We start from the raw sequence: 48,092 nt of genomic DNA on the forward strand, positions 1-48,092 counted from the left end.
GAGATCCATGCACGTGTAGCAGTCCTTAACAGATTTACGGAATTAGGTCGCCCACTTACCCAAGTTACGCCTTAAATTTGGATCAATTAGGGGCGCTTTGCATTTCAAATCTTTGTGCAACAAAGCCATTTCGAGTTAGAAGTACTCAAATCTATGTAGTAATTTAAAATTTAAAGATCCTTCTATTTAGGATCTTTAAATTTATATATTGAGGTTTTAAAAATAATAAAAAATGATCTTTATGGAAAAAAAAAGAGAATTTTATTGAAAATAAATTAGCAGTTGTTGATTATTTAAAAATACATATCAGGTGTTTAGTTTTAATTTGATATCAAATAAGGAAAATAAATTATGAAATAGTAAATTAAAACCTATGAAATGACTTAAAAAGACATTAAGTTCAGAAGCTTAAATTTTGGAATGGCAATATATTACATAGAAAAATTTTTTATAAACAAAGATTATTTTATGATTTCAAAGAAATAATCTATTAATTTTTTAAATAAAAATTTTTAAGTAATTGATAATTAAAAATATATTTATTGATAATTAAGGTTTAATTTATAGTTTTACTCTCTTATATTGTGTTTTACTTTAGTTTAAATATTCAAGATTATGTAATATTTTGTTATTTGGTTTTATGCTTATGTAGTGTATAAATAATATACAGCTCTCCATGAGGGTAAAACACATGACTAAAGCAGAATTAGCTGTCTCCGCATTGGTCGTATTCCTTATTGCCTTGATGGTTTATGGAGTAGGACAATCATTGAGTTATTAAAATAACTTTTTTCTAATGATTCCCGTATGTAAATAAAGCCCTTCGTGGGCTTTATTTTGTTTTTAGTCTGAGTCTGAATCACTCTTCTGATTTTCAGAATATTCTAGTGCAGCTTTTTGTGCTTCTGCGGCGGCTTTAGCTTCCAAAGGAATAGCATCTGCTGCAATAGTAGAAGTACCATAAAGGCCTATCATAATGAGTATTAGAATTTTCGAAAACTGTTTCATATGAAATCCTCTAATTTTCTAAAACTTAATTTCAGTGTAGGGGATAAAACTCTCTGGGCATGTATGAGCGGTGTCTGCTTATGTAAGATATTCGGGCTTAGCGTGAAAACCCTTTCACCTTATGTAAGAACAATTATCTTATGAATTATTTTGTAGAATTAATTAAAGAAATGTTTTAGAAATTGAAAACATTAAATGTTCTTAAATTTATAACTTGGAAGATATAAATTTTATAACCTTAGAATTTAATTCCTTTAAAGAAAATATAACTATTTATTGAATAAAATAATGTGGATTAAAAAATAGTTCAAATAGGAACAATAAAAAATATTATAGAGCTAAGAATATTTGAACCTTAGCAGATTCTATGCAAGTAGTAGCACAATCAAAATTAATAAATTGTTAAACCTGAAAATAGTGGCAAGATGACTTTGAATACAGATCTAATAATCAATCTACCTTATCATGCATTTATTCCTTGACTGCGAAAACTATGGTCTACATTTTTGTAGCCTCTTATACTAAATACACTATTACTACGTTGGTCTGAGTCTGAACTGGCAATTATTGAGAATATGAATACATCAATGCTGAATCTGGATCATGGCCATGAAATGTACCCGCATCTTTCGTGAATTTTTTAAAGGATTTTATTCAGAAAACCATATTTATATTCAGAGTTAAAACAGGTATCAACATGCAACGCTATGTAAGCGATGTAAATACCTCGAATAAAGATCTAATCAGAATTGAATGACTTAACTAAAGATGCTTTTACATTGACGTATTTGGATACAGCTCAGCGATTGGCTTATTTTATATAAAGGTTAGAGTGATTAATGCAACTTCCAGTGATAGAGACAGTTCTCCAAAGGAGTTTATGCTATGGCTAAATCAAGAGCAAAACACAAGCAGGTTCAGCAAAAGGATAAAAAGGACAGTGCTCAAAATGAAGAGCAACAACAGCAACAGCAGCAACCCTCTAAACCATCTCGTGCGAAAAAGCGTAAATAAAATTTAGACCTGATTCAACAAAACCCTCAGCTGAGGGTTTTGTTATTTTTAAGACTGTTTCCGACAAATAATCTGGAAAAAACATCACTAAAAATAACAGGATTTTGACTTTAAATTTTTCTGTATTCCTTAAGATAAAACGAACCACTCATTAAACGGCAATGCGAGCTATTGTGAAAATTCCCAAAATCCTGCTTTTAATATTTTCCTTAAGTATATTACTTACTGCCTGTCAGCCACCGCCATCAGGTGAGCCAGCGGGCTGGAAAAGCCCGTATCTGTACTGGCAATTAAAAAAATCTGAGCTGATTAGACCGGTAGAAATTCCTGTACAAGGAGTAAAACCTCGCCAGATTCAGGATACTTGGGGTGGAGCGCGCAGTGAGGGACGTAAACACGAAGGAACCGATATTTTTGCTCAACGAGGTACACCGGTAGTCAGTGCGACCCAAGGGATCGTCCGCAAGATTGGAACCAATAATTTAGGAGGTAAAGTTATCTGGATTACTGGTCCGAATTTAAGCCAACATTATTATGCACATCTGGAGGATTATGCTGAACATATTCAGGAAGGAGACTGGGTAGAAGCAGGTGAAATCATTGCCTATGTCGGCAATACCGGTAATGCGAAAAATACACCACCACATTTGCATTATGGGATTTATCTCAGTGGGGAAGGTGCAACCAATCCTTATCCTTATTTAAAGGTAGAAGAATTGGAATAAGTGCAGGTGAATGTAAAAAAAATGTAAAAGATCGCCATCTAAAGAATGAAAAGCATAAAATAGCGTATCTCCCGCTTTTCCTGTTTTTATGAGTTTTGCTTATCGACCAGATATCGATGGCCTGAGAGCTATTGCAGTATCATTGGTTATTTTCAATCACCTGGGCTGGTCATTATTTTCTGGCGGCTATATTGGTGTTGATATTTTCTTTGTCATTTCCGGCTATCTCATCACGACCATTCTGACGCGCGATATTGAGTTGCAGCAATTTTCAATTGCACGGTTTTATAAGAAACGGGTGATCCGTCTGGCACCTGCATATTTTACTGTACTGGCAATTGTCAGTCTGATTGCTTGGCAGGTGATGTTGCCGGGTGAACTGACAGAATATTTTAAAAGTGTCATGTATGCGACTGTACTTATTGCCAATCTGTATATGCGAAATGAGGTGGGAGATTATTTCAGTCCGAATGTAGAAAATGTGCCGTTATTACATTTATGGTCACTGGGCGTAGAAGAGCAGTTTTATATTTTCTGGCCGCTCTTGCTATGGCTATTCTTGAGTAAGACCTCGCGTAAATATCTTTGGCTCGTCATCAGTGTATTCATTGTCGCTTTGGTTCTATATGCCCAGCAGCAACTGACTCAAAACCCGGCCAAAGCTTATTATAGTATGCCGGTACGGGCATTTGAGTTGTTGATTGGTGCATTGATTAGCTGCTTGCCAAAACCAAATCTGCCAAAAAAACTATTACAGGGATTGGTCTGGGCTGGGGTAAGTGTTCTATTTGCAACTGCAATTTATTTTGATCAGCAAACCCCATTCCCAGGACTGATGGCATTGATCCCGTGTCTTGCAACAGCACTGATTATTTATCTGGGACAATCCATAGCTTCAAGTAATTTATTGCTAATTAATCGTCTTAGTACATGGATTGGTAAAATTTCATATCCTCTGTATCTATGGCACTGGCCAATCATCGTGTTCTTTGGCATTTATATGCTGCCCTTGAATCTGGAAAATCAGATTATTATTGTTTTCCTATCACTTATATGTGCATTTCTGACTTATAAACTGGCTGAAACACCCCTGAAACGCTTTGTGATGGCTGCAAATTATAAAGTGATTATTCTTGGATTTCTGTTACCTGCAGTCAGTTTTATTGCGATCGCCCAAACCATCAAAACACATGAAGGTTTCCCGGAGCGTTTTCCAAAATCGGTGCATGACAAACAGGAAGCATTACACACGTATGCACATGTGATTCGTAGTAACTGCATGGATACCGCGGATCCAAATGTTTTACCCAATGCTCAAGATTGTGTCTTAGGACAATCTAAAGAAGATATTGATTTCCTGTTGATTGGCGATTCGCATGCCAATGCCTATACAGCAATGCTGGACGAATGGGCAAAGGATGCCAATTTACGCGGTTATGATGCAACGCAAAGTTCAACTTTTTATCTGCCAGGTGTGCAGCGATTTGAGTTAAAGCTGAATCAATGGAAAGAACTGACCAAATTCCAAAAACGTAATGATGCTATTACTGCACATCTTAAAGAAACCCATTATCCAATGATTATTCTGGCGGGATCTTATGCGCAGTATTTTGACGATGATGTAAAACTTAAAGATAGTGTTCATCATACTGAGGAAGAGATATTTAAAGCAGGTTTGATAAAAGCCTTAGAAATTGCCCATCAATCTAGTGATCAGGTGGTGCTAATTAATGATGTACCACATCTAGACTGGGAAGGGATTCCATCTGATTGTAATATTCGTAAAGAGATTCTTCATCGAGACGCTTCATGTACAGTTTCTCGAAAAAGTTATGAAGCACATTTAAAACCCTTTAATCATATTTTGGCAGAAGCAAAACTGAAATATCCGCAATTGAAAATTATTGATCCAACCAAAGTCATCTGTGATCAGCAGGCATGTAAAACGATGCTGAATGATGTACCTTTGTATCGTTTTAAAGATGATAATCATCTTAATGATCAGGGTTCACGGCAATTGGGTGTTGAATATCTAAAACAGTTTGGTAACCCGCTTAAAGATTTGAAGAAAGATTAAATGGAATAAAACCACGCTTAATGACGTGGTCTTATTCCTTGGGATTTGGGGCATTGACCGATTTTAATCTTTATTTAATTCTTTTCTTCTTGAATAGAAACCGGTTGCTCATTCGTCTTATATTTGGAGGAACGTGTATTCCAGACCAATTGCAAAGTTCCGGCTAATAAAACTAAAGCGGCCAGCATAAACTGTTGATGATAGTTCAATCCTAGATATTGCAGGGCGCTAAAACTCAATCCACCAATCAGCTGAACAGAGGCAAAACATAGAGTCGCAATACTCCAGAGCTTTTTATAGGCCAGTCCATACAGTTGCAAAATGGTATAAGAGGTAAGGAAAACTACAGCGGGATTCAACATTCCGGTAAAAAAAGAAGAACTGAAAGTGAGGAACGGGTTAGCATTTAAAGTCGCGATAAAAATCGCCAGAATATATACACTATAAAGAATCTTTAGGGCAGTAAAATTGCCAAATTTTCTTGCCAGGACATAAGCAGAAAAAGCACCTAAGGCACTGCCTAATCCATATAGAATCCAGTTAAAGTTAATCCAGAATAAGCTTAATCCTAGTTCATGGCTGAGATAGTCAATCCAGAACAGGGAATGCGGAATATAGGCAAATGCACTACAGGCATAAACCGCCAGTAAACTATAAAAGACTGTATTTAAAGGTACTTGAGCATGATGAGAAACAGATTGTTTAGCTAGATAGGGTTTAAATTGTGGTATCAGTAGGCTTAAGCAGATACAAATCATCAGGGCAAACCCACATAAGATCAGCCAGGCCGTACGTATGGAAATCTGGTCAAGATAAGGCAAAAACAGGGTAGCTAATAAAACCCCTAATCCAATCCCGCTAAAACCAATAAAATTGATTTTAAAACGGTCTTTTAAATCACAGCACTGAGCCACGATACTCGGTGACAAAATCATGAGCAGGCCACCACTAATACCGGAAATCACGCGCCAGCTGATATACCAGATTTCAGAAAACCCTGAAAAAGCGCAACAGAATAGGCTAACCATTCCAGCTATTGCAGCAAGCTGGATATAAGTACTCATGCTTCGGTCTTGGGGCAAGCGCATCGCTGCAAAAGCACCCATTAAATAGCCCAGCAGATTGGCACTACCTAAAAGACTGGCAAAGCTCGCGCTCCAGGCAAAGGCTTCACGTGTACCAGGTAACAGGGCAGTATAGGAAAAACGCAGAATGCCGATGCCTAAGCACATACTCAGGCAGAGAAAAAGGCTAAGCTTGACCGTATTTGAGGACATCCATGTACTCTTGGATTTTTATATTTGTTCAAAAAATAGCATGAATCATCAAGCTAAAGGAGAAAAGGCTGAATAGATTTTATTAAAAAAAGAAACTCTAGATTAACAGCATGCTTCTATTGTAAATATCTGTAAAGCTTATCGCGGAACTTTTTAGACAATAAAAAACCGCATTCATGAATGCGGTTTTTTGGAATTAATTTTATAAATTAACGCATTTTTGCCAAGAAACGGCCTAAACGGGTAATCGCTTCACGCAGTTCATTTTCTGCTGGCAGGAATACCACACGGAAGTGATCCGGTGTTGGCCAGTTGAAACCAGTACCTTGAACCAATAGAACTTTCTCAGCACGTAACAGATCAAGCATCAGTTTCTCGTCATCTTCAACCGGATAGATTTCAGGATCAAGACGAGGGAAGCAGTACATTGCACCTTCAGGCTTCACACAAGACACCCCTGGAATCTCGTTTAGCATTTCCCAGGCAATATTGCGTTGTTCATATAGACGGCCACCTGGGCGGATCAAGTCATTAATAGATTGATAGCCACCAAGTGCAGTCTGAATTGCATATTGTGCTTGATGATTCGCGCAAAGACGCATTGAAGCCAGCATATCCAAGCCTTCAATGTAGTCCATTGCACGTGATTTATCACCAGTAATTGCCATCCAGCCTGAGCGATAGCCAGCAATACGATAGGCCTTAGATAAACCGTTGAACGATACACATAATTGCTTGCCTGCGAGTGAAGCTACTGACACATGTTCAATGCCATCGTAAACGATCTTGTCATAGATTTCGTCTGCAAACAGGATTAAGTCATATTTCTTCGCCAAATCAACGATTTGCTGTAATACATGACGCGGATAAACCGACCCAGTTGGATTATTCGGGTTGATAATCACGATCCCGCGGGTATTTGGCGTGATTTTGCTTTCCATATCCGCAATATCTGGATACCAGTGATCTTCTTCATCACATTTATAGTGAATCGCAGTACCGCCAGACAGGTTCACTGCCGCAGTCCATAATGGATAATCCGGCATTGGAATCAGCATTTCATCACCGTCATCCAGTAGGCCTTGCATCGCCATTACAATCAGTTCAGATACGCCATTGCCGACATACACGTCGTTCACGTGCATATCCAGAATGCCTTTTTGCTGGTAATACTGGCAGATCGCTTTACGTGCCGGGAAAATCCCTTTGGAATCCGTATAACCAATCGCATTTGGCAGGTTCAGTGCAACATCATTAATGATTTCTTGCGGGGCTTCAAAGCCGAATGGGGCGGGATTCCCGATATTCAGTTTAATAATTTTATGTCCGGCTTCTTCCATCTCGTTGGCCGCTCGTAACACTGGTCCGCGAATGTCGTAGCAAACATGCTCAAGCTTAGACGATTTCTTGATCTCGCGAGGGGGGGTGTTACCAATACCGGACATAATTCCATCCAATTAATTTTTAAGTTAAACCTATAGATTACGCAAATATCACAATCTATGCTGAAATTTCGCTAGAAATTTTTTCATCTCTAGCGTAAATATGGAAGTACTGAAGCATGACATTGAATGTCAAAGATTTAAAGGAGTTAGTGATGGGAAAACTCAATAAAACAGACCGGGAATGGCAAAGAGAGTTATCACCAGAAGAGTTTCGCATTACGCGTGAAAAAGGAACTGAACCGGCATTCACAGGTAAGTACTGGAATACAAAACAGGAAGGGACTTATGTCTGCCGTTGCTGTGGTACGCCACTGTTTTCTTCAACCACTAAATATGACAGCGGTTGCGGCTGGCCAAGTTTCTATCGTCCTGTGAGCAGCTCAGTTGTAGAAGAATTACCTGATACTTCACATGGTATGGTGAGAACAGAAATTGTTTGCCATCATTGTGATGCACATTTGGGGCACGTTTTCCCGGATGGTCCGGAACCGACTGGCTTACGTTATTGTGTAAACTCGGCCTCTTTAGAATTACAAACACAAGAAAAAACTGACGAGGAAACTTATCCATGACCAGCATTTATCAGTTTGAAGCTGAGTTGTTAGATGGAAAAAACAAACGGCTTGCAGATTATGAAGGGAAAGTACTTTTAATCGTAAATACCGCGAGCAAATGTGGTTTCACTCCACAATTTGCAGGTCTGGAAAAGCTTTACCAGAAATATAAAGAGCAGGGACTGGAAGTTTTAGGTTTTCCATGCAACCAGTTTGGCGGACAGGATCCGGGTTCAAATGAACAGATCGGAGAGTTTTGCCAGAAAAATTATGGGGTTTCTTTCCCGATGTTTTCCAAGGTGGATGTAAAAGGTCCGGAAGCGCATGCAATCTTCCGTTACTTGACCAATAATTCCAAAGGAATTCTAGGAAATGGTATTAAGTGGAATTTCACCAAATTTCTGATTGGTCGTGATGGCAAGGTATTAAACCGTTTTGCACCTACCACCAAACCTGAAGATCTCGAAACAGAAATTGAAAAGGTTTTATAAGTTTATTTGAAATTTCTAATTTCTAATGAATAGAAAATAAGTGAAATAGAAGAATAATTTGTAGCCAAAATCCATAAAAAACCCACTTCTGGAAAGTGGGTTTTTTATTTGTGTTTAGATCTTAAAAGATTAAAGAATCGCTTTTAAACGCTGAATTACCTGTTCACATTGTGCCAGATCAGCCACCAATGCCAGACGCACATGATTTTCACCCGGGTTACCTTGCGTAGTTTCACGAGACAGATAACGGCCTGGCAATACTTTGATATGCGCTTTTTCCATCAACATTTTGGCAAAAGCTTCATCATTGTCCACTTTGAGCCAATAGTAGAAACCCGCATCCGGTTTTTTCAGCGGAAGCAAGTGCCCCAATTCTTTCTGGAACAGATCGAACTTGGCACGATACTGTACCCGGTTTTCTTCCACATGCGCTTCATCACTCCAGGCTGCAATTGATGCTAACTGGTGTTGCACCGGCATCGCTGCACCGTGATAAGTACGGTATTGCAGATAAGGTTTGAGTAAAGTGGCATCACCTGCAACAAAGCCTGAACGCATGCCTGGCAGGTTGGAGCGTTTAGATAGAGAATGGAAAACGACACAGTTTTTATAGTCATCTCGGCCAATTTCTGCACACACTTCCAGTAAACCTGTCGGGGCGTCATCAAACCAGAGTTCTGAATAGCATTCATCAGAAGCAATGACAAAATCATATTTGTCTGACAGTGCAATCAGCTTTTTAAACTGCTCTTTAGAAAGAACAGCACCTGTTGGGTTGCCCGGTGTACACACAAATAACAGGGCAGTTTTTTCCCAGACTTCAGCCGGAACTGCATCAAAGTCGCCTAAGTAATCATTTTCTTCAGTACAGTTAATGAAATAAGGTTTTGCACCTGCAAGCAGGGTAGCACCTTCATAAATCTGGTAGAAAGGGTTTGGCATTACCACATAAGGCACATCTTCACGATTGATCAAAGCTTGGACAAAAGAAAAGATTGCTTCACGGGTACCAGAGACCGGTAATACATTGCTGTCTGCACTGATGCTATTCAGTTTAAAACGGCGAGTCAGCCAGTTGGCAATGCTTTCTCGTAATTCAGGTAAGCCTTTGCTGTTCGGATAAGTCGATAGATGCTGGAAATTATCGATAATCGCCTGTTTCACGAACTCGGGTGCTGGATGCTTTGGTTCACCAATTGAAAGGGGAATCAAAGGCATATTCGCAGGCTGGATATCCGCGAAAAGTTTATTTAACTTTTCAAACGGATATGGATGCAATAAAGACAAGCTAGAGTTCATGAATGTGTTACCGAGCAGTGTGTTAGTGTTGAGCATTGACCTGATGTGAGGCCTCATCCAGAGCAGCTTTTAATGCCGCTGCAAAATTGTCAGACTCTATTTGGGTCATTGGGCTGCCATCTTTTTTGGTGACAAAGAAAATATCTTCAGCACGTTCGCCAAGCGTAGCAATTTTGGCAGAGTGAATATCCAGACCCTGCATCATAAATAAACCGCCAATTTTCGCAAGTAAACCAGGATGGTCAAGTGTCGCAATTTCAACCATATTCTGGTTTAAAGCTTCATTAAGGGTGATATCGACGGTATTTTCAATATCAAAATGACGTAACTGACGCGGAATCCGGCGCTGCATCAGACCTGGATATTCATCAGAATGACTTAAGGCATCCTGTAAGGCTTCAATGACAGTTGCCTCACGTTCCGGATCGGTCAATAACGTGCCAAAACGGTCAAGGACGACATAGGTATCCAAACTGAAAGCTTTGGTTGCGGTAATAATCCGGGCATCCTGAACGTCCAGATTCATGCGGTCCAGAACAGCAACCGTGGTGGCGAACAGATTTGGTTTATCTTGGGTATAGATGAAGATCTGCACGGCATCTTGTGCATATTTACGATGCGCACGCATTAATACCAATGGTGCAGGATTATCCCCATGTTCCAGAATGGCACGGGTATGCCAGGCGATTTCATCGGCAGATTCTTTCAGGAAGTAGTCATCGCCCAGTTCCTGCCAGACTTTTTCGACATCATAAAGCGAGAAATGTTCTACCAGACGTTCACTGGCTTCGAACTTGGTATCTTCAATCAGCATCTGGTAATCAACCGGACGGCCCAAGCCAGAACGAATCACATCACGCGCATGCGTATAGAGTTGACGCATCAAAGATGAACGCCAGGTATTCCAGAGTTTTGGATTGGTCGCATTAATATCTGCCACGGTTAGGGTATACAGATAATCCAGATGCTCCATATCTCCCATTTTTTCAGCAAATTCTTTGACCACATCCGGATCGGAAATGTCTTTTTTCTGTGAGGTCACTGACATGGACAAATGGTTTTCAATCAGCCAGGCAACCAGATTGCATTCACGTTCGGTAAAGCCATGGGTACGGCAGAACTGAATCGCATCGGCTGCACCAAGCTCACTATGATCACCGCCACGACCTTTGGCAATGTCATGGAAAATAGCCGCTAGATAAACAATGTCACGACGTGCCAGACGCTGGAACACGGAGCTGACCACTGGGAATTCTTTGGCAAATTCGGGTTCTTTGAAGCGGTTCAGATTGCGGATCAAGAGCAGGGTATGTGCATCCACGGTATAGATATGGAACAGGTCATATTGCATCAAGCCGGTAATCTGTCCGAAAGCCGGAATATATTTGCCCAGAACACCATAACGTTTCATCGCAACTAGCGTTTCGTACAGGCGATGCGGTGAACGAATGATGGCCATAAACAGGGCTTGGTGTACCGGATTATCACGGAAATCCTGATCAATACGTTTAGCTGCCAGAGTAAGCAGACGTAAAGTACGAGCACGAATACCCTCAATTTCAGGACGATTGGCCAGCAAATAGAAGATTTCCAGAATGGCACTTGGCTTTTCCGAGAAAATCTTGTGATGTTGAACTGCTAACTTGCCATCGACCAGTTTAAAGTTTTCATTAATTTCTTCAATCTGGCGTTCATATTGGGGTAAACGTGGGGTAATGACTGATTCATTAAAATAAGCCAGTAGCATTTCATTCAGAGTCGAAACCTGCTGCGCGCTACGGTAATAGCGCTTCATGAACTGTTCGATTGGATAGTTCGGTGACTGACCTTCTTCACGGGTATAGCCAAACATCGCTGCAATATCCCGTTGATAATCAAACAGCAAGCGGTTTTCATCGCGCTTGGTCAGGCGGTGTAAATGATGACGAATTTCCCAGAGAAAGCTTTCAGCTTCTTCGAGTACGGCAAGTTCAAACTCTGAAATAAAGCCCAGATGCACCAGGTCATAAATACGGTTGACACGGAAATGACGTTTGGCAATCCAGCCAATCTGGTTAATATCACGGATACCGCCCGGTGCATTTTTAATATCCGGTTCCAGATTGCTTTCAGTATTATTGTGCTGAGCATAGCGTTTGTGCTGCTCGTCCATTTTCGCATCAAAAAAGGTTTTATCAGTCCAGGTTTGTGACACGATCCGGCGTGGCCACTTGGTTAAATTTTCATTGCCAATAATCAGACGTGCCTCGATCAAGGACGTCGCTACAGTAAGGTCGCTGCTGGCCTGATTGACACATTCATTGATGGTACGAACACTGATGCCCGGTTTGAAATTGCCCACATCCCAAAGCGAAGAAATAAAGCTGGAGATCAGCTTTTCCTGCTCTGAAGTGAAATCATCTTCTGAGAGGATCATGATATCGACATCTGAATATGGCAGCATTTCGCGGCGGCCATAACCGCCGACTGCGAAAAGCGCCAAATCGGTCTGATCAAGTTCAGCATGATTCCACAGAAATTGCAGGGCTTCATCAATCAGGTTAGAACGAGCCTGAATGATGTCACGGATGGACTGTCCATTTTCAAAACATTCCTGAAGCTGATTTTCTACATCGCTACGCCATTGATTGATCGCTTTGATGTCATTGTGACTTTTAATGTAATTCAGCAGCGGGGAGGTATTGATCATGAACAGTGGTCCGTTGTATTTACTTAATTTTGATGAACATTAACTTGGTCAGCAACCTGTTGAGCCAGCTCGCGAGCCTGTTCAATGCTTTCTGCACGCGCAGTCGCGACACCCATACGGCGGCGTTTAAAACCTTCAGGTTTACCAAACAGGCGTAAATCGGTATCGGCATGGGCTAAAGCAAGATTCAGGCCAGAAAATGAAAGATTGCGATCATCGACACCTGCGTAAATCACGGCACTGGCAGCCACACTATGGCGAGCTGTATTGACTGGTAAGCCTAAAATAGCACGGGCATGCAGTTCAAATTCACTCTGGAACTGGGAAGCCAAAGTGACCAGACCAGTGTCATGCGGGCGAGGTGAAACCTCACTAAACCATACTTTGTCGCCTTTGACAAAGAGTTCTACACCAAAAATGCCGCAACCGCCCAATGCCGTGGTGACTTTATTGGCGATACGTTTTGATTCTTCCAGAGCAGCTGGGCTCATTGGCTGAGGCTGCCAGCTTTCTACATAGTCGCCTGAGTCCTGACGATGTCCAATCGGATCACAGTAAGAAGTTTCGATTTCGCCAGTTTGAGGATTCTTAGCCCGCACAGTAAGCAGGGTAATTTCAAAATCGAAATCAATCTGTGATTCGACAATCACTTTGCCCTGATTAACTCGACCACCTGTTTGCGCATATTCCCAGGCAGCATCGACTTCTTCAAAACTTTTCACGCGAGATTGGCCTTTACCTGAAGAAGACATCACCGGTTTCACAAAGTTTGGATAGCCAATGTCATCACAGGCTGCGCGGAAAGATTCCAGAGAATCGGCGAAGCGATAAGCAGAGGTCGGTAAGCCTAGTTCTTCAGCTGCCAGACGACGAATGCCTTCACGGTTCATGGTCAGGTTCACTGCTTTAGCTGAAGGAATTACGGTTGCAATATTCTGTTCTTCAATTTCAACCAGCACTTCGGTCGCAATCGCTTCAATTTCAGGAACAATGAGATGCGGCTGAATTTTTTGAATAAGCTGTTTGAGTTCCGCTGCATCTGCCATATTTAAGGCATAAGAAAAATGTGCCACCTGCATGGCAGGAGCATCTGCATAACGATCTGCAGCATGAACTTCTACACCTAAACGTTGCAAGGAAATCACCACTTCCTTACCTAGTTCTCCTGAACCTAGCAATAGAACTTTAAAAGCTGAAGATTGAAGAGGAGTACCAATAGTCACGTTCATGTGTATTATCCATGCTTGATTTTATGGACTTTTAGCATAACAGAACTCAATGCCGAGATAAGCCGAGTTTCATACAAAATTGTGATATTGGCCAGCAGTTTTATTTATAAAAGTTTATAGAGAATTGCATCTGAAATCAGGCAGTTCGCTTTATTGTATTTTTCATAGGGTTTAAATGATAAATCCGGTTTTGCGGATTGGGTTTTTCCATATGCAGAATTTGCTTGTCATTGAGCTGAAGTTGATGGAGAAGTTTCAGACTTTGTATTCTCTTAAAGGCATAAAAGGGAATCACAAAAGGACAGATAAAACCAAATATCCATAGCAATAAACCAAATCCTGAAAATTGCAGTGCATCGAGGAATACAGTGAAAAAGTGGAATTGATGATTTGACACTGCGACAAGTGCAAAAAATAGAAACAGTAAAATTATACTAAAGCAAAATACATAAATGAGATTTGGAATGCCTTTATGTAGCAGGCTCCAACGGCTAAAAATGATTTGTTTGGGATGCAGATGGATTACCTGTTGAGTCTGGTTATATAGGACAACGATTTTATTTTTGCCATGCTTCTGAATATAAATGACACGGACATGATCTGCGGGTTCAGCAACCACTTCTACAAAATGACCAGTAAAATTCTGTGCATTGATAAAACATTCAAAATAACAGCCGGGTAATTCGTATTGATTAAAAATAGCTAACATTTCATCACGTCGATGATGAATAAAAATTTTCCCTTCAATCATTTGCTTTGGCTCGAACATGCCAATATTTTCCTTATTTTTCTTCTTATATCAAAAAGACTTATGCATTTAATTTAGCATAAGTCTTGAATGAGATTTCTAATTTACTAAAAGGCTTAAAAAGGCATGGGGATATAGGTATAAATCAGGCCATAGGTTAAGGCTGCAGTTAAGGTCGCCATGACAATTTTCTTAAACTTAAAATACAGTCCAGCCAGCACAATAAAACCGATCAGCATGGCAAAGCTTTTATCTGGCGTTTCCAATAAGGGCGGTAAGGTCGCCACAACCAGCATGGAACTGATGGCAGCAATTCCAATCGAACCCAAGGCAATTTTCAACCATAGCGCACCACGTTTTTGCGAACCCTGCTGAAATTTTTGAATCACATAGAATGGACCAAAACGTGAGGCAAAATTGGCAATCCCGACAATAATCCCGACCAAAATAATTTCAAGATTCATGATTGATCTCCTGCATATTCAGGATCTGGTTTTTTCAGCACATAGTGCTTGAACAGGCCGGCCAAAATGCCGGAACTGATGCCGATAAAGATCGCAGCGGACAGATCGATAAAATAACAGGCAACTGCTGAGACAATAATCGTGATGGTCACCACAAAGGTGTGTTTCTTTTCAAAGGCTGCCAATAAGAAACTTAAGAACAGGGCAGGTAGCAGGAAATCTAAAGCCGCCTGCAAGAATTGTGGCAGGTGACTGACTTGATCAGCAAATAAGCCGCCTAAAAATGAACCTGTCGCCCAAGATAGCCAGCTAAATAGACTCAGACCGAGCATCCACGACTCTGACCATTCCTGACGCCGTTGTGACAGCTTGATCATACCTGAAGCAAAGACTTCATCAGTAAGACCCCAAGCCCAGACTGCGGTTTTCTTCAGGTTTAAACGATCTTGAATCAGGTTTTGTAAAGCTGGGCCGTATAAAAGATGACGAATGTCCAAGGCAATCACGGTCAATGCAGTCATCCAGATCGAAGTACCGCTACCAAGTAACGCTACAACTAAAAACTGACTGGCACCGGCATACATGGAGCAGGACAGAAATAAGGCTTCCCAGGCAGTAAAGCCGAACTGGGTGGCAGAAACGCCAAAGGCAAAGGAGACCGGAAGGTAAGTAAATATAATGGCCTGGCTATCTTTGGCACCTTGCCAGAAACCGGCAGGTTGCATCGCTACTGGATTGTGGTCAGACACAAAACACCTTGAGGGAGAGAGTTAAAACAGGGATTAAATCAAGATTGTGTATTGTACGCGAATTTACTAGCATAGTGCCGAAATGTTTAACTGGCGATTCTGATATGTTGATGTTCAAGACACGTGCAATGCTGGTCGGTGTTTTAATCGGCAGCACCTTATTTCTTCAAGCTTGTGGAAATGACAGTCAAGCGCCAAAAGCCGAAATTAAAGCGGCACCTAAACTCTCTAATGATGCGACCACTTATGCCAATGCTGCATGGCAATTCATGAATGAAGTCGATCCGCTGGTTTATAACAAGGAAATGGAACAGATAGATGCTCAGGTACGTCAACCGGCCCGTAAATTGAGTACTGACTGGCGCATTAATGTGAAAATGACTGACTCAGTGACGGAAGGAAAATATGCCTTATGTCGCAAGGCGTTAACCAGTCTGGAAATCTGGGCACGTAGCACCGTTGAAAATAGCAGTAGTGTGGCACAGAAACAGGCCGACTATGAGCGTGATAAACAGCAATGTCAGGGAGCTATTGCTCATCCTGAACTGGGAAATACTGATCCAAAGCAGAAAGGTAATGCAGTAGCTGAACAGTCTTAATCGGGTTTTATAATCTTCAGGCGGGACTTCGGTTCCGCTTTTTTGTTATAAAAAACGATTCTATTTATATAAATAAACAATAATTAAAATCAAAAAGATTGCCCTGAATCATTAAAAAAGTCCTATAATTGACTCATAATCAAGCGATTTAGAGATAAAAGTTAATTTTTGGAGTCATTTTAAATGTTTAATAAATTGTTTTTAGCGATAAGTATGAGTGCTGTTTTAGTAAGTGGAGTACAAGCTTCTCATGCGTGTGAAGTGGCACCATGTACCAATGGCTTCGATAGCGTCAATGTCTGTGAATTGCGTTCTTAAATTTTAAATCCATCTCCCTATAGAAAAAATTAAACAGCAAAAATTAAAAGAAGCCTCAGAATAAGGCTTCCCATACAATAGACGATCATGTCTTAAAGCAACATGAACAGACGTTCTAGATACAACACTGCTCCGCCCAAAAGTATACTGAGGCCGCAGAGCAAACGTAAAGAGTGCCAAGACATGAGATTACGTCCTACTGTGTTCATTTATGTTGAAAGTGCTTCTAGATAACGGCGATTCACTTCCTTCCAGTTCACAACATTAAAGAAAGCGGCAATATATTCAGGACGACGGTTCTGGTATTTCAAATAGTACGCATGTTCCCAGACATCCAGACCTAGAATCGGGGTATTGCCATGCATGAGGGGTGAGTCCTGATTGGCGCTGCTTTCTATGATAATGGTTTGATCAGGTGCCACGCTGAGCCAGGCCCATCCGCTACCAAAACGGGTCAGGGCTGCCTTGGTAAAAGCTTCTTTAAAGGCTTCAAAGCCGCCAAGCTCCTTGTCGATCGCCTGTGCAATTTCACCTTCAGGATTGCCACCTCCACTTGGACTCATTACTGTCCAGAACAGGGAATGGTTGGCATGACCGCCGCCATTATTAATCACATTATTTTTCAAATCTTCAGGGACCTGATTGGCTTTGCTCACCAGTTCTTCTACAGAAAGATCTTCCCATTCTGTGCCTTCAATACCTGCATTGATGTTGTTGATATAAGTTTGATGGTGCTTGGCATGGTGGATTTCCATGGTTTTAGCATCAATATGCGGTTCCAATGCATCATAAGCATAAGGGAGTTCGGGAAGGGTATAGCTCATTTTTAATTGTCCTTAAGCGTGATTGAGTGAGTGGAATTCTCGACTAAATTTTAAAATACGCTTGAGTTGTATTAAATACAATGAGAATTATTATCATTAATGTTATGGGAAGAGATTTTTATAAATAGGATGTAAAGATGCGTATGAGAATAGCAAGAAGCCAAATTTAGTAACAAAAAAGCCCCAGATTTGGGGCTTTTCTTTGGCTTCAACTTATACGTTGAAACGGAAGTGCAGAACGTCACCGTCCTGAACGATATAAGTTTTACCCTCTAGACGCCATTTACCTGCTTCTTTAGCGCCAGCTTCGCCGTTATACTGTACAAAATCATCATAAGCAATACATTCTGCACGGATGAAGCCTTTTTCGAAGTCAGTGTGAATGACACCCGCTGCTTGAGGCGCAGTAGCGCCGACTTTAACCGTCCAGGCGCGAACTTCCTGTACACCGGCAGTGAAGTAAGTTTGCAGACCAAGCAGTGAATAACCTGCGCGGATTACCACGTTCAGACCTGGCTCTTCCATACCCATTGCTTCCAGGAACTCAGCACGGTCTTCATCTTCAAGCAATGAAATTTCAGCTTCGATCTGGTTGCAAAGCGGAACCACGATTGCATTTTCAGCAGCTGCCAGTTCACGTACCGCATCGAGGTGCGGATTATTTTCAAAACCGTCTTCTGCCACGTTAGCGATGTACATCGTTGGTTTAAGTGTTAATAGACCAAAGCCACGAACCAGTTTACGTTCATCATCATCCAGATTTGCTGCACGGGCAGGTTTGCCTTCATCTAGAAGAGGTAGGATTTTTTCAAGAACGGCTTTAGTGGCTACAGCTTCTTTATCGCCACCTTTTGCAGACTTTGCCAGACGAGTCACTGCTTTAGTCACAGTTTCAAGGTCAGCTAGAGCAAGTTCAGTGTTAATCGTTGCGATGTCATCAAGCGGATCAATTTTCCCGTTGACGTGAATCACGTTTTCATCTTCGAAACAACGAACAACATGAGCAATTGCATCAGTTTCACGGATATTCGCCAGGAACTGGTTACCCAGACCTTCGCCTTTAGATGCACCAGCAACCAGACCCGCGATGTCCACGAATTCCATGGTAGTTGGTACCACGCGTTGTGGTTTTACGATTTCAGCAAGTTTATCCAGGCGTGGATCTGGTACAGGCACGATACCGGTGTTTGGTTCAATCGTACAGAATGGGAAGTTTTCCGCAGCAATTGCAGCTTTAGTTAATGCATTGAAAAGCGTAGATTTACCAACGTTAGGCAGGCCTACAATACCACAATTAAAACCCATGAAATAACTCACAAAGCGTTATATAAAAATTGCCAGTGATTTTACATGAAAGCCATGACAAAGTCAGGTCATGGCTGGGTGCTTTGTTGAAAACTTATGAAATAGATGTTTTTAAATTTTACGTTTATCGAGCTGATTCGATAGGGTGTCACCAGTGGCCTGAACCAGCATGACCAGAATCACCAGCACCACAATCACCGCCAGCATGATCTGCATGTCAAAACGCTGATAGCCATAACGGTAGGCAATGTCGCCCAGACCACCGGCACCAATCGCACCGGCAATGGCGGATGAGTTAATCATGGTCACCAAAGTGACGGTAAAACCGGCCACAATCCCTGGTAAAGCTTCAGGTAATAGCACATGCCAGATAATTTGCTTACGGTTACAGCCAATCGCTTGAGCCGCTTCAATCAGTCCCTGATCTACTTCACGTAAACTCACTTCAGCAATACGCGCAAAGAAAGGAGTCGCGGCCAACGTTAAAGGTACAACGGCTGCCCAGACGCCATAGCTGGTGCCTACAATCCAGCGGGTAAGGGGAATTAAAGCGACCATTAAAATCAGGAAAGGCACCGAACGGGTAATATTTACAATCCAGCCCAGAGCCTGATTAATGGGTTTGGATGGATAGATCCCGTGTTCAGATGTACTGACCAGTACTACTGCCATCGGTAAACCAATCAGAAAGGCAACGATTGCGGATACACCAACCATGATGAGGGTATCGGTGGTTCCTGTTAGTAATAAATCAATGAGTTGGTCGTGCATAGCCAATCACCTCAATCTGTGCAATGTGTTGTTTTAGTTTTTGCTGAAGTAAGTCAGTATCCAGGTTTAGATCGGCAACTGCGACAATCAGGCTACCGACCAGATGATTCTGGATGCTGTCGATATGACTTTGATAGAGATGCACCGGATGCTCGAACTGTTCGAAAATCACTTTCAAATCTGGGGAATGCTGAACACTAGAGGCATAGCGCAGTTTGATAATGCTATGCGTGGTATCTGTTGTTACTTCAGGACTAATCGCAAATGGTAATTCCAGTTGTTCCAGATTCAGCAGTTCCTGGGTGATCTGTTGCTGTGGGTTAGAGAATACAGACCAGACTTCACCGGATTCGACAATTTCACCTTTTTCAATCACGACGACTTGATCGCAAATTTCACGGATCACTTGCATTTCATGGGTGATCAGCACAATGGTAATACCAAGTTTCTGATTGATTTCTTTTAACAGTGATAACACCACGGAAGTGCTTTCCGGATCCAGTGCAGAAGTGGCTTCATCACAGAGTAGAATTTCCGGGTGATGCACCAGCGCGCGAGCAATGCCGACACGCTGTTTTTGTCCACCGGATAGCTGGGAAGGATAGCTCTGTGCCTTATCGCTTAAGCCGACCAGTTGCAGTACTTCGTTTACACGCGCATCAATGTCTGATTTTTTATAATTTGCAACTTTTAAAGGCAGAGCTACATTTTCCCAGACGGTTTTGGCTGACATCAGATTGAAGTGCTGGAAGATCATGCCAATGCGCTGACGTAGCTGGATCAGTTCAGCATGGGTGAGCCCAGCCAGATCCTGCTGATGGATATGGATATGACCTTCACTGATCTGTTCCAGACCATTCAAAGTACGTAGCAGCGAAGATTTTCCTGCGCCACTTTTCCCGATAATCCCGAAGATTTTACCTTCAGGAATATCCAGATTGATGTCCTTTAAGGCATGTACCGATTTGCCTTGTACCTCATAGTATTTGTTCAGGTTGCGGATTTTGATATGCGGGACGGAAAACGCCACCTGAGAACCAAAACTCACCATAGTATTCTCCTTATTTCCAGCCTTCAAACCACATGCCAGTACCAAAAGCCTGATCCAGAATTGCTTTGACTTTTGCAGAGCTCTGGAAGGCTTTTACAAAAGTCGCCAGTTTCTGATTTTTATCTTCGTAGTCTTTGCGTGTCACAAACAGAATGGCGTATTTCTTGTCGATTGGATCCAGGAACAGAGCATCATGTGGATCTGCTGCTTTAGCAAGTTTTAGATAATGCGGATAACCAAAGATCAGGTCTGCTTCATTCAGGGCATGCGCCGTTTGTGGGCCCTCAACTTCAATAAACTGCAACTGTTTAGGATTATTCTTGATGTCCTTAACGGTTGATAATTCATTATTGATATCTTTCAGTTCAATCAGTTTTGCACGGTTAAGAAGGATCAAGGCACGTGCCAGATTCACCGGATCATTCGGAATCACTACACGGGCATTTTGTGGTAACTCATCTAGAGATTTATATTTCCTTGAATATAAGCCGACATGGCTACCCGTACCGGACGCGAAACTATGCAAGTCAAAGTTGGTTTCGCGAATGGCATTTCTTAAGTAGACACTTTGCTGGAAAAAGTTAGCATCGATGTCGCCATTCTGTACCGCGACATTGGGTGCATGCCAGTCGGAAAATTCAACCAGTTTCACATTAATACCTTGCGGTTTCAGTTCATCAGCCACACTTTGCAATAAGTCTGCATAAGGTGGGCTAATGCCAATGGTCAGTACATCCTCCTGCTGCTGACCCTTGGTCCAACGGTAAGCCGCCAGGCCGAGAATCAGTGCCAGGATGACACCGCCAATGATCCACTTCTTTGCATTCGAATTTGACGAATTTACTTGTGTCATCATCGCACCTTATTTCCAGCCCGGGAACCAGAGCTTCGCACCAAAGTCAGCATCTAGTGCTTCCTTCACGCGAGGGGAGTTCTGATAGATTTCGACAAATTTTTTCAGCTTGTCATTTTTGTCCTGATAGTCCTCACGTACGGCAAACAGGATCGCATAACGGTTGTCTTTGTTAGAGTCAAATAACAACGCTTGTTCTGGATCAGCTGTTTTAGCCAGACGTAGGTAGTGTGGGTAACCGAATGCCAAATCAACATCATCAATGGCACGCGCAGTTTGCGGACCTTCAACTTCAACGAATTGCAGGTTTTTCGGATTTGCAGCAATATCTTTCAGGTTGGACAGATGGTTGTTTGGATCTTTCAATGCCACCAGATTCGCTTGTTGTAATAACAGCAGAGCACGGCCCTGGTTGACTGGATCATTTGGTACTACAACTTTCGCGCCGTCTTTTAGCTCATCCAGGCTGTTAATTTTCTTGGAATATAGGCCAACATGCGTCGCTGCACCTTTGGCAAAAGCTTTGATTTTAAAATCAGTTTCTTTCTTCGCATTATCTAAAAACGGCTGATGCTGGAAGAAGTTGGCATCAATATCGCCATGATTCAGGGTGATATTCGGTGTATTCCAGTCCGAGAACTCGACCAGTTTGACATTGATGTCTTGCTGTTTGGCTTCTTCGGCTGCGACTTGTAAAGGTTTAGCGAAGGACGGGCTGATCCCAATCACCAGTTCATCCGAACCGGATTTCTTTTGCTGGTTCCACACCACTAGTCCGATAATCACGGCGGCAATAATCACCCCAATCATGGTGAATTTTGTTTTAACGGTTTGTGCCATGTTGCACCTCAAAATAAATTTATGCTGATTGTTTTTGCTTTAGGTTCGTGTTCGCTGTTGAGGCGGAGCTTTGACATCGGAATTGCTGCACTGGATGCGCACTAGGTAAGCGGTCTCCTTGCTGAAACAGCTTGTGTCTGAAACTGCCTTGTTCATATTCAGTTTTATAGCGTCCGCGCTGCTGTAATTCAGGAATCACTAATTGGATAAAATCCTGATGCGATTCCGGTGTCACCGTGCGGGTCAGGTTGAAGCCATCAATACCGGTTTCATCAATGAGCTGAATCAGTTTTTCTGCTATCGTGGCACCGCTGCCAACAATTAGTGGATAACGCCCACCTAACACATGCTGAGCTTTTAGGTCATTGGGTGTGATCTGCTGCTCTTTAAATTTGTCATTAACCGTCGCAATACTATTGGTCTTCTTGTAAGGAATTGGTTCATCATCAGCAAATTTGGACAGGTCAATGCCAACTGAGCTGGAATAATGTGCAAGACCTGCTTCAGGGCTGGCATAAGCACGGTATTCATCCAGCTTTTGCTGCGCCAGTTCATCTGTTTCTGCAGTGACCACGGTAATGCCGACAAAAATCTTGATCGCTTCAGGATCACGGCCTTGTTCAGTGGCCTGACGACGAATCTGATCCACCTGTTTCTTGATCTTGTCCGGATGGTCACCACCAATAAACATGCCTTCTGCATGCTGAGTGGCAAAAGCCATGCCACGCGGGGAAGCACCGGCCTGGAACAATACAGGTGTACGCTGAACAGAAGGGGAAACCTGGAATATACCCTGGCTGCGGTAGAACTGGCCCTGATGATTGATCTGATGGACCTTGGCTGGATCAGTAAAAATTCGATTTTGCTTATCTTTTAAAACCGCATCATTTTCCCAGGAGCTTTCCCAGAACTTGTAGCACAGCTGTAAAAATTCCTCGGCCTGTTCATAGCGCAGGTCATGGTCTTTCAGGCCATTTTCGCCAATCAGACGTTGTGCACTGTCCAGATAACCGGTGACAATATTCCAGCCGATACGGCCATGGGTCAGGTGATCCAGACTGGCAAAACGACGGGCGAACTGGTACGGTGACTCATAGCTGAGATTCACCGTGACACCAAAACCGAGATTCTCAGTGACTGCTGCCATGGCAGATACCAACGTGCTTGGGTCATGGCTGGGTAACTGAATGGATTCTCTTAGAGTCAGGTCAATGCCGTTCTGATAGACATCATAGACTCCGGTAATGTCGGCAATGAACAGGCCGTCAAACAGACCTTTTTCCAGCGTTTTCGCCAGATCAGTCCAGTAGCTCAGTTCATTAAAACGGTGTGATTCATCCCGCGGATGAGCCCACAAGCCATGATTGATATGACCCACGCAGTTCATATCAAAAGCGTTCAGCAGGATTTTTTTAGTTTTCGAGTTTGTTGTAGTCTTTGTCATTACAATGTCCCCCGGCGTGGAGGCAGAACACCATTCAGCAAATAATTGGCGATAAAATAGTATTTCCATCGTGAAGCATCATGCAGGGTATGCACGCGGGCATTACGCCAGAAGCGGTCTAAGCCATCTTCGCGCTGGCTACCACGACTGCCAGCCAGTTCAATCAGCTTCGATGATGCTTTTAATGCGGTTTCAGAACTGTGTGCACGCACTTTGGCTACATCTAGAGAGGCTTTGGCAACACTGACCTCAGTCGGAGCAACCTTGGCGGCATCAACAGAACGTGCGGCCTGTTTGAGTAACACTTCAGAAGCACGCACATCAGCTACCACACGGCCCAGTTCAAGTTTGGTCAGCGGATCATCGGTGGCCTTGTCCACACCAGAATCAATCCACGGACGCGCCTGACGTACACGGTCCAAGGTTTCCTCAAATGCAGCACGGGCAATGCCGGTTTCAATGGAGGCATGTAGCAATTGTGCGAAAGGACCGGAAATGGTTGGGCGGGAATAGGCCGTATCAAAACGTACCACATCTTCCTCAAGCACCTGCACGTTGTCAAATTTCACCGTGCCGCTGCCAGTGGTACGCTGGCCAAAACCGCTCCAGTCATCAATCAAGGTGAGACCTTCACTGTCACGTGGCACAAAAGCCAAGAATTGCTGCTCGCTTTCATCCACGACCAGTGTCGGAATGCGGTGCGCAAACAGGCTGCCGGTGCAATAGAATTTTTCACCATTGATCACATAGCCTTGCTCAGTTTTGCGAATCGCAGTTTGGCGCTGAGCAGCGGTTTTGGTTTTAAACTCAGCTAGGGCATTACCAAAACGGGCACCTTTTAGGACTTCGGCATAGAGTTTCTGTTTTTGTTCCTCCGTGCCGTTATTGCGCAGGATTTCCAGACCATAGAAATGGTTTTGTGGAATCTGACCGATTGATCCATCCACACCGCTCATCAGGGCAATCACTTGTGCCACTGTATAGCTAGATACTTCTGCACCACCATATTCTTTAGGTACAGTAATCGCCCAAAGTCCGGACTGGCTATAAGCCTCGATTTCTTCGAAAGGCAGAATACGTTCAGCATCACGTTGTACTGAATTAATCTTGAACTGCTCTGCCAGATTATGGGCAATTTCTAGTGCTTCTTCATCAGATTTGATGATGTGCGCATGTGCCAGCTGTTCTGACTGCAATGGACTAATGTTTTGAAATGAAGTCATGGCAAATATCCTTAAATCCAGGCGTGGCGGGCAGGGAGTTTATGATTTAGGTAATAATCCCCAAGTGCATGCAGCTTCCAGCGGATCGGGTCATGCAAGGTATGCACACGGGCATTACGCCAATGCTGATCCAGATTGTGCTGACTGAGGCTGGAGCGACTTCCACCCAATTCCAGTAATTTTTCCGAGATATGTAGCGCAGCATCGTTGGCATAGACCTTGGCTTCAGCCACTAGAATTGAGGCTTTGGCTGCCTGCTCATCAGTCACAGATTCCAGCTGATCCAGTTCATCCAGATATTCAGCGGCTTCATCCAGCAGTAAAATCGCGGCATCGAGCAGCACAGAAGATTTGCCAACTTCCTGCAGGGTATAATGTTCTAAGCTGGCTTTTTCGACTTGAGCATCGACAATTGGACGTGCTTTTTGTACGGCAGTCAGCGTATCGGCAAAAGCAGCTTCGGCAATGCCGACATCAATCGCGACCTGCATCAATTGGGAATAGGCACCGCGGTAGCTTGGTTGATTTCCTAACAGACGCTCATCAAAAATCAATAGCGGATCAACTTCGACATGCTGAAGTTTGACGGTACCACTCGAAGTCGTGCGTTGACCAAAGCCATTCCAATTGTCGATCACTTCCACACCTTCAGCATTGCGGTCGACAATGGTTAGTACTACATGGCCTTCTGGATGAATCGCTTTAATCGCTAACCAGTGCGCGAAGCTACTACCAGTTGAATAGAATTTCTCGCCATCCACAAAATAGCGGCCATTTTCAAATGTTAAAGTGGTGGCAAGCGTCTTGGTATCTTTGGTATTGCGCTCTGGACCGCCATTCGCCAGACGCTTACCTTTTAGAATTTCGTTATAAATAAACTGTTTTTGTTCTTCTGTGCCCATGATCTCGATCATGTTGAGTAATGCGATCTGGTTCTGCGGAATTTGCCCGACACTTGAGTCAGCCTTATTAATAATCCGGAATACATGAGCCAGGGTTTTATTGGCAACAAATGCACCGCCGTACTGTTTCGGAATACGCATGCCGCCCAGGCCTTTCTGGCTGAACAGGTCAATCTCAGCAAAAGGTAATAGACGTTGCTGATCACGCTGATTACGGCCTTCCAGGGCAAAGTCTGCAACCTGATAAGCAGCATTAATCGCGTCGAGATCATTTTCGATGATATGAACTTTTTCAGAAGTTAAACGAGACATAATGACATCCTAAATCGATGCCAAAACGTTACAGCGAAAGCTTTATGTAATTAAGCAATTGCTTTTGCAAAGCTTATAAAAAAAGCTCTTTAAGATAAAAACTGCTAGATTCTTATAAATTTGGAATATAGTAACTGATTAAAATTAAATAGATTTTGAATAATTTCTTAATTTTAATAGATGTTTTTAAAGCAGTGCATATCTGCTTTATAGATAATCAAGACAAAAAAATGTATAAAAATACTCATCGTCGTGCTGAATAAGCAACATCTTTATTTTGAATAAAAAGTTCATTGTATTTCCAGGCTAGGGTGACTAAAGTATCCGACTAAATTAGATGGTTTTAATGCGATCTAACCTAAAAACAAGCATGGAGAATTTATGCGCATCTTATACCAGTTTCCACTTTCTCATTTTTGTGAAAAGGCACGCTGGATGCTGGATTACAAAGAGCTGGAATATGTCGCGCAAAACCTCATGCCGGGTGCCCATCGTGCCTTTGCCCGCCTGAAAACTGGACAAAACCGTTTACCGATTCTGCGTGATCAGGAACGGTGGATTGCGGATTCGACCAAAATCGCTCTATATCTGGATGAGCAATATCCTGAACACCGTCTGCTACCTGCAGAAGCAAGCTTGCGTCAGCAGGCACTAGATATTGATGAAATCACCCAAGAATTAGGCCGCCATGTGCGTCGCTGGATGCTGGCTCAGGCTTTATCGCATGACCATGAATCGATGGATATTCTGATTGGAGAAAAAGGCTATCTGCGCCAGTTTGAAAAATTCTCCAAGCCATTGCTAAAAACCATTTTGACCAAGGGTTATGCCTTGACTGAAGAAACACTGGAACAGTCCAAACAATTTATCAAGGATTCGGTTGAGCAGCTTAATCAGATCCGTATGGAAAAAGAAGGACCTTATCTCGTCGGTTCGCGTTTCTCTCTGGCCGATATTGCGGTTTGTTCTATTTTGGCTCCTCTATTGGCTATTCCGGGAACGCCGTGGGAGAGGGAAAGCTTTGAATCGATGTCGGATGAATACCGGGAATATCAAAGTCATCTGGCTGAGTTGCCATTAGGGCAATATATTCAAAAGATGTATCGTAATGAGCGCAATGCCCGTGTTGATTGGCGCGGTGTATAAAATTAAAAATGAAATAAAAAAACGCGCATAAAGCGCGTTTTTTTATGAGATTAGAATTAACTCCAAGGGCTGGTTTGATCAATATCACTTGTTTTACTGAAGCCACTGAGCAGTGAGCTAAAGTCAAACTTCGGCAGGGAACTACCACTTGAGATATTGGTAATAGTTTCTTTAATGGTTGGGAGGATTTCAGTAATGCTGATATTCGTAGCCGTATCAGTATTACTAATGCCGGAAATCAATTCGCTAAGATCAGGCAGTTGTAGGGACGAGTTGTTACCGACTAAATTGCCAAGACTATCCGTGAATGCATCCAAACCTAAACCCTCTAAGCTTGGCACGCCAGAACCGAGTGACCCGAGCAGGTCGCCAATTTCAGGAAACTGAACACCATCCAGAAGATCCGAGAATTGACCTTCGCTATCAATCAGCGCAATCACTGGTTTTAGTGCTGTAATCACATTGTTGAGGTCGCTGGATAAGGTGAGCAGTAATGGGTTATTCACAAAATCCAGCACCACTTGTACGCCATTCAAGACATCGTAAAGAGAATTCACGATTTCTGCCTGATCAGCGTCAAGAACGTCACTATTCGCTAATAGATTCAACAGTGGATTGATGCCTTTTAGTACATCTGCGATGGTGTCTGGCACATTACCTGAACCTGCAGAACTGATTGCAGATACCAATGTAGTCACACTACCAACCACTGTTGGTAAAACTTGGGTAAGTTGATCCATATCAATGGATGAGTTACCTGTATCAATCGATGCAAGCAGTGGCATCAGGCTTTGCGTTACAGTTTGCGCAATGGTGCCCGTATCGATATTGCCTGAATTGCTGATTAGACCACTGAGCAAATTGGTAATAGCACCGATATCAAGGTCACTGCTTGCATTGCTCATTAAGTTACTGGCTAACAGATTGACTGAACTGGTATCTAAACTACCTGTTGAGCCACCGATCAATCCGCTGATCAAGTCAACAATTGCACCGATGTCGAGATCACTAGCGGCATTGCCACTGATGAGACCACCGACTAGGTTGGCAATTTGACCAATATCTACATCGCCAAGTCCGCCAGAACCACCAATTAAGTCACTAACCAGTTCAGCAATTTGTGCGATATCAATATCGCCACCTTGAATCAAGCCACCGACGAGGCCTGCAATTGCTCCGATATCAATACCATCAAATCCGCTAGAGCCACCGATTAAGCCGCTAACTAGTTGAGCGATTTGCGTAATATCAATGTCACCGCCTTGAATCAAGCCGCCGACTAGACCCGCTATTGCGCCGATATCAATGCCGCCTAATCCACCAGAACCACCAATTAAACCACTAGCCAGTTCAGCAATTTGAGCAATATCGATATCGCCATTACCACCAATAAGGTTGCTAACTAAGCCAGCGATTGAACCTATATCAATACCATTAAGTCCACTAGAGCCACCAATCAGACCGCTCAATAGTTGGGTGATTTGAGTAATATCAATATCACCACCTTGGATGAGACCACTGACGATACCGACGATGGCACCAATGTCTGTTCCACCAAGACCACCAGTACCTCCAATCCGGCCACTCAGCAGTTGAGTGATTTGGGTAAGATCAAGGTCGCCACCTTGCAATAAGTTGCCAGCCAGTTCAGCAATTTTACTAAGATCTAGATTACCAGTACTGCCACCCATCAATCCACTGACCAATTTGATAACTGCATTTAAATCCAGGGTTGATGTATTACTACCCATTAAACTGCCAAGTAGATTGCTGATTGAACCTATGTCAAAACTGCCACCATTGGCTTTCGTTAATTGGCTAATTAAACTGTTGATATCAAGTTTAGAAGCATTTGAGCCTGTAAATTGGCTAATTAAATCAGTGAGGGAACTGGAAGCTAAACTCTTGCCAGAAAGCAGGCTGTTTAAGAGAGAATCTAGGGAAGGGGTAGAGGGGGTAGAACCTGTAATAGAACCAATAATGCCAGAAAGACTGCCACCCAATAAACCACCAAGTAAACTCGTATTTTGTATCTCTGTCGTGAGCACTGGACTGAGTTTAGTTTTAATTGAACTAAGAATACTAAAAGCCATAATCGTTTTGCGAATTTTTATCTTGTTATGTTTGTTGTGTGTTTTAGATAAACCGCTCAATTCTTATTCAATTTCTATACAAGTGTAAATCTAAGTTGGATTAATCATGCTTTGAAAATCCAGTTATCAGCGTCATAGTTTTTATTCATAAATAGTTTAGTGATAAATAAGAATGATTTATTTAAAAAGAGACGTTTATCGAAAATTTGTTTTATACGACGAATAACCATAAACATGGTTTAAAACTGGTTATTGAGATGTTTCTGGCATTTTTTTTCAAATAACTGGTAATTTATGAAAAATTTATCAATACTATCAGCAAAACAATGATGTATTTGAATAAAATGGCAAGAGATTAAAGATGGAATTAGATCGTTTTGATAAGCACATTCTTGAAATTTTGACCCATGAAGATGTCAATCTGAATGAACTCTCGGAGAGAGTAAATTTATCTGTGAGTTCGGTACACCGCAGGATCAAGCATTTGATCGATCATAATATTATCAGTGGCTTGAAGCGCGAGATTAATTATCAAAAATTGGGCTTTAGTCTGCATGTGCTGTTGCAGGTTTCCTTAAGCAAGCATGATAGCGATACTTTTGCCAAATTTTTAGAAGAATTAGAAAATATTCCGGAAGTCATTAATGCTTTCCTGGTGACAGGACAGTCTGCGGATTTTATTGTCGAAGTTGTGGCACGTGATATGGAAAATTATAGTCAGATTCTATTAAGCCGAATCGGCAAGATCGAGCATGTCGTAGCACTGCATTCCAGCTTTGTGATCAAGGAATATAATGTTTTTAACTGTAGTGGTCTTTTAAATAAGGTTTAAAATTCCAGGCATTTTTTAACACATATAAAAAACGCACCCGAAGGTGCGTTTTGATCTCATAGAAGATTAGGCATCGAGTTGCGCTAAAACTTCATCAGAGAATTCAACGTTGGTATAAACGTTTTGAACATCGTCTAGGTCTTCAAGCATATCGATCATTTTCATGATTTTTTTCGCTTGGTCGATATCTGTGATTTCAGCTTTGGTAGACGGGCTCATCACCACTTCAGCGTTATCAGATTTTAAACCTGCAGCAGCTAAAGCATCTTGTACTGTACCGAAGCTTTCAGGCGTAGTGATCACCAGGATTTCATCTTCATCCACTTCGATGTCTTCAGCACCCGCTTCAAGCGCCACTTCCATGATTTGATCTTCTAAAGACACATCTTCAAAAGTAATTTCGCCACGTTTAGTGAATAGGAAGGATACTGAACCGTTGGTACCGAGGTTACCATCAGTTTTAGTAAAGCAGTGACGTACATCAGGAACCGTACGGTTCAGGTTATCTGTCATGGTTTCAACAATAACCGCAACGCCGCCTACGCCATAACCTTCATAGGTTACTTCTTTCAGATCGTCGTTATCTTCACCACCGGCACCACGCTGAATCGCGCGATTGATCACATCACGTGTCATGTTTACAGATAATGCTTTTTCTACAACAGCACGTAGACGAGGATTACTACCCGCATCAGCGCCACCGAGTTTAGCAGCAGTTGTTAATTCACGAATGTACTTGGTAAACAACTTACCACGACTGGCATCTTGTTTTGCTTTACGATGCTTAATATTGGCCCACTTGGAATGACCCGCCATGCGAAATATGCTCCTTGTAGATTGGCTGTATGCCTATCGAATTGCGCCGATTCTACCATAAGCTCTTTTTTTGAAAAAAGAGTCTGGATTTGAGATTTAATGATAATGCCAAAAAAATAGGCAATAAAATAGAAAGGCAAAGCAATAAATGTAAATAAAAACTTAAGAAAATACCTAAATAAGAAAAGAGCAGAAGAAACATTATTCTCAAGCCCTTTTATGGAAAGTTTATTCCGGGATAATAATATCCAGACCAACATTCTCTTTATAGAGCCGCTTGATTAAAGCCAGATCATGTGCAAGATCAGTAGGATAAATTTTGCCAAAAATCCCGCCTTGCTTGGTCTTGGAATTGGCATACATAAGCACAATTGGCACATTGGCAGCTTTGGCAATATGCCAGAAACCGGTACGGATCGGTTTGCGCGCTTCACCATTTTTGGCACGGGTGGCTTCAGGTGCGATCACCAGATTGAATTTTTCATTATTCTGAAAATGTTCAACCATTACGCTGACAATATCTTTATTGGCTTTACGGTCGACCGCGATACCACCCATGGCTTCCAGAATTGGTTTCATTGGGCCTTTGAACAGTTCTTTCTTGATCAGGGTATGAATTTTGATGTCATACATCTTAAAGAGCGCCAAAGATAGAACTGCATCCATCATGGATGTATGTTCAAATCCGACAATGACCTGTTTATCTTCGAGTACATCGGGTTCAACATGATATTGCCAACCGGCAAGTTTAAATGCAGATTCGCCAATAAATTTGTTTAGCATAAGTAGAAAGAAATAAGAGCTAACGGTATGAACTGCATAATTTCTTCCTGTTCTTATTCACAGTCAATAGGCATTAATTAAAATTCATTAATAATATAAAAAATCCAAAATCAAAAAAGTATATTAAATAGTTTTTTAAGACCTGAAAGATATAAATAAATACTTAATAATCCTTGAGATATATCATCTTATATAAAATAAGTCTTAAAATGATGAAAAAATGACTATCCAGCACAAATTTTAGTTATTAGACTTTTGTCGAAGAAAAGAAGAAATTGTGTCTTTTCTATTTTCTGGTCATTTTCTCTCTGAGATTGAAACCTATGACGTATATTACAGCTTTCATGTTCTCAATGCTTCTGTTAGCACTGGTTATTGTATGGTCTTTAATCGAAATCTATATGGATTTACGTAAAGACGAGAAATTGGAATCGGAATTTTAGTCTTTATAGATTTTTAAAGAATATTCTAGGATTATATTTCTATACTTAATATTTGGTATTTTTATTGATTATGGTTATATTGAGACGTAAAAGCGATTAATTTATTGGTTTGATATTCGAATAATTAGCGTGCTCTCTTTATTTTAGATAGAAAATATAGATGTCATATTAGGCTTTTGCTAGCTTAACTTAGACTGAAGTCTTAAATCCTAAGCAGGGCAGTTATTAAGGATAAAAAATGATTGCTGGCTAAGTGTGCAAGCAGAAAGAAAAGTACTTGTTTTTTGATCTAATCTTGGCTAGTATTCAATGCGCCTGAACTAGTTGAAATATAACAAATTCAGTCTATATAGGGCCTATAGCTCAGTTGGTTAGAGCAGCGGACTCATAATCCGTTGGTCGACAGTTCAAGTCTGTCTGGGCCCACCAAATACATCAAGCATCTAGGAGCAATACTCTTAGGTGCTTTTTTATTTTTTGAATTCATTTAAGCACTATCTATCTTCAAAAATAACTAAAATTTCAATCTCTTATCATAAGGTAGGCTTTTAGTAGGTGGGATTCTTTTATCGTTCATTGAATACTTAAATCACGGTGAGGGTCACCGATAATAAGATGAATGGTAGAAGGAATCGAACCATGGCTTTTAAGAATATTGCAGATCAAACAAACGGTTTTTATATCCCTTGTGTTTCACTTTTCGGTCCAGGCTGTGCCAAAGAAATTGGCGTTAAAGCACAAAATTTAGGTGCCAAGAAAGCTCTGATTGTGACCGATGAAGGCTTATACAAATTTGGTGTCGCAGATACCATCGCAAATTATTTAAAAGAGGCTGGTGTTGACAGCCATATCTTCCCAGGTGCAGAACCAAACCCAACAGATATTAACGTTCATAATGGCGTACAAGTCTACAATGACAACGGCTGCGATTTTATTGTATCACTCGGTGGCGGTTCTTCACATGACTGTGCCAAAGGTATTGGCCTGGTGACTGCCGGTGGTGGTCATATCCGCGACTATGAAGGTATTGATAAAAGTACTGTGCCTATGACACCGCTTATTGCAGTCAATACCACAGCGGGTACAGCGTCGGAAATGACACGCTTCTGTATCATTACCAATACCGATACCCATGTCAAAATGGCAATTGTGGATTGGCGTTGTACACCATTGATCGCGATCGATGATCCTAAATTGATGATTGCCAAGCCAGCGGGCTTAACTGCCGCGACTGGTATGGATGCCTTAACCCATGCGGTAGAAGCGTATGTTTCTACGGCAGCCAATCCGATTACGGATGCCTGTGCAGAAAAGGCCATTACCATGATCAGTGAATGGCTGAGTCAGGCAGTAGCAAATGGTGAAAATATTGAAGCACGTGATGCTATGAGCTATGCACAGTATCTGGCAGGCATGGCATTCAACAATGCATCACTCGGATATGTGCATGCGATGGCACACCAGCTGGGTGGTTTCTATAACCTGCCACATGGTGTATGTAATGCGATTTTGCTACCGCACGTATGCGAATTTAACCTGATTGCCTGTCCGGATCGCTATGCAAAAATTGCCCAGTTGATGGGTGTAAATACTGAAGGATTAACTGTGACTGAAGCAGCTTATGCAGCGATTGATGCCATTCGCCAGCTTTCAGCTTCAATTGGAATTCCATCTGGTCTGAAAGGCTTAGGGGTTAAAGAGGAAGACCTTGCCATTATGGCAGAAAATGCGCAAAAGGATGCCTGTATGCTGACCAACCCGCGTAAGGCTAGCCATGCACAAGTCGTAGAGATTTTTAAAGCGGCGCTGTAAGCCTCTATGTAAGTCGATTCTCTCCACTCGGCAGACTTACATTTTATGCAACCCTGTTCGCACTTCTTAGTGAAGTGCGCCAAGATAAATGTATCCCCATGCGATATTCTTGGCTGATCCTTACACCCTTGATAAGGATATAGAGCAGGCGTTGCTCTTTTTTTTTGCCTAAATTTTTGCTTTCAAAAAATATATTTGGGCAGTTAATTCATCAGGGTATAGCTTATTAAAATTAACTGAATGAACTCGATAATAATAAAATACTGGAATGAGCAGAGTATTGCTAAAAGCTTATTCGTAGCATGAGCTAAATCAATAAAATGTTATAATAAAAAATTATAATTCTAAAGTAGGGTCTGTTGACACTTACTGTTCATAATTAACCCTATAACGGTAGCCATAAAAATATACAGGCTAAGGCAACAGAACTTTGATAATTTCTTTTGAGCTTGTCATATCGAGTAGCTATTCCTCTAAATTGCTTTAATCTACAAAACATATTTTCAACTAAGTGCCTGATTTTATATAAATACCAGTCCATATGGTCATTGTTCGATTGGCTATTCGTTTTCTTTGGTATATTCGCTTTAGTCCCTGTTTTCCTGATCTGTTCACGCAGTGGTTCTGAATCATAGCCTTTATCTGCACATACCACTTTTGTCTCTTTTAAATCTAATGTTGATATTAAATCAGGTGCAACTTTAACATCATGTGTGGTTCCATCGGTAATCATGAAATCAATAGGATTGCCATGTACATCAACAATCAAATGTATTTTTGAGGAGTTTCCTCCTGCACTTTTAGAAATAGATTGATTCGCTATGCCGGCAGAATGTTGATGAGCACGTACATGAGAGCCATCAATAAAAATCCACTCCATATCGGGGCATGAGGCTAGTAATTTGAATAATCTAAGTAACTTACCGCTGCTTGACCAACGATTAAAACGTTTGAAAATAGAGTTTGAATGACCAAAACAAGAAGGAATATCTCGCCATGGACAACCTGTCCTAATTCTATAGAGAATAGCTTCAATAAAATTGCGTAAATTTGAGTTGTGGTGAATGGATAAATTACGCAGAATAACTTTCAACTTTTGCCAGTGTTGATCTGTCAGCATGGTACGAGGCATAGCGAATAGTAAAATTGGGTTTGGCGATTTGATTTTACTACTTCGCTATTTTTTTAAGCTAAAAGTGTCAACACACCCTAGTTAAATGCTTTTTATATTTTTATAAGTTGGAATCTTCTCAATGGAAGATAGCCGTAATTATCTTGCTAACAAGAAGCCAAACAAGAAATGATCTGATTTTTAAATATCCTGAAATTTAAGCAGGGTTTGATGTGCTGGATGACCTTTTGGCATCAGTTCAATCAGACGTTCAACCGCATCAATTGCTTCAGGAAAACGTGCTACATGTTTCAGCAGCACATCAGTTTCATTGGCTTTGAAAATAGCATCACTGAGACGTGATTCCAGACAATCCCGCCATGCACATAAAAATGGGCTTTCAGTTTTTGCCAGAAAAACTCCAGTATAAAGTTTTAAGGCTGAATCGATATAACCTGCATCTAAAGACTGTTCGGTTTGCAGGAAGTCTGCTTCAACATGCGCCAGCAATCGATAAGGGCGCGAACCAAGCATACCGCCCAGAATATCTCGTAACTGTGACATTTCAGCTTTTAGCGTACCCATGCTGACTTTACGTTCGCCATAAAGTGCCTGATGCAAGTGATCCAGACTTAAACCTTGTGGGAATAAAGCCAGAATAGCGAGAATTTCAGTCTGGCGTGGGGTTATGGTCAGGGTTTTACCATTAAAAATGACCTGCGGGACAGAAAAGGCACGAATATATAAACGCTGTTTTTGCGATTCCAGTAAAGCAGATTGAATGATGGATGCACAACGTTCGGCTGCTAATAGCCCTAAGCTATTATGTTTTTGCCAGTGGGTGGACAGATCAATAACCCCTAGAATCTGTTTGGAATAAGGATCAATAATGGGGGAGGCATAACAGACTAGATCCTGCACGGAAGGCATGTAATGTTCGCTGGAAAACACGCAGCTCGATTGTTGGGTTTTGATCGACAGGGCAAGGGCATTGGTCCCGACCAGTTCCTCACGCCACTGACCGCCTTCAACTAAGTGAATATTATCAGCAATTGTGCGCAATTCAGGGCAGGAGGCCCGCCATAGTACCGTACTGCCAATATCTCCAACGGCCAAAACCATAGAGGACTGTTCGGCAATATGCCTCAAACTTTCAGCACAATGTTCCAAGGCATGACTTAAAGCCGAAGAAGTGCTGATTTGTTTTATATCTGTTAATGGGGCAGCCAGACGATTTTTGGGAATCTCGGCTAAAGAAGAGCGTTGCCAGGAGCTAACGATGCTCTGTTCGAGTTGTGCTGCATGTGAAGGCGATAAACTGCTGCTTTGACGAAGCTGATCAATTTTTTGCCTTTGTTGTATCAAGCTCTGTTCTGTCATCATTCCTTATTCTCACAATAATTCATGATTTACATCCAAATGTAATTATTATTGTTTTTATGAGGAATCAAAAGAAATGTAAATCGGTTGAGTGCCAACCTTTCTCCAACCTTATAACGCGTATGTTAACTAAATAGAGTACGGATGTACCTTATACCAAAGCTGTAGATGCAGCATTTTTAAAGATTAAAATAAGCAAAGGAAATACATATGCGTTATATCGATCCGAACCAGCCTGGCTCAAAAGTTCATTTCAAAGCCCAGTATGACAACTTTATTGGTGGGCAATGGGTGCCGCCAGTCAAAGGCGAATACTTTGATAATATTTCTCCTGTAGATGGCAAGCTGTTTACCAAAGTGCCACGTTCTAGCGTGGAAGATATTGAACTGGCGCTGGATGCTGCGCATAAAGCTAAAGCACAATGGAATAAATCATCTCCAACGACTCGCTCTAACATTCTGCTCAAAATTGCTGATCGTCTCGAAGCCAATCTGGAACTGCTGGCGGTGGCTGAAACCTGGGACAATGGCAAGCCAATCCGTGAAACCCTGGCTGCTGATATTCCTTTAGCGATTGATCACTTCCGCTATTTCGCCGGCTGTATCCGTGCGCAAGAAGGCGGCATTTCTGAGATTGATGAAGATACCATTGCCTACCATTTCCATGAGCCTTTAGGTGTGGTTGGTCAGATCATTCCATGGAACTTCCCGATCTTGATGGCAGCATGGAAATTGGCACCGGCTTTGGCCGCAGGCAATTGTATCGTTCTGAAACCGGCAGAGCAGACCCCGGTCAGTATTCTGGTACTGGCTGAACTGATTCAGGACCTGTTACCTGAAGGTGTATTAAACATCGTGAATGGCTATGGTGTTGAAGTCGGCCGTCCACTGGCTGTGAATCCGCGTATTGCCAAAATTGCCTTCACTGGTTCGACTGCTGTAGGTCAGCAAATCATGCAATATGCCACTGAAAATATTATTTCGGTGACACTGGAACTTGGTGGTAAATCACCAAATATTTTCTTTGAAGATGTCATGGCGCAGCAGGATGATTATCTGGAAAAAGCACTGGAAGGTTTCACCATGTTTGCCTTGAACCAAGGGGAAATCTGTACCTGTCCATCACGTGCTTTGGTCCAGGAAAGTATTGCTGATCAGTTCCTGGAACTGGCAATCGATCGGGTTAAACGTATTAAAACTGGTCATCCACTCGATACTGAAACCATGATTGGTGCGCAGGCATCGCAGGAACAGCAGGACAAGATTCTGGGGTGTATTGCAACAGGTCGCGGCGAAGGTGCAGAAGTGCTTGTTGGTGGCGGTGTACGTCAGGAAGTCGGGCAAGGCTTCTACATTGAACCGACCATCTTTAAAGGCACCAATAATATGCGTACCTTCCAGGAAGAAATTTTTGGGCCGGTACTGGCAGTAACCACCTTTAAAGATTTTGATGATGCCATCAAGATTGCCAACGATACGATTTATGGCCTAGGTGCTGGTGTCTGGTCACGTTCGGCACATACCTCGTATCGCGCTGGCCGTGCCATTGAAGCGGGTCGTGTCTGGACCAACTGCTATCATATCTATCCGGCCCATGCAGCCTTTGGTGGTTACAAGAAATCTGGGATCGGTCGTGAAAACCACAAGATGATGCTGGATCATTACCAGCAGACCAAAAACCTGTTGGTGAGTTATTCAACCAAGCCAGCTGGTTTCTTCTAAATAAAAGCAAAAAAGCGAACTTCGGTTCGCTTTTTTTATAGTAGAGAATCTTTAATAAGTGGTATTTGAGATATAGATCACAGATGCTAATTAAAAGCATGAATCAATTGAAATTTAACTTTATCGGAAAGTTGAAAAAATGAATGAAATAGGTTTTACATTTTGAAAAATTCTGGTTATAAGTTAGAGGTGGTTTTTATCCAGAACAACAAATCGACACTCAGGAAGGGTGCCTAAAGAAGCGTATTTTAAAAATGATGAAACGGGAGTTTTATAATGCTTCAACTACTGAAAAAACTATTCTGCTTGCACATTTATGAATACCAGCAAATGGAGGAAATTGGGGCAGATTGGGAATGCCGCAAATGTGGTACCCAAAGAGATTAAAAAATACTGCAAGAAAAAGTGAGCGATATGCTCACTTTTTTATATCCATTATATTTAATCTAAACTCATATCCATTAAAATCATTACCAGTACCACATGATGAGAAGGCTTAAATGAGCAAAGATTTCCATGCCAAAACCTATATTGTAGATGAAAATCTGGCTGACACTTTACACTGGTTAAGCCTGCATCAGGACTGTTATGACTCTTTTAGTTTTGATGCACTGACGCAGGAACTGGTCGTACATCATGCCAATGGAACAGACCAGATCCGGATCGGTGATTATCTCAATGCCAGTTATGGCATTTTAATTACTGCGCATAACTTTTCAGCATCTTGAATTATTTCAATTAACTTGCCATTGCATCAGTCGCCAATGCGCGGATGCTTGGCTTTGGTTGTTCTGCTACCAGTCCCAATTTTTCAAAGAGCTGTTGGTCACGACCTTTGGCTGTATTTGGAGTCGTTAGAAGTTTTTCGCCTGAGAAAATTGAGTTGGCGCCTGCCATAAATGCCAATGCCTGATCTGAGTCAGTCAGTGATTCACGGCCTGCCGAAAGACGAATATAACTTTTTGGCATCAGAATGCGGGCCACTGCAATAGTTCGAATCCATTCAATCACATCCAGTTTTTCAACATCTGCCATCGGTGTGCCTTCGATTGGCACCAGCATATTGATAGGCACAGATTCCGGATGAATTGGAAGGGTAGAAAGCTCAAACAATAAACCGATCCGGTCATTACGACTTTCACCTAAGCCGACAATGCCACCACTACACACTTTTAAACCCGCTTGACGCACATGATCCAGTGTATCCAATCGGTCATCAAAACTGCGGGTACTGATAATATGTGAATAGTATTCACGTGACGTATCCAGATTGTGATTGTAATAATCCAGTCCTGCATCTTTCAGGCGTTCTGCCTGTGAGGCATTCAGCATGCCTAAAGTCATACAGGTTTCGAGTCCCAGTGCTTTGACTTCACGTACCATGTCCAGTACATAAGGCATATCACGTTCATGCGGATTACGCCATGCTGCTCCCATACAGAAACGTGAACTGCCAGAGGCAAGAGCTTCTTTTGCTTCCTGAATTACTTTTTCTACTGCGATTCGTTTTTCCGCTTCGAGTTTGGAGTCATAATGTGCGGACTGAGAACAGTATTTGCAATCTTCTGGGCATTTACCGGTTTTAATAGAGAGCAGGGTACTGACCTGAACGGCATTGGCATCAAAATATTGACGATGAACCTGTTGAGCCTGAAAGAGCAAATCCATTAAAGGTTGTTGATACAGGGCCTCAATTTCTGCACGAGACCAATCATTACGTATCGGATCAATACTGTTCATCTGTCCATCCTTGTTCATATTTATTTATCAGGCTCCATCTTAAGTAAAAGTATCGCCATCTTCATTAGCAAAATATGACCTTATAGAAAAAACAAAACCCACACAAGGTGAGCTTTGTAGTTGAACTCTTGATCGGAGTTTATTCACGATGATTTCCGTGAATATTCTGGTTTTGTAAATCACTACGATGTTGCTTGTTTAATACACGTTCATCTTGTTCGTGCTGGTTATTTTTTGGAGAGCCAAGCGGGCCATGTTGTGACTGCTGCTGTTGCTGTTGTTGCTGCTTCTGGTGTTGATGTTGCAACTCTTCAAGCTGTTCCTGATTTTGATGTTGTGTATCAGATGACTTTTGCATATCCACCTCCGGCTTTATTTCTATTCTTTTTCCTTTATGCCATAGCTTGCACAGTAACTGTGTAAGGCTTTGACGAGAAAATGTGAACCGAAGTAAAAATTGAAAATTACCGGGATTTTGCCAGTTGTTCCTGTATGGCCCAGTCAATATGAACTTGTACAATCTCATCATGTTGATTCTGCTGAGCTTGTAATGCCTGGACAATCTGTGGATCAAAAGGCGCATTACCCAAGCCGATCGCAATATTGCGCATAAAGCTCTGATAGCCGGTACGGCGTAATGGACTGCCTTCAGTTGAGCTTAAAAATGTAGCTTCATCCCATTGCCAGAGATCCAGTAAACTCACTTGATCCAGTCCATGTCGGGGGTGAAAATCTTCAATATTAGTTTTTTGAGCAAAGCTGTTCCACGGACAAATCAACTGACAATCATCGCAACCGAAGACCCGGTTACCAATCCCTCGACGTAACTCCTCTGGAATGATCCCTTTATACTCAATGGTTAAATAAGCAATACAGCGACGTGCATCCAGCATATACGGTTCAACAATAGCCTGTGTCGGACAAATATCAATACAGGCTGTGCATGAACCACAATGTTTGCTTGCAGGCTCATCAAAGGGCAGTTCCAGTGAGCTAAACAGCTCACCTAAAACAAAGAAAGACCCGGATTTTTTATGGATTAATAAAGTATGTTTACCGGTCCAGCCCATGCCCGCACTTTCGGCCAGGGATTTTTCAAATACAGGAGCAGAGTCTGCAAAGGGGCGGGATTCAAATTCACCGACTTTTTCCCGAATTTTAGAAGCCAGCATTTTTAGGCGCCCGCGCATGGTCTTATGATAGTCACGACCACGGGCATAACGGGCAATAATCGCAGAATTTGGTGCATAGGGCACTAGACGCGGTTCTGGAAGATCGACCAGATAATCCATTCGTACACAGATCACGGATTTGGTATTGGGAATAAGCAGTGTGGGATCGGCACGTTTTTCCAGATTTTCTTCCAAAAACTTCATATCACCGTGATAGCCGCGGTCTAAATATTCCTGCAAGCGGACTAATTCTGCTTGAGCATCCGGTTGGGCAATGACACAATCAGAAAAACCCAGTTCTCGTGCCTGCGCTTTGATCCACGCTTTCAGTTCATGGGGATCTTGTTGATAAACTTGGATTTGCGCTTGGGAATCGGGTGTTGTCATAAACCAGAAACAGGAAATAAGAAATGCAGCAGCAAGTTTATCATAGCCGCAATATACAAGCATGGGAGCAGCGCTGGTTTGGCAAGCAAAATAGTTCTTATGGTTTGATGCAACAGGTAGCATGGTCGATTGCGCAGCGACTCATCCCTTTGTTGGAACAACAGCAATTGACCCGAATCGCTGTGTGTTGCGGTCAGGGTAATAATGCCGGTGATGGTTATCTGATAGGTAAATATTTAAAACAGGCCGGTTTTGAAATAGATATTTATGCAGCAGAACCCAATCCATCACAGGATCTGGCTCAAGCAATCCGGGAAACTCAGCAAATCGGTATACCCACTTATTCAGGTTTTAATTTTCAGAAACAATATGATGTCTATATTGATGCCTTATTTGGGATCGGCTTGAACCGTGATCTGAATGAAAATTGGCAACAGATTATTCAAAGCATTAATGCCCAGCAAGGTCTTAAAATTGCAGTGGATATTCCAAGCGGACTGCATGCCAATACCGGACAGTCTTTGCCGGTTGCCATTAAGGCAGATCATAGTTTTACTGTTTTAGGTTTAAAGGCGGGACTATTTACCGGACGAGGCAAAGAATATGCCGGCAAGGTAGAGGTCATCTCGGTTATTCCTCCCGATGCTGAACTTGTGCCGATAGCTCAAATTTCCTCGACTCAAATTCATCTGCCTAAACGTGAAGCTTTTGGACATAAGGGCAGTTATGGGCATGTGCTCGTAATTGGGGGGCATGCCGATATGGGCGGTGCGGTCATTATGGCAGCTGAGGCAGCCTTTGCTGCCGGTGCAGGTAAGGTCACTGTGGTTTGTGATGCCAAACATCATACTGCCATTTTGTCACGTGCTCCGAATATCATGCTGCGTGATATTAATGCGCTAGATGCTGAGCAACGCCAAGCTTTAGTTCGTCATGTGGATGCTGTCTGTTTTGGTATGGGGTTAGGACGAGATACTTGGGCTGAACAGCAATATAAATACTGGTTTGACCTGATTCAGCAATCAGAACTGGAGACAGTTCTCGATGCAGACGCCTTGTGGTTTCTGGCAAAATCACCACAAAAGTTGAATGCCCATACTTATGCAACACCACATCCGGGTGAAGCGGCTACTTTGTTAGAAATGAAAGCATCAGAAGTCGAAGCAGATCGTATTCAGGCAATTCAACAGCTCCAGCAAAAATATCAGGGACAATGGGTGCTCAAAGGTTCAGGTAGCCTGATTTTAGAAGATGCTCTTTTCATCTGTACCGCAGGCAATGCCGGTATGGGAACCGGAGGAATGGGAGATGTACTTGCTGGCATGATCGCAAGTTTGAAAGCCCAATTTAAAGATGCCACCCATTTACATGAAATCGTAACTTTGCACGCACTTGCCGGTGATGTATTGGCGAAAAAAGGTGAACGCGGCTTGCAGGCACAAGATATGAAACATGCCATTTACCAGGTTGTGAACCACTAAGGACAATAAAAATGCAGGCCATTCATTTGATCATTCAGGGCAAAGTGCAGGGCGTGGGCTACCGTCGCTGGTTTGAACAACAAGCAATTCAATTAGGTTTAAAGGGTTTTGTGCGTAATCTGGAAACAGGCGAAGTTGAGGCTATCATTGTGGGGAAGGAAGCGATTGTTCGGGAAATGATCCAGCTCAGCAGAACTGGACCACAACGTGCAGAAGTCACTGCAATTCATCAGCAGAAATTGACTCTTCAGGACGCTGATTTTCAGGATTTTAAAGTATTAACTAAAGACTAACGACGACGGGTGCTGACCCGGCTGCGTCCGCGTGCCATACCGCCTAAGGCATTCAATACGGCCATTTTACTCATGCTGCCTGAAGCATGAGCATGACAAATCGCAGCAGCAAGTGCATCGGCAGCATCTTGTTGCGGTTTGATTGTCAGGTTCAGAATACGCATAACCATCATCTGAACCTGTTCTTTGTCTGCAGCGCCATAGCCCACAACAGACTGTTTGATCTGCCGTGCCGTATATTCGGCAACTTTCAGATCCAGATTCACCAAGGCTGCGACTGCCGCACCACGAGCCTGACCCAGTTTGAGAGCAGAATCCGGATTTTGTGCCATAAACACCTGTTCCACCGCAGCCTCGGTCGGGCCGTAAAATTTGACAATCCGTTCGACACCAGCAAAGATTCGTTTTAAACGTTCAGGCATTTCCGCTGTTTCAGTTCTAATCGTTCCTGCATCAACAAAAGTGAGTTTTGAACCTTCTTTCTGGATGATACCGTAACCTGTTAGACGCGAACCGGGATCAATCCCAATAATTAATGACATGCCTGCACTTTAAAAATAAAATAATGCCCATATTGTTACATAAGCGTATCAAAAAAGCTTGATCCTGATGAAGCAGTTGATTACAGCATCCTAATATTTATTTTACTGAGATTAGATTAATTTTCATGAAATTATTTCTTATTATCCTGGCCGGCTTAGTCCTCGAAGTATTTGTATGGATTGGCGTGGGTGACCTTGTCGGGAGCATGTGGTACGTATTTTTCTGGTTCGTAGCGGCCTTCTTTATCGGTATGAACCTGATCCGGAAATATTCGGCCGGTGTAATGCCACAAATGCAGCAAATGCAGATGGGACAGATGAGTGCAGATCCAGCATTATCAAATAATTTGCCTAAAATCTTAGCCGGCTTTTTCCTGCTGATTCCTGGTTTGATTAGTGATGTGCTTGCGGTATTAATGCTGATTCCACCTGTACAACGTGCTTTCCAGGCAGCCATGATGAAAATGATGATGAAACGTCAGCAAGCCATGATGGAAAAAATGATAGGTGGCATGATGGGCGATGTCGGTGGCGGTGCAGATCAAAACCCGTTTGCTGAAATGATGCGTCAAATGCAGGATATGCAGAACCAGCAGGGGGGGCATGGTGATTCGACCATTATTGATGGTGAAGCCCGTGAAGTGACCCCAGAAGCCAAGAAAATTGAAATGAAAGATGTGAACAAGAAATAAAATCACGCTTTCAATATAAATGCTTCAAGCCGAATCTCATGATTCGGCTTTTTTATTGGAACTTTCTAATTTCATTAAACAAAAGTTATAATAGTTTTTTTACCATTTGATCTTTTTTAAATGTCTTTGCTTTTTACCATCTGTTTTCTACATTTTGTAGCTCAATTAAGTCCCGGTCCTGACATCTTACTTATCGCAACAAGTGCAGCTTCTACGACACGTATGAATGCCCTAAAGGTAATTGCCGGAATTTCAGCGGGGATCGTGGTTTGGGTGGTATTGACGCTAGCAGGCTTTACCGTATTGATCGACCAGTTTCCCTGGATTCAACAGGTATTGATGGTCATCGGTGGGCTATTTTTGGCCAAAATGGGCTGGGCCATGCTAAAAGGTGGATGGCAAGGTTTTCAGAACAGGCATCAAGCTCAAGATGATTTAAATACGGTAGAAACACCAAAAAGTTACTTTATGCAGGGTTTATTGACTAATCTGTCGAATCCTAAAACCCTGATCTATTTCAGTAGCGTATTTTCACTTGCACTGAGCTCATCAGCTTCTGATTATTTAAAAGCGCAACTGGCAGTGATTATTCCGCTGCAAACCTTTATTACTTTTACTTTACTGATGCTATTAATTTCCCATCCCAAAATTAAAGAGGCTTACCAGCGATCAGGAAGTTATATCGATATGATTTCAGGCGGGTTATTCCTGATTTTTGCAGTCTGGTTATGGTATGACGCGTTGGTTCTAATGAACTAAAAATCTTAATTCGATGGGGTAATAGAGGAGTTTTCGGTAGAAAGCTGCTGTGCAGCGGAAGCATCAGAAACTGGATGATCCTGTTTCTGCACTGGAGACTGATAACGATTCGGTTTAAGGGTGGCCTCAGTATTTTCCGAACCCTGATAACTGCGACTGCGATTGGCACGCTCACGTAAGCCGCCTTTTTTAATTAACTGAACCATTTTCATCTCTCACTGCAAGATGACTTATTGTAATTCAAATTTTCTATTCTGGCAGCGTTTCATATTCAAGTTAAAATCGCATAAAAAAGACCTGATCCAAGTCAGGTCTTGCTTGAGGATAAAAAAATTAGCGCGGACGTTTATTATCTTGTTGCAGCACATCAAATAAAGATGATTGAGCTGGCGCTTCTTGTTGCTGTGACTGGATATAGACATGCATTACCTTGAATGCGATTGCAGTAACCAGACAGGCCACCAGACATAAAATCCAAAAACCATAAGGGCTGCGAATATTATGTGAGCCACAGGCATGACATTCTTTTTGGCCAGCTTCCACAACTTTATCGCAGCACGCACAGTGATATTGATAGTACATTGCTAAGCTCCATTACATTTTTGATATTTTTTTTGTTATCTTTCACGGACTTTTATTTCAGGTATTTCAGGTCTGCATTTCATGTTAATGATGAAATTAGACGCTGACAAGTCATATAACAAAAAGTTACCCAAGTCTCAGTGAGGAAAACAAATAATAATTGGCTAAGTACATAACATCGTTACATTATTTCAATAAAATTCTCTGAAATAATTAACTATGCTATCTATCAATTCATAAGCAATTTTTGAACCAGTTCGAGTGGAGCTTAAGAAAAACAAGTATAAAATGGCAAATAGACAGGGCAAAAACTTGGATGAATTGATCTGCCCTACAAAATAGAATGATATGGAATATATTTTGCTTATTTTTTAACTATTCGTTGCACTGTATTAAGTCTATAAAAATGTTTAATTTCAATAATTTTTATGAAAGTGCCCTATAAACTTAAGGAACAATACTGATCTCATGAAGAAAATATCACTGTTTTTATCATCCTTGCTTTGTATAAGCAGTCTTTATGCCCAATCGGATATTGAAAAGGAAGTTATTGCCCAGTTTCAGCAGGATTTTAATGCGCAAAATTATACAGCAATTTTTGAAAAGTTTTCACCTGAAGCGAAAAAGGCAATTCCTTTAAATATGTTTGAAAAAGTCTCTAAAGACTTGCAGCAGCAACTCGGCAAAATACAAAGTCTTGAGTATATAGAGTCTAAAGGCAAAGAGACTGCAGTCTATAAGGCCAACTTTGAAAAAGATCGTCTGAAACTCAGCATGAGTTTGAATAATGATCAACAGATTTCCGGCCTTTTATTTACGCCCTATATCGAATCTACCGCAGCAAATAATAAGACAGTCAATGCTATTCAAGGCTATCCAAAAGCGATTGCAGAGAAAATTTATCAGGTTACTCGTACTTTTCCAGAACAAACTCAAGTAGCGATAGCGGTATTAGATCAGGACAAACCCCATTACTATGGAGTACAGAAGCATAAGGACAAAATCCAGGCCAAGGCCAATCAGGATAAAATCTTTGCAATTGGTTCTCTGACCAAAGTGATGACATCAACCATATTGGCTGAACTGGTGACACAAAATAAAATTAAACTGGATGACAAGATTAATCCTTATTATGCCTTTCCATTCAAGGACAATATCCAGGTTCGCTTTCAGGATTTAGCCAATCATACGTCTGGACTGCCACGACTACCGAGTAATTTGGAAGTAGATGATGATACTGATCCATATAAGGAATATGATGCAGCTAAACTGGAAGAATATTTAAAAAATTCCTTAGAGCTTGAACATGCAAATAACAGTGGAAAAGTGCCACATTATTCTAATTTGGCTGTGGCTTTATTGGGACAGAGTTTGAGTCAATCGCAAAATAAGGATTTTGCTGAGTTACTCAATGAATATGTCTTTAAAAAGTATGGGATGAAACATAGCTATACCTCGCCTGATCAAGCAGCTAAGCAACTTGTGTCTGCATTTGATGCCCAAGGAAAAGAAATCACCACCTGGGCATTTGATACCTTTTTACCTGCGGGCGGTGTACTCTCTACAGCTTCAGATTTAACCAGATTTGCACAAGCTCAACTCGATGCAAAAAATGCGGCAGTACAATTAACTCAGCAAGCAACCACAGAACAAGCAGGTAGCTACCAATTGGGATTGGGCTGGTTTGTGCGAGAACAGGAAAATGGCACCAAAATCATCTGGCATGGGGGAAATACCGCAGGGCATTCTGCTATTTTGATGATTGATTTAAACAAGAAAAAGGCAGTGACGATTTTAGCCAATGTCGCTGCTGTACATCCTGAAATGGGAAATATTGAAAAACTGGCAGCTCAACTCTTACAGGAATAAATCAGCTTTGAGATAGTAAAAAGCCCGCATTGTGCGGGCTTTTTTAATTCATGGATTTTAAGGATTACTGACCAGAACGAATGATGTAATCAAAGGCAAATAATGATGCTTTGGCACCTTCACCAGTCGCGATGATGATCTGTTTGTAAGGAACAGTGGTACAGTCACCTGCAGCAAACACACCTTTCACATTGGTTTCATTGCGTTCGTTAATCACAATCTCACC

46 protein-coding genes and 1 tRNA gene are annotated in these 48,092 nt (G+C 41.9%); 17 read left to right on the plus strand and 30 right to left on the minus strand.

The features are described 5' to 3' along the window. Positions 1–843: 843 nt before the first annotated feature. Entirely contained in the window at positions 844–1,008 is a 165-nt protein-coding gene (locus FTU03_RS11755) for a hypothetical protein (protein WP_179993072.1), read from the minus strand. 885 nt (positions 1,009–1,893) lie between these two features. Here FTU03_RS11755 and FTU03_RS16245 point away from each other — a divergent pair. From FTU03_RS16245 to FTU03_RS11765, 3 genes are all read left to right on the plus strand, one after another. Next, the gene (locus FTU03_RS16245; RefSeq protein WP_004784138.1) at positions 1,894–2,022 is read left to right on the plus strand and encodes a hypothetical protein; all 129 of its coding nucleotides are present in this window, start codon (positions 1,894–1,896) and stop codon (positions 2,020–2,022) included. Between the two features lie 161 nt (positions 2,023–2,183). Further along, a complete protein-coding gene (locus FTU03_RS11760) occupies positions 2,184–2,747 on the plus strand; it encodes a M23 family metallopeptidase (RefSeq protein WP_179993073.1) in 564 nt (187 codons plus the stop codon). Positions 2,748–2,835: 88 nt separating this feature from the next. After that, complete coding sequence (locus FTU03_RS11765) at positions 2,836–4,824, plus strand: acyltransferase family protein (protein ID WP_179993074.1); 1,989 nt, start codon at positions 2,836–2,838, stop codon at positions 4,822–4,824. 74 nt (positions 4,825–4,898) lie between these two features. Here the strand turns inward: FTU03_RS11765 and FTU03_RS11770 are convergent, their stop codons facing one another. Then, a complete protein-coding gene (locus FTU03_RS11770; RefSeq protein WP_179993075.1) occupies positions 4,899–6,101 on the minus strand; it encodes a YbfB/YjiJ family MFS transporter in 1,203 nt (400 codons plus the stop codon). 209 nt (positions 6,102–6,310) lie between these two features. Then, positions 6,311–7,546, minus strand: a complete 1,236-nt coding sequence (locus tag FTU03_RS11775; protein ID WP_004784132.1) for a pyridoxal phosphate-dependent aminotransferase — start codon at positions 7,544–7,546, stop codon at positions 6,311–6,313. A gap of 152 nt (positions 7,547–7,698) precedes the next feature. On the opposite strand from FTU03_RS11775, the gene msrB reads away from it, so the two are divergent. Then, positions 7,699–8,118, plus strand: coding sequence for a peptide-methionine (R)-S-oxide reductase MsrB (msrB, locus tag FTU03_RS11780; protein ID WP_004784131.1), 420 nt, complete (start codon positions 7,699–7,701; stop codon positions 8,116–8,118). After that, entirely contained in the window at positions 8,115–8,591 is a 477-nt protein-coding gene (locus FTU03_RS11785) for a glutathione peroxidase (RefSeq protein WP_004784130.1), read from the plus strand. Before msrB ends, FTU03_RS11785 begins: the two co-directional genes overlap by 4 nt. Positions 8,592–8,720: 129 nt before the next feature. Here FTU03_RS11785 and dapC read toward each other — a convergent pair whose 3' ends face one another. From dapC to FTU03_RS11815, 6 genes are all read right to left on the minus strand, one after another. Then, positions 8,721–9,890, minus strand: coding sequence for a succinyldiaminopimelate transaminase (gene dapC, locus FTU03_RS11790; protein ID WP_179993076.1), 1,170 nt, complete (start codon positions 9,888–9,890; stop codon positions 8,721–8,723). A 22-nt stretch (positions 9,891–9,912) separates the two neighbouring features. Continuing rightward, complete coding sequence (glnD, locus tag FTU03_RS11795) at positions 9,913–12,579, minus strand: [protein-PII] uridylyltransferase (protein ID WP_179993077.1); 2,667 nt, start codon at positions 12,577–12,579, stop codon at positions 9,913–9,915. A gap of 23 nt (positions 12,580–12,602) precedes the next feature. After that, a complete protein-coding gene (gene purT, locus FTU03_RS11800) occupies positions 12,603–13,817 on the minus strand; it encodes a formate-dependent phosphoribosylglycinamide formyltransferase (protein WP_171521865.1) in 1,215 nt (404 codons plus the stop codon). Positions 13,818–13,944: 127 nt separating this feature from the next. Next, positions 13,945–14,577 carry a hypothetical protein gene (locus FTU03_RS11805; protein WP_257218506.1) on the minus strand — a complete coding sequence of 211 codons (633 nt, stop codon included), beginning with the start codon at positions 14,575–14,577 and terminating at the stop codon, positions 13,945–13,947. Positions 14,578–14,672: 95 nt separating this feature from the next. After that, positions 14,673–15,020, minus strand: coding sequence for an L-valine transporter subunit YgaH (gene ygaH / locus FTU03_RS11810; RefSeq protein ID WP_163169516.1), 348 nt, complete (start codon positions 15,018–15,020; stop codon positions 14,673–14,675). Next, the gene (locus FTU03_RS11815) at positions 15,017–15,745 is read right to left on the minus strand and encodes an AzlC family ABC transporter permease (RefSeq protein WP_179993099.1); all 729 of its coding nucleotides are present in this window, start codon (positions 15,743–15,745) and stop codon (positions 15,017–15,019) included. The genes ygaH and FTU03_RS11815 overlap by 4 nt, the downstream gene beginning before the upstream one ends. 128 nt (positions 15,746–15,873) lie before the next feature. On the opposite strand from FTU03_RS11815, the gene FTU03_RS11820 reads away from it, so the two are divergent. After that, the gene (locus FTU03_RS11820; protein ID WP_159123256.1) at positions 15,874–16,368 is read left to right on the plus strand and encodes a hypothetical protein; all 495 of its coding nucleotides are present in this window, start codon (positions 15,874–15,876) and stop codon (positions 16,366–16,368) included. Between the two features lie 527 nt (positions 16,369–16,895). On the opposite strand, the gene FTU03_RS11825 is transcribed toward FTU03_RS11820, so the two are convergent. From FTU03_RS11825 to FTU03_RS11865, 9 genes are all read right to left on the minus strand, one after another. After that, complete coding sequence (locus FTU03_RS11825; protein ID WP_179993079.1) at positions 16,896–17,510, minus strand: superoxide dismutase; 615 nt, start codon at positions 17,508–17,510, stop codon at positions 16,896–16,898. 213 nt (positions 17,511–17,723) lie between these two features. Then, positions 17,724–18,815 carry a redox-regulated ATPase YchF gene (ychF, locus tag FTU03_RS11830; RefSeq protein ID WP_179993080.1) on the minus strand — a complete coding sequence of 364 codons (1,092 nt, stop codon included), beginning with the start codon at positions 18,813–18,815 and terminating at the stop codon, positions 17,724–17,726. A gap of 111 nt (positions 18,816–18,926) precedes the next feature. Continuing rightward, positions 18,927–19,586 carry a methionine ABC transporter permease gene (locus FTU03_RS11835; RefSeq protein WP_159123258.1) on the minus strand — a complete coding sequence of 220 codons (660 nt, stop codon included), beginning with the start codon at positions 19,584–19,586 and terminating at the stop codon, positions 18,927–18,929. Next, positions 19,567–20,637, minus strand: a complete 1,071-nt coding sequence (locus tag FTU03_RS11840) for a methionine ABC transporter ATP-binding protein (protein WP_179993081.1) — start codon at positions 20,635–20,637, stop codon at positions 19,567–19,569. The genes FTU03_RS11835 and FTU03_RS11840 overlap by 20 nt, the downstream gene beginning before the upstream one ends. Positions 20,638–20,647: 10 nt before the next feature. Then, positions 20,648–21,490 carry a MetQ/NlpA family ABC transporter substrate-binding protein gene (locus FTU03_RS11845; protein WP_179993082.1) on the minus strand — a complete coding sequence of 281 codons (843 nt, stop codon included), beginning with the start codon at positions 21,488–21,490 and terminating at the stop codon, positions 20,648–20,650. Positions 21,491–21,499: 9 nt separating this feature from the next. Continuing rightward, on the minus strand, positions 21,500–22,330 hold the full coding sequence (locus FTU03_RS11850; protein WP_179993083.1) for a MetQ/NlpA family ABC transporter substrate-binding protein: 831 nt from the start codon (positions 22,328–22,330) through the stop codon (positions 21,500–21,502). 19 nt (positions 22,331–22,349) lie between these two features. Beyond that, on the minus strand, positions 22,350–23,774 hold the full coding sequence (locus FTU03_RS11855; protein WP_179993084.1) for an LLM class flavin-dependent oxidoreductase: 1,425 nt from the start codon (positions 23,772–23,774) through the stop codon (positions 22,350–22,352). Continuing rightward, positions 23,774–24,997: an SfnB family sulfur acquisition oxidoreductase gene (locus FTU03_RS11860; RefSeq protein WP_179993085.1), complete on the minus strand. Its 1,224-nt coding sequence runs from the start codon at positions 24,995–24,997 to the stop codon at positions 23,774–23,776. Before FTU03_RS11860 ends, FTU03_RS11855 begins: the two co-directional genes overlap by 1 nt. Before the next feature lie 11 nt (positions 24,998–25,008). Continuing rightward, positions 25,009–26,211 carry an SfnB family sulfur acquisition oxidoreductase gene (locus FTU03_RS11865; protein WP_179993086.1) on the minus strand — a complete coding sequence of 401 codons (1,203 nt, stop codon included), beginning with the start codon at positions 26,209–26,211 and terminating at the stop codon, positions 25,009–25,011. Positions 26,212–26,592: 381 nt separating this feature from the next. On the opposite strand from FTU03_RS11865, the gene FTU03_RS11870 reads away from it, so the two are divergent. Next, positions 26,593–27,357, plus strand: coding sequence for a glutathione S-transferase family protein (locus FTU03_RS11870; protein ID WP_166136146.1), 765 nt, complete (start codon positions 26,593–26,595; stop codon positions 27,355–27,357). Positions 27,358–27,413: 56 nt separating this feature from the next. On the opposite strand, the gene FTU03_RS11875 is transcribed toward FTU03_RS11870, so the two are convergent. Then, complete coding sequence (locus tag FTU03_RS11875) at positions 27,414–29,450, minus strand: hypothetical protein (protein WP_179993087.1); 2,037 nt, start codon at positions 29,448–29,450, stop codon at positions 27,414–27,416. 361 nt (positions 29,451–29,811) lie between these two features. On the opposite strand from FTU03_RS11875, the gene FTU03_RS11880 reads away from it, so the two are divergent. Beyond that, the gene (locus tag FTU03_RS11880) at positions 29,812–30,282 is read left to right on the plus strand and encodes an Lrp/AsnC family transcriptional regulator (RefSeq protein ID WP_004784091.1); all 471 of its coding nucleotides are present in this window, start codon (positions 29,812–29,814) and stop codon (positions 30,280–30,282) included. Between the two features lie 66 nt (positions 30,283–30,348). Here FTU03_RS11880 and FTU03_RS11885 read toward each other — a convergent pair whose 3' ends face one another. Both FTU03_RS11885 and FTU03_RS11890 read right to left on the minus strand, forming a co-directional pair. Beyond that, positions 30,349–31,098 (minus strand): YebC/PmpR family DNA-binding transcriptional regulator, encoded by a 750-nt coding sequence (locus tag FTU03_RS11885; RefSeq protein WP_004784089.1) that lies wholly within the window; start codon positions 31,096–31,098, stop codon positions 30,349–30,351. Between the two features lie 228 nt (positions 31,099–31,326). Next, complete coding sequence (locus FTU03_RS11890; protein ID WP_179993088.1) at positions 31,327–31,881, minus strand: 1-acyl-sn-glycerol-3-phosphate acyltransferase; 555 nt, start codon at positions 31,879–31,881, stop codon at positions 31,327–31,329. Positions 31,882–32,676: 795 nt separating this feature from the next. Here FTU03_RS11890 and FTU03_RS11895 point away from each other — a divergent pair. Then, positions 32,677–32,753, plus strand: a tRNA-Ile gene (locus FTU03_RS11895). Positions 32,754–32,963: 210 nt separating this feature from the next. Beyond that, a complete protein-coding gene (locus tag FTU03_RS11900; protein WP_159123263.1) occupies positions 32,964–34,136 on the plus strand; it encodes an iron-containing alcohol dehydrogenase in 1,173 nt (390 codons plus the stop codon). A 385-nt stretch (positions 34,137–34,521) separates the two neighbouring features. Here the strand turns inward: FTU03_RS11900 and FTU03_RS11905 are convergent, their stop codons facing one another. Together FTU03_RS11905 and FTU03_RS11910 are read right to left on the minus strand one after the other, a co-directional pair. Continuing rightward, on the minus strand, positions 34,522–35,268 hold the full coding sequence (locus tag FTU03_RS11905; RefSeq protein WP_179993089.1) for an IS5-like element ISAba31 family transposase: 747 nt from the start codon (positions 35,266–35,268) through the stop codon (positions 34,522–34,524). Positions 35,269–35,448: 180 nt separating this feature from the next. Then, positions 35,449–36,630: a helix-turn-helix domain-containing protein gene (locus tag FTU03_RS11910; protein WP_166139384.1), complete on the minus strand. Its 1,182-nt coding sequence runs from the start codon at positions 36,628–36,630 to the stop codon at positions 35,449–35,451. Between the two features lie 207 nt (positions 36,631–36,837). Between FTU03_RS11910 and FTU03_RS11915 the strand changes: the two genes are divergently transcribed. Together FTU03_RS11915 and FTU03_RS11920 are read left to right on the plus strand one after the other, a co-directional pair. Next, positions 36,838–38,349 carry an aldehyde dehydrogenase family protein gene (locus FTU03_RS11915; RefSeq protein WP_179993090.1) on the plus strand — a complete coding sequence of 504 codons (1,512 nt, stop codon included), beginning with the start codon at positions 36,838–36,840 and terminating at the stop codon, positions 38,347–38,349. A gap of 500 nt (positions 38,350–38,849) precedes the next feature. Next, positions 38,850–39,077 (plus strand): hypothetical protein, encoded by a 228-nt coding sequence (locus FTU03_RS11920; RefSeq protein ID WP_125279759.1) that lies wholly within the window; start codon positions 38,850–38,852, stop codon positions 39,075–39,077. Positions 39,078–39,087: 10 nt separating this feature from the next. On the opposite strand, the gene bioB is transcribed toward FTU03_RS11920, so the two are convergent. The 3 genes from bioB to queG all read right to left on the minus strand — a co-directional run bounded on the left by bioB (position 39,088) and on the right by queG (position 41,648). Beyond that, the gene (gene bioB, locus FTU03_RS11925; RefSeq protein ID WP_179993091.1) at positions 39,088–40,089 is read right to left on the minus strand and encodes a biotin synthase BioB; all 1,002 of its coding nucleotides are present in this window, start codon (positions 40,087–40,089) and stop codon (positions 39,088–39,090) included. Between the two features lie 139 nt (positions 40,090–40,228). Continuing rightward, complete coding sequence (locus FTU03_RS11930) at positions 40,229–40,447, minus strand: hypothetical protein (protein ID WP_005236211.1); 219 nt, start codon at positions 40,445–40,447, stop codon at positions 40,229–40,231. 106 nt (positions 40,448–40,553) lie between these two features. Continuing rightward, positions 40,554–41,648, minus strand: a complete 1,095-nt coding sequence (gene queG, locus FTU03_RS11935; protein ID WP_159124491.1) for a tRNA epoxyqueuosine(34) reductase QueG — start codon at positions 41,646–41,648, stop codon at positions 40,554–40,556. 23 nt (positions 41,649–41,671) lie between these two features. On the opposite strand from queG, the gene FTU03_RS11940 reads away from it, so the two are divergent. Continuing rightward, a complete protein-coding gene (locus tag FTU03_RS11940) occupies positions 41,672–43,129 on the plus strand; it encodes an NAD(P)H-hydrate dehydratase (RefSeq protein WP_179993092.1) in 1,458 nt (485 codons plus the stop codon). Positions 43,130–43,140: 11 nt separating this feature from the next. Next, entirely contained in the window at positions 43,141–43,422 is a 282-nt protein-coding gene (locus tag FTU03_RS11945; protein ID WP_179993093.1) for an acylphosphatase, read from the plus strand. On the opposite strand, the gene ruvC is transcribed toward FTU03_RS11945, so the two are convergent. Then, positions 43,419–43,964, minus strand: coding sequence for a crossover junction endodeoxyribonuclease RuvC (gene ruvC / locus FTU03_RS11950; protein WP_004784062.1), 546 nt, complete (start codon positions 43,962–43,964; stop codon positions 43,419–43,421). The genes FTU03_RS11945 and ruvC overlap by 4 nt on opposite strands. Positions 43,965–44,089: 125 nt before the next feature. Here ruvC and FTU03_RS11955 point away from each other — a divergent pair, with 125 nt between their 5' ends. Next, complete coding sequence (locus FTU03_RS11955; protein ID WP_179993094.1) at positions 44,090–44,656, plus strand: FxsA family protein; 567 nt, start codon at positions 44,090–44,092, stop codon at positions 44,654–44,656. Between the two features lie 120 nt (positions 44,657–44,776). Further along, a complete protein-coding gene (locus tag FTU03_RS11960) occupies positions 44,777–45,415 on the plus strand; it encodes a LysE family transporter (protein WP_179993095.1) in 639 nt (212 codons plus the stop codon). 5 nt (positions 45,416–45,420) lie between these two features. Here FTU03_RS11960 and FTU03_RS11965 read toward each other — a convergent pair whose 3' ends face one another. Together FTU03_RS11965 and FTU03_RS11970 are read right to left on the minus strand one after the other, a co-directional pair. Beyond that, on the minus strand, positions 45,421–45,621 hold the full coding sequence (locus FTU03_RS11965; RefSeq protein ID WP_179993096.1) for a hypothetical protein: 201 nt from the start codon (positions 45,619–45,621) through the stop codon (positions 45,421–45,423). Positions 45,622–45,748: 127 nt separating this feature from the next. Next, positions 45,749–45,997, minus strand: a complete 249-nt coding sequence (locus FTU03_RS11970; protein WP_179993097.1) for a hypothetical protein — start codon at positions 45,995–45,997, stop codon at positions 45,749–45,751. Between the two features lie 468 nt (positions 45,998–46,465). Here FTU03_RS11970 and FTU03_RS11975 point away from each other — a divergent pair, with 468 nt between their 5' ends. Then, the gene (locus tag FTU03_RS11975; protein WP_179993098.1) at positions 46,466–47,866 is read left to right on the plus strand and encodes a serine hydrolase; all 1,401 of its coding nucleotides are present in this window, start codon (positions 46,466–46,468) and stop codon (positions 47,864–47,866) included. A gap of 64 nt (positions 47,867–47,930) precedes the next feature. On the opposite strand, the gene FTU03_RS11980 is transcribed toward FTU03_RS11975, so the two are convergent. Then, positions 47,931–48,092 (minus strand): FAD-dependent oxidoreductase (locus tag FTU03_RS11980; RefSeq protein ID WP_373684504.1); only part of this gene is annotated, 162 nt, incomplete at its 5' end.

The sequence above is a fragment of the Acinetobacter sp. YH12046 genome (genome assembly GCF_013419905.1).
Taxonomy (GTDB): Bacteria; Pseudomonadota; Gammaproteobacteria; order Pseudomonadales; family Moraxellaceae; genus Acinetobacter.

Excerpts from the sequence above, each read along its gene's own strand:
- FTU03_RS11755 (WP_179993072.1), bottom strand. The coding sequence starts at position 1,008 with ATGAAACAGTTTTCGAAAATTCTAATACTCATTATGATAGGCCTTTAT.
- FTU03_RS16245 (WP_004784138.1), top strand. The coding sequence starts at position 1,894 with ATGGCTAAATCAAGAGCAAAACACAAGCAGGTTCAGCAAAAGGATAAA.
- FTU03_RS11760 (WP_179993073.1), top strand. The coding sequence starts at position 2,184 with ATGCGAGCTATTGTGAAAATTCCCAAAATCCTGCTTTTAATATTTTCC.
- FTU03_RS11765 (WP_179993074.1), top strand. The coding sequence starts at position 2,836 with ATGAGTTTTGCTTATCGACCAGATATCGATGGCCTGAGAGCTATTGCA.
- FTU03_RS11770 (WP_179993075.1), bottom strand. The coding sequence starts at position 6,101 with ATGTCCTCAAATACGGTCAAGCTTAGCCTTTTTCTCTGCCTGAGTATG.
- FTU03_RS11775 (WP_004784132.1), bottom strand. The coding sequence starts at position 7,546 with ATGTCCGGTATTGGTAACACCCCCCCTCGCGAGATCAAGAAATCGTCT.
- msrB (WP_004784131.1), top strand. The coding sequence starts at position 7,699 with ATGGGAAAACTCAATAAAACAGACCGGGAATGGCAAAGAGAGTTATCA.
- FTU03_RS11785 (WP_004784130.1), top strand. The coding sequence starts at position 8,115 with ATGACCAGCATTTATCAGTTTGAAGCTGAGTTGTTAGATGGAAAAAAC.
- dapC (WP_179993076.1), bottom strand. The coding sequence starts at position 9,890 with ATGAACTCTAGCTTGTCTTTATTGCATCCATATCCGTTTGAAAAGTTA.
- glnD (WP_179993077.1), bottom strand. The coding sequence starts at position 12,579 with ATGATCAATACCTCCCCGCTGCTGAATTACATTAAAAGTCACAATGAC.
- FTU03_RS11805 (WP_257218506.1), bottom strand. The coding sequence starts at position 14,577 with ATGTTCGAGCCAAAGCAAATGATTGAAGGGAAAATTTTTATTCATCAT.
- ygaH (WP_163169516.1), bottom strand. The coding sequence starts at position 15,020 with ATGAATCTTGAAATTATTTTGGTCGGGATTATTGTCGGGATTGCCAAT.
- FTU03_RS11815 (WP_179993099.1), bottom strand. The coding sequence starts at position 15,745 with ATGCAACCTGCCGGTTTCTGGCAAGGTGCCAAAGATAGCCAGGCCATT.
- FTU03_RS11820 (WP_159123256.1), top strand. The coding sequence starts at position 15,874 with ATGTTGATGTTCAAGACACGTGCAATGCTGGTCGGTGTTTTAATCGGC.
- FTU03_RS11825 (WP_179993079.1), bottom strand. The coding sequence starts at position 17,510 with ATGAGCTATACCCTTCCCGAACTCCCTTATGCTTATGATGCATTGGAA.
- ychF (WP_179993080.1), bottom strand. The coding sequence starts at position 18,815 with ATGGGTTTTAATTGTGGTATTGTAGGCCTGCCTAACGTTGGTAAATCT.
- FTU03_RS11835 (WP_159123258.1), bottom strand. The coding sequence starts at position 19,586 with ATGCACGACCAACTCATTGATTTATTACTAACAGGAACCACCGATACC.
- FTU03_RS11840 (WP_179993081.1), bottom strand. The coding sequence starts at position 20,637 with ATGGTGAGTTTTGGTTCTCAGGTGGCGTTTTCCGTCCCGCATATCAAA.
- FTU03_RS11845 (WP_179993082.1), bottom strand. The coding sequence starts at position 21,490 with ATGACACAAGTAAATTCGTCAAATTCGAATGCAAAGAAGTGGATCATT.
- FTU03_RS11850 (WP_179993083.1), bottom strand. The coding sequence starts at position 22,330 with ATGGCACAAACCGTTAAAACAAAATTCACCATGATTGGGGTGATTATT.
- FTU03_RS11855 (WP_179993084.1), bottom strand. The coding sequence starts at position 23,774 with ATGACAAAGACTACAACAAACTCGAAAACTAAAAAAATCCTGCTGAAC.
- FTU03_RS11860 (WP_179993085.1), bottom strand. The coding sequence starts at position 24,997 with ATGACTTCATTTCAAAACATTAGTCCATTGCAGTCAGAACAGCTGGCA.
- FTU03_RS11865 (WP_179993086.1), bottom strand. The coding sequence starts at position 26,211 with ATGTCTCGTTTAACTTCTGAAAAAGTTCATATCATCGAAAATGATCTC.
- FTU03_RS11870 (WP_166136146.1), top strand. The coding sequence starts at position 26,593 with ATGCGCATCTTATACCAGTTTCCACTTTCTCATTTTTGTGAAAAGGCA.
- FTU03_RS11875 (WP_179993087.1), bottom strand. The coding sequence starts at position 29,450 with ATGGCTTTTAGTATTCTTAGTTCAATTAAAACTAAACTCAGTCCAGTG.
- FTU03_RS11880 (WP_004784091.1), top strand. The coding sequence starts at position 29,812 with ATGGAATTAGATCGTTTTGATAAGCACATTCTTGAAATTTTGACCCAT.
- FTU03_RS11885 (WP_004784089.1), bottom strand. The coding sequence starts at position 31,098 with ATGGCGGGTCATTCCAAGTGGGCCAATATTAAGCATCGTAAAGCAAAA.
- FTU03_RS11890 (WP_179993088.1), bottom strand. The coding sequence starts at position 31,881 with ATGCTAAACAAATTTATTGGCGAATCTGCATTTAAACTTGCCGGTTGG.
- FTU03_RS11900 (WP_159123263.1), top strand. The coding sequence starts at position 32,964 with ATGGCTTTTAAGAATATTGCAGATCAAACAAACGGTTTTTATATCCCT.
- FTU03_RS11905 (WP_179993089.1), bottom strand. The coding sequence starts at position 35,268 with ATGCCTCGTACCATGCTGACAGATCAACACTGGCAAAAGTTGAAAGTT.
- FTU03_RS11910 (WP_166139384.1), bottom strand. The coding sequence starts at position 36,630 with ATGATGACAGAACAGAGCTTGATACAACAAAGGCAAAAAATTGATCAG.
- FTU03_RS11915 (WP_179993090.1), top strand. The coding sequence starts at position 36,838 with ATGCGTTATATCGATCCGAACCAGCCTGGCTCAAAAGTTCATTTCAAA.
- FTU03_RS11920 (WP_125279759.1), top strand. The coding sequence starts at position 38,850 with ATGAGCAAAGATTTCCATGCCAAAACCTATATTGTAGATGAAAATCTG.
- bioB (WP_179993091.1), bottom strand. The coding sequence starts at position 40,089 with ATGAACAGTATTGATCCGATACGTAATGATTGGTCTCGTGCAGAAATT.
- FTU03_RS11930 (WP_005236211.1), bottom strand. The coding sequence starts at position 40,447 with ATGCAAAAGTCATCTGATACACAACATCAAAATCAGGAACAGCTTGAA.
- queG (WP_159124491.1), bottom strand. The coding sequence starts at position 41,648 with ATGACAACACCCGATTCCCAAGCGCAAATCCAAGTTTATCAACAAGAT.
- FTU03_RS11940 (WP_179993092.1), top strand. The coding sequence starts at position 41,672 with ATGCAGCAGCAAGTTTATCATAGCCGCAATATACAAGCATGGGAGCAG.
- FTU03_RS11945 (WP_179993093.1), top strand. The coding sequence starts at position 43,141 with ATGCAGGCCATTCATTTGATCATTCAGGGCAAAGTGCAGGGCGTGGGC.
- ruvC (WP_004784062.1), bottom strand. The coding sequence starts at position 43,964 with ATGTCATTAATTATTGGGATTGATCCCGGTTCGCGTCTAACAGGTTAC.
- FTU03_RS11955 (WP_179993094.1), top strand. The coding sequence starts at position 44,090 with ATGAAATTATTTCTTATTATCCTGGCCGGCTTAGTCCTCGAAGTATTT.
- FTU03_RS11960 (WP_179993095.1), top strand. The coding sequence starts at position 44,777 with ATGTCTTTGCTTTTTACCATCTGTTTTCTACATTTTGTAGCTCAATTA.
- FTU03_RS11965 (WP_179993096.1), bottom strand. The coding sequence starts at position 45,621 with ATGGTTCAGTTAATTAAAAAAGGCGGCTTACGTGAGCGTGCCAATCGC.
- FTU03_RS11970 (WP_179993097.1), bottom strand. The coding sequence starts at position 45,997 with ATGTACTATCAATATCACTGTGCGTGCTGCGATAAAGTTGTGGAAGCT.
- FTU03_RS11975 (WP_179993098.1), top strand. The coding sequence starts at position 46,466 with ATGAAGAAAATATCACTGTTTTTATCATCCTTGCTTTGTATAAGCAGT.